General features: G+C 38.4%; 44 protein-coding genes and 1 pseudogene. 26 read left to right on the forward strand and 19 right to left on the reverse strand.

Going from position 1 to position 48,826, the window contains the following annotated elements; genetic code table 11:
• Nucleotides 1–301: 301 nt before the first annotated feature.
• Both OD757_RS00460 and OD757_RS00465 read right to left on the reverse strand, forming a co-directional pair.
• Nucleotides 302–853 carry a peptidylprolyl isomerase gene (locus tag OD757_RS00460; RefSeq protein ID WP_263030509.1) on the reverse strand — a complete coding sequence of 184 codons (552 nt, stop codon included), beginning with the start codon at nt 851–853 and terminating at the stop codon, nt 302–304.
• Between the two features lie 158 nt (nt 854–1,011).
• Entirely contained in the window at nt 1,012–2,082 is a 1,071-nt protein-coding gene (locus OD757_RS00465) for an alpha/beta hydrolase (protein WP_263030510.1), read from the reverse strand.
• A gap of 211 nt (nt 2,083–2,293) precedes the next feature.
• Here OD757_RS00465 and OD757_RS00470 point away from each other — a divergent pair, with 211 nt between their 5' ends.
• Entirely contained in the window at nt 2,294–2,641 is a 348-nt protein-coding gene (locus tag OD757_RS00470) for a hypothetical protein (RefSeq protein WP_263030511.1), read from the forward strand.
• 166 nt (nt 2,642–2,807) lie between these two features.
• Here OD757_RS00470 and OD757_RS00475 read toward each other — a convergent pair whose 3' ends face one another.
• Both OD757_RS00475 and OD757_RS00480 read right to left on the reverse strand, forming a co-directional pair.
• On the reverse strand, nt 2,808–3,038 hold the full coding sequence (locus tag OD757_RS00475) for a hypothetical protein (RefSeq protein ID WP_000733015.1): 231 nt from the start codon (nt 3,036–3,038) through the stop codon (nt 2,808–2,810).
• A gap of 391 nt (nt 3,039–3,429) precedes the next feature.
• Entirely contained in the window at nt 3,430–4,296 is an 867-nt protein-coding gene (locus tag OD757_RS00480; RefSeq protein ID WP_151745566.1) for an MBL fold metallo-hydrolase, read from the reverse strand.
• A gap of 107 nt (nt 4,297–4,403) precedes the next feature.
• Here OD757_RS00480 and OD757_RS00485 point away from each other — a divergent pair, with 107 nt between their 5' ends.
• The 6 genes and pseudogenes from OD757_RS00485 to OD757_RS00510 all read left to right on the forward strand — a co-directional run bounded on the left by OD757_RS00485 (nt 4,404) and on the right by OD757_RS00510 (nt 10,888).
• Nucleotides 4,404–5,297 (forward strand): LysR family transcriptional regulator, encoded by an 894-nt coding sequence (locus tag OD757_RS00485; protein ID WP_263030512.1) that lies wholly within the window; start codon nt 4,404–4,406, stop codon nt 5,295–5,297.
• 162 nt (nt 5,298–5,459) lie between these two features.
• Entirely contained in the window at nt 5,460–6,014 is a 555-nt protein-coding gene (gene grpE, locus OD757_RS00490) for a nucleotide exchange factor GrpE (protein ID WP_263030513.1), read from the forward strand.
• Between the two features lie 118 nt (nt 6,015–6,132).
• Complete coding sequence (gene dnaK / locus OD757_RS00495) at nt 6,133–8,073, forward strand: molecular chaperone DnaK (RefSeq protein ID WP_204389491.1); 1,941 nt, start codon at nt 6,133–6,135, stop codon at nt 8,071–8,073.
• Between the two features lie 330 nt (nt 8,074–8,403).
• On the forward strand, nt 8,404–9,321 hold the full coding sequence (locus OD757_RS00500) for a matrixin family metalloprotease (RefSeq protein ID WP_263030514.1): 918 nt from the start codon (nt 8,404–8,406) through the stop codon (nt 9,319–9,321).
• 81 nt (nt 9,322–9,402) lie between these two features.
• Nucleotides 9,403–10,412 (forward strand): annotated as a pseudogene (locus OD757_RS00505) (M57 family metalloprotease).
• 101 nt (nt 10,413–10,513) lie between these two features.
• Complete coding sequence (locus OD757_RS00510) at nt 10,514–10,888, forward strand: hypothetical protein (RefSeq protein ID WP_014207668.1); 375 nt, start codon at nt 10,514–10,516, stop codon at nt 10,886–10,888.
• A 63-nt stretch (nt 10,889–10,951) separates the two neighbouring features.
• Here the strand turns inward: OD757_RS00510 and OD757_RS00515 are convergent, their stop codons facing one another.
• The 4 genes from OD757_RS00515 to OD757_RS00530 form a co-directional block, all read right to left on the reverse strand.
• The gene (locus OD757_RS00515) at nt 10,952–12,244 is read right to left on the reverse strand and encodes a lytic murein transglycosylase (protein ID WP_204389476.1); all 1,293 of its coding nucleotides are present in this window, start codon (nt 12,242–12,244) and stop codon (nt 10,952–10,954) included.
• Between the two features lie 700 nt (nt 12,245–12,944).
• Nucleotides 12,945–14,066: a 5-(carboxyamino)imidazole ribonucleotide synthase gene (locus OD757_RS00520; protein WP_263030516.1), complete on the reverse strand. Its 1,122-nt coding sequence runs from the start codon at nt 14,064–14,066 to the stop codon at nt 12,945–12,947.
• A gap of 9 nt (nt 14,067–14,075) precedes the next feature.
• On the reverse strand, nt 14,076–14,591 hold the full coding sequence (gene purE, locus OD757_RS00525) for a 5-(carboxyamino)imidazole ribonucleotide mutase (RefSeq protein WP_002115451.1): 516 nt from the start codon (nt 14,589–14,591) through the stop codon (nt 14,076–14,078).
• Nucleotides 14,592–14,871: 280 nt separating this feature from the next.
• A complete protein-coding gene (locus OD757_RS00530) occupies nt 14,872–15,234 on the reverse strand; it encodes a DMT family protein (RefSeq protein ID WP_023274349.1) in 363 nt (120 codons plus the stop codon).
• Nucleotides 15,235–15,474: 240 nt separating this feature from the next.
• Here OD757_RS00530 and mpl point away from each other — a divergent pair, with 240 nt between their 5' ends.
• Nucleotides 15,475–16,848, forward strand: a complete 1,374-nt coding sequence (gene mpl, locus OD757_RS00535; protein ID WP_263030517.1) for a UDP-N-acetylmuramate:L-alanyl-gamma-D-glutamyl-meso-diaminopimelate ligase — start codon at nt 15,475–15,477, stop codon at nt 16,846–16,848.
• 70 nt (nt 16,849–16,918) lie between these two features.
• Here the strand turns inward: mpl and OD757_RS00540 are convergent, their stop codons facing one another.
• A complete protein-coding gene (locus OD757_RS00540; RefSeq protein WP_263030518.1) occupies nt 16,919–18,169 on the reverse strand; it encodes a low temperature requirement protein A in 1,251 nt (416 codons plus the stop codon).
• A gap of 135 nt (nt 18,170–18,304) precedes the next feature.
• Here OD757_RS00540 and OD757_RS00545 point away from each other — a divergent pair, with 135 nt between their 5' ends.
• From OD757_RS00545 to OD757_RS00570, 6 genes are all read left to right on the forward strand, one after another.
• Nucleotides 18,305–18,901, forward strand: a complete 597-nt coding sequence (locus OD757_RS00545) for a phosphatase PAP2 family protein (protein ID WP_263030519.1) — start codon at nt 18,305–18,307, stop codon at nt 18,899–18,901.
• A 322-nt stretch (nt 18,902–19,223) separates the two neighbouring features.
• On the forward strand, nt 19,224–20,180 hold the full coding sequence (locus OD757_RS00550; protein ID WP_263030520.1) for a TerC family protein: 957 nt from the start codon (nt 19,224–19,226) through the stop codon (nt 20,178–20,180).
• A gap of 297 nt (nt 20,181–20,477) precedes the next feature.
• A complete protein-coding gene (locus tag OD757_RS00555) occupies nt 20,478–21,533 on the forward strand; it encodes an aromatic ring-hydroxylating oxygenase subunit alpha (RefSeq protein WP_263030521.1) in 1,056 nt (351 codons plus the stop codon).
• A gap of 56 nt (nt 21,534–21,589) precedes the next feature.
• A complete protein-coding gene (guaD, locus tag OD757_RS00560; protein WP_263030522.1) occupies nt 21,590–22,915 on the forward strand; it encodes a guanine deaminase in 1,326 nt (441 codons plus the stop codon).
• A gap of 214 nt (nt 22,916–23,129) precedes the next feature.
• Nucleotides 23,130–23,657, forward strand: a complete 528-nt coding sequence (hpt, locus tag OD757_RS00565) for a hypoxanthine phosphoribosyltransferase (RefSeq protein WP_199986040.1) — start codon at nt 23,130–23,132, stop codon at nt 23,655–23,657.
• Nucleotides 23,658–23,829: 172 nt separating this feature from the next.
• The gene (locus OD757_RS00570; RefSeq protein WP_002115476.1) at nt 23,830–24,081 is read left to right on the forward strand and encodes a GlsB/YeaQ/YmgE family stress response membrane protein; all 252 of its coding nucleotides are present in this window, start codon (nt 23,830–23,832) and stop codon (nt 24,079–24,081) included.
• Nucleotides 24,082–24,130: 49 nt separating this feature from the next.
• Here the strand turns inward: OD757_RS00570 and OD757_RS00575 are convergent, their stop codons facing one another.
• Both OD757_RS00575 and dmeF read right to left on the reverse strand, forming a co-directional pair.
• On the reverse strand, nt 24,131–24,829 hold the full coding sequence (locus tag OD757_RS00575; protein ID WP_263030523.1) for a DsbC family protein: 699 nt from the start codon (nt 24,827–24,829) through the stop codon (nt 24,131–24,133).
• Between the two features lie 95 nt (nt 24,830–24,924).
• Nucleotides 24,925–25,905, reverse strand: coding sequence for a CDF family Co(II)/Ni(II) efflux transporter DmeF (gene dmeF, locus OD757_RS00580; protein ID WP_263030524.1), 981 nt, complete (start codon nt 25,903–25,905; stop codon nt 24,925–24,927).
• Between the two features lie 57 nt (nt 25,906–25,962).
• Here dmeF and OD757_RS00585 point away from each other — a divergent pair, with 57 nt between their 5' ends.
• Nucleotides 25,963–26,226 (forward strand): metal/formaldehyde-sensitive transcriptional repressor, encoded by a 264-nt coding sequence (locus OD757_RS00585; protein ID WP_204389443.1) that lies wholly within the window; start codon nt 25,963–25,965, stop codon nt 26,224–26,226.
• Nucleotides 26,227–26,273: 47 nt separating this feature from the next.
• Here OD757_RS00585 and mnmE read toward each other — a convergent pair whose 3' ends face one another.
• From mnmE to rpmH, 5 genes are all read right to left on the reverse strand, one after another.
• Nucleotides 26,274–27,629, reverse strand: a complete 1,356-nt coding sequence (mnmE, locus tag OD757_RS00590; RefSeq protein ID WP_263030525.1) for a tRNA uridine-5-carboxymethylaminomethyl(34) synthesis GTPase MnmE — start codon at nt 27,627–27,629, stop codon at nt 26,274–26,276.
• A 90-nt stretch (nt 27,630–27,719) separates the two neighbouring features.
• Nucleotides 27,720–29,480 (reverse strand): membrane protein insertase YidC, encoded by a 1,761-nt coding sequence (gene yidC / locus OD757_RS00595; protein ID WP_263030526.1) that lies wholly within the window; start codon nt 29,478–29,480, stop codon nt 27,720–27,722.
• Nucleotides 29,481–29,485: 5 nt separating this feature from the next.
• Nucleotides 29,486–29,806 (reverse strand): membrane protein insertion efficiency factor YidD, encoded by a 321-nt coding sequence (gene yidD / locus OD757_RS00600; RefSeq protein ID WP_003656027.1) that lies wholly within the window; start codon nt 29,804–29,806, stop codon nt 29,486–29,488.
• A gap of 10 nt (nt 29,807–29,816) precedes the next feature.
• Nucleotides 29,817–30,209, reverse strand: a complete 393-nt coding sequence (gene rnpA / locus OD757_RS00605) for a ribonuclease P protein component (RefSeq protein ID WP_034678932.1) — start codon at nt 30,207–30,209, stop codon at nt 29,817–29,819.
• 29 nt (nt 30,210–30,238) lie between these two features.
• Nucleotides 30,239–30,373, reverse strand: coding sequence for a 50S ribosomal protein L34 (rpmH, locus tag OD757_RS00610; protein ID WP_000831329.1), 135 nt, complete (start codon nt 30,371–30,373; stop codon nt 30,239–30,241).
• A gap of 682 nt (nt 30,374–31,055) precedes the next feature.
• Here rpmH and dnaA point away from each other — a divergent pair.
• From dnaA to OD757_RS00640, 6 genes are all read left to right on the forward strand, one after another.
• Entirely contained in the window at nt 31,056–32,462 is a 1,407-nt protein-coding gene (gene dnaA / locus OD757_RS00615) for a chromosomal replication initiator protein DnaA (RefSeq protein ID WP_009392858.1), read from the forward strand.
• Nucleotides 32,463–32,559: 97 nt separating this feature from the next.
• On the forward strand, nt 32,560–33,708 hold the full coding sequence (dnaN, locus tag OD757_RS00620; protein ID WP_009392856.1) for a DNA polymerase III subunit beta: 1,149 nt from the start codon (nt 32,560–32,562) through the stop codon (nt 33,706–33,708).
• Between the two features lie 14 nt (nt 33,709–33,722).
• Complete coding sequence (recF, locus tag OD757_RS00625; RefSeq protein ID WP_009392871.1) at nt 33,723–34,805, forward strand: DNA replication/repair protein RecF; 1,083 nt, start codon at nt 33,723–33,725, stop codon at nt 34,803–34,805.
• A gap of 52 nt (nt 34,806–34,857) precedes the next feature.
• Complete coding sequence (gene gyrB, locus OD757_RS00630) at nt 34,858–37,326, forward strand: DNA topoisomerase (ATP-hydrolyzing) subunit B (RefSeq protein WP_009392852.1); 2,469 nt, start codon at nt 34,858–34,860, stop codon at nt 37,324–37,326.
• A gap of 37 nt (nt 37,327–37,363) precedes the next feature.
• Nucleotides 37,364–37,756, forward strand: coding sequence for a cytochrome b562 (cybC, locus tag OD757_RS00635; protein ID WP_263030527.1), 393 nt, complete (start codon nt 37,364–37,366; stop codon nt 37,754–37,756).
• A 127-nt stretch (nt 37,757–37,883) separates the two neighbouring features.
• Complete coding sequence (locus OD757_RS00640; RefSeq protein ID WP_263030528.1) at nt 37,884–38,810, forward strand: hypothetical protein; 927 nt, start codon at nt 37,884–37,886, stop codon at nt 38,808–38,810.
• A gap of 50 nt (nt 38,811–38,860) precedes the next feature.
• On the opposite strand, the gene OD757_RS00645 is transcribed toward OD757_RS00640, so the two are convergent.
• Complete coding sequence (locus tag OD757_RS00645; RefSeq protein ID WP_263030529.1) at nt 38,861–40,789, reverse strand: ATP-binding cassette domain-containing protein; 1,929 nt, start codon at nt 40,787–40,789, stop codon at nt 38,861–38,863.
• A 253-nt stretch (nt 40,790–41,042) separates the two neighbouring features.
• Here OD757_RS00645 and OD757_RS00650 point away from each other — a divergent pair, with 253 nt between their 5' ends.
• The 4 genes from OD757_RS00650 to erpA all read left to right on the forward strand — a co-directional run bounded on the left by OD757_RS00650 (nt 41,043) and on the right by erpA (nt 45,127).
• Entirely contained in the window at nt 41,043–42,047 is a 1,005-nt protein-coding gene (locus OD757_RS00650) for a putative solute-binding protein (protein WP_263030530.1), read from the forward strand.
• A gap of 255 nt (nt 42,048–42,302) precedes the next feature.
• Nucleotides 42,303–43,310, forward strand: coding sequence for a putative solute-binding protein (locus OD757_RS00655; RefSeq protein WP_002115480.1), 1,008 nt, complete (start codon nt 42,303–42,305; stop codon nt 43,308–43,310).
• A 352-nt stretch (nt 43,311–43,662) separates the two neighbouring features.
• A complete protein-coding gene (locus tag OD757_RS00660) occupies nt 43,663–44,667 on the forward strand; it encodes a putative solute-binding protein (protein ID WP_009392891.1) in 1,005 nt (334 codons plus the stop codon).
• Between the two features lie 124 nt (nt 44,668–44,791).
• A complete protein-coding gene (gene erpA / locus OD757_RS00665) occupies nt 44,792–45,127 on the forward strand; it encodes an iron-sulfur cluster insertion protein ErpA (RefSeq protein ID WP_003656048.1) in 336 nt (111 codons plus the stop codon).
• A gap of 60 nt (nt 45,128–45,187) precedes the next feature.
• Here the strand turns inward: erpA and OD757_RS00670 are convergent, their stop codons facing one another.
• Together OD757_RS00670 and OD757_RS00675 are read right to left on the reverse strand one after the other, a co-directional pair.
• Nucleotides 45,188–46,030 (reverse strand): alpha/beta fold hydrolase, encoded by an 843-nt coding sequence (locus tag OD757_RS00670; RefSeq protein WP_263030531.1) that lies wholly within the window; start codon nt 46,028–46,030, stop codon nt 45,188–45,190.
• A 130-nt stretch (nt 46,031–46,160) separates the two neighbouring features.
• Nucleotides 46,161–47,288 carry an anhydro-N-acetylmuramic acid kinase gene (locus tag OD757_RS00675; RefSeq protein WP_252611094.1) on the reverse strand — a complete coding sequence of 376 codons (1,128 nt, stop codon included), beginning with the start codon at nt 47,286–47,288 and terminating at the stop codon, nt 46,161–46,163.
• Nucleotides 47,289–47,349: 61 nt separating this feature from the next.
• Here OD757_RS00675 and tyrS point away from each other — a divergent pair, with 61 nt between their 5' ends.
• Nucleotides 47,350–48,582: a tyrosine--tRNA ligase gene (gene tyrS, locus OD757_RS00680; RefSeq protein WP_009392842.1), complete on the forward strand. Its 1,233-nt coding sequence runs from the start codon at nt 47,350–47,352 to the stop codon at nt 48,580–48,582.
• The last annotated feature ends 244 nt before the right edge of the window (nt 48,583–48,826 follow it).

The raw sequence follows: 48,826 nt of genomic DNA on the forward strand, positions 1-48,826 counted from the left end.
CGATTAATCAATCAGTAAAAATCCACACAAGTTGTTCTTCAATTCTCTTAATGATTTTTCTGCTCTTCGTCAGAGACAGAATTCAACGCAATACCAAGCTTTCATCTTAACCCTGTAAGCTAAGATATTCTCATGTATCGCGTCGGGATGAGTGCATTATAGGGAAAAAAAATTGGTACGCAAGCACTTTTCTAAATACATGTGTTCGACCGACTCTTTTTTACCCAACTGAAATTCAAAAAAGCTAAAATTGTTAATTAAGCTATTGATAAAAAACAATAAAAATTAAAATCACTTATTTTCATTCTTTTTTGATTTTCACTTCTATTATCTTAATAGGTTGTTTAGGAACGTTCTGATGCATTCCATCGTTGGTTGTAGGTACCTTTACAATACGGTCAACTACATCCATTCCTTTAGTTACTTTTCCGAAAACTGCATAACCTGGGTTACCAGCCGAGCGATTTAGAAAACTGTTATCTGCGACATTAATAAAGAATTGACTAGTGGCTGAATCAGGATTTGCAGTACGAGCCATTGCTAAAGTTCCGCGTGTATTAGCAATTCCATTTCCAGCTTCGTTTTTGATTGGTGCTCGAGTGGTCTTTTCTTGCATATTTGCAGTAAGTCCACCGCCCTGTACCATGAATCCAGGAATTACGCGATGGAAGATCGTATCTTTATAAAAGTTCGACTTTATATAGCTTTTAAAATTCTTCACACTGATTGGAGCTTTCTCATCATAAAGCTGTATTTCAATGTTGCCTAAATTCGTTTGCATTTCAACTAAAGTGTCAGCCCAGACTGAATGACTGCTTAAACCCAAGCAACATAGCATTAATAATTTTTTCATATCTTCCTACAGTAAAATGCAAAACTTAATAAAGGTTAAATTTAATCATCTATATAAAAGAATTCTAGTGAGTATTTATTAACTTTTATTTAAAGCCTTATATTTTAGATTTGAATATTAGTCCACGTTCCACGTGAAACATGGACCAAATTTTTTAGTTAGCTATTTTTATCCCAGAATTTTCTAAAGTTTTTACTCAACTCGATGGTGTAACGTTTAGCTTTTTTAGAAATAGGCGTTAAATTTATAAAACCATGAGTTTGGTCTGGGTATTCTTCATAATGCATTTTCACACCATTTTGGCGTAGTTTATAGCTATAGATTTTTGCTTCATCATGTAATACATCATGCCCAGCCGTAATCACAAAAGCAGGTGGATTCTTCTTCAAGTTGCCATAGGTTGGCGAAATAATAGGGTCATCTAACTCTACATTATGCTGGGTTGCGTAATATTGAGTGACATTATTGATATCGTTATCTGTCAAAACCAATCCTTCGTTATAAGCATAGAAGGAAGGATGTCGGCTTTTAAAATCAACTGTAGGATAAATCAGAAGCTGCGCCTGTGGAGCATAAGGCTTATTTACTGATCTTTGAGCCACGACCGTACTGATGTTTCCACCTGCACTATCACCAGCTACCGCAATTCGACCTTTTAATATTTTTAATTGTCGACGATTTTGATATACCCAAGCTAAAGCATCTTCACAGGATTGGATTAAATGTTGAGGAGAAACCTCAGGCGCAAGAGGATAATCGATACTGAGTACTTGTACTTTTGCATATTTTGCCAATATACGGCAAACCTCATCATGAGTATCTAAACCACCAACAACAAACCCTCCTCCGTGATAAAAAACAAGAAGCGGTAATTTTTTATTCGGTGCTGGATGGTAGTGTCTCGCAAAAATTGTACCACTTTGGAGAGGTAACCGAATATCTTCTACTGAATCAATCTCGGTTGATTTCTGGCGTATAGCCAGCATTTGGTTATCAAACAGTCTTCTAGACTCAATTGGATCTGAACCAATGAAACCGATCCGCCCCTGTTTAATTTGCACAGCCATCAAACATTTAGTAAATGAGTCGAGATCTGGATATTGGTAAGAATATCCAAGAATTTTGGCAAGTGATTCTTGAGCTAATCGAGGTAACTTATCAAGAGCTCGAGCAGCGGGCCCTTGGCCCTTATCTAGCAATATTTGAATTTTTTGATTGAATGCTGTCATGCCTATCTCCATGAATTCCTCTTATCCTTCATATTGTCTACAGAATTCTGTTGTTGTTTGACTATATTCGCATACAACACACGTAATCAAGATACAAAGGTAAAACCCAAATTACGCTAATCTGATTTAAAGCAAATGTCATTAACAAATCTGTCACTTAAAACAGAACTTTTTTGCCAATTATTGTTAACAGACAAAAAGAGGTACGATTATGTCAACAAAACTAGTTGTTACTTTATTAGCAACCAGTCTTTTAACTGTAGGCTGTGTGGCTTATACGGACGACCCTTCTTATCGTGGTGGTTATGGTTACCATGATCATGATAGTAATCGCTATGATCGCAATGATGGACGTCGATATAACGATTGGGAACGCAGACGCTGGGAAGAACGTCAAAGAATATATGAACAACAACGAAGAGTTGCTCGCGAACAGGATCGAAATCGTCATGAATGGGATAAGAGACGCCATGATGACGAGAAAAGACGCCACGAGTGGGATAAAAAACGGGTAGAAGATCGTAATCATAATCATCGAGATTATCGTCATGATGACTAAATTTATTACTATATAAAAAGCCCCAATAAGCTACGTCTTTTGGGGCTTTTTTGAGAATTCTAAACTCTCTTAATTATAGAATAATGAGTAGCAGCTCATTTCATATATAAATCGGCATCTTGAATATATGACTCTATAATCTTTTAACTATTCTTATCACTAAGAATTACTGAGCAGTTGCAGAGCCTGAAACAGAACCTGAAGCACCAGCATCAACTTGACCTGGTTGTGCTTGGCCAGAAACGCCAGCATCAACGCCTACACCAGCTTGTACGCCAGATGGGCTAGCACTTGTTTGAGCAGAACCTGATGCATTTAAACCAGCTTCAGATGCACAACCAACAGCTGTAAAAGCAACACCAGCAAGTACTACAGAGATAAGACCTAATTTTTTCATAATCGCTTTCCTTTCATTACGACAAACATTCAAATGCAAAGTTCATCTTCGCGCTGCCTATAATTCACAATTTTTTTTTTCGGCGTGCGTATCATTGGTTGTCTTTTGTAGTAATAGAAGTACAAATTGTGCAATTTTTTATTAAATTCACTTCCCTCCTCTTATCTCTAGCTTTTATATAGAAGTAGGAGCTTAAGCTTTTGTTTAATTTTATCAATTTTTAATTTTTATCTTAGGCTTTTGCTCTACTCAAAAAAATTCTCTTCATAGAAACGCTATATAAGGTACGTAGAATGTTACAGAGGTTTTTTGCTTAAAAAATCCTTTTCTCATTAAAAAAGCCGGGCATAGACCTCGGCTTCTCTGAAAATTTATTATATTTCGATTTAAATTACGGCCATTGCATCTCGCCTTTTACAACTTTTGCACCTAGCTCAAGACTATCCACACTCTTTAATGTTGGATATTGTTTTTGCATGAGCTGACTCAGCTCACTCGCATTTTTACTTACTTTGGCTGCTTTCTCATAACTCTTGAGATAATCAATCGAAAAGTTAACCGCATCCAAACCTTGTGGAGCACCCTCAACCATATGTGCTGGAACAACCGTTTGAGGTTGAAGCGCTTTAATACTTTCTAGAGTTTGAATCACTTCATTGCGGTCTTTAACTTTTGGTGTATCTGCCATCCATAAATGAATACCTGAAGATACAGGAATACCACCTACTACTGCTTTTGAAGAAGGAATCCATAAATAAGTGAGTTCTTTCTTACCTTTAATTTCAATTGACTCATTCTCTAACTTTAAAGTTTTAGCAGTATAAGCTTGAGGCACAATAATTTGGCTAGGCGCATTTGCACCCATTTGTGGACCCCAATACTTCACTTTGAGCGCTTGAGTATCTTGAATATGTTTAACTGTTTCCGGCGTTGCAATAATTTGTACATTTGGGAAGTACTGTTTAAATACATCTAAGCCAAAGTAATAATCTGGATCGCCATAGCTTACGAAAATTGTTTTTAAGGTTTTGCCGCTATCTAAAATATCGGCAGCAATGCGTAATGCTTCAGATTTTGAGAATTGCGCATTAACCAATAGAACTTCCTTATCACCTTCAATTAAAGTAGAAGTCACCCCAAAATGTTCTGGTTTAGCCAGAAAACTTTGGATTTTTAGATCTTGCGCAAAAGCGGAGGAAGCCATTGTCAAAGCGGTGGCAGTTGCTAGAGCTGAAGCTGTTAATTTAAAAAATTTCATTATGTATTCTCCAATTTCATGAGAAATACTTTAAATTGCAATTCCTGTAAGGTAAATGCACTAAATTAAGATAAACTGTTGCATATATTGTAATAATGATAAAGCATATGGATACATTAAAAGCCATACACGTCTTTGTTTCTATTGCTCAGCATGGCAATTTAACCAAAGCCGCAGAACACCTAAATTATTCCCGTGCCATGGTTTCACGCTATCTAGAGTACCTAGAGCACACATTCTCAACTCGACTATTTCAAAGAAATACACGAAAAATATCTCTCACACCAGCAGGTGAAAAAGCCCTCCTCTACTGCGAAAATATTTTACAACAACAGCAACTTCTTCAAGAGTTAGCCGCACCTGAGCAACATAACGGTACGATTCGCTTTACCTGTGGTTTATTTTTATTTCAATTAGGAGTTGGGGAATGTATTCGTCAATTTAAACAGCAACATCCACATATTCAATTTGATGTATATCTGACTGAAAATACAATGGACTTAATTGATGCTCAGGTCGATTTAGCTTTGCGTATAACACAAAAAGTTGCAGATGGATTAATTGCGAGACCTGTTTGTCAAATCGAGTCCGTTTTCTGTGCTCATCCAGACTATTTAAAAGAGCATAGTCCCCTCTCTCATCCAAGACAACTTATTCAACATGAATGTTTAGCTCACCATAGCCAACATCAATTCTGGACTCTTTTTGATGAAGAGCAACAACCGCAGAATTATCCTTTAAACGTGACCTTTAAAAGTAATGATGTAAATGCTGTTTATGATATGTGTGTACATGCCCAAGGTGTGGCAATGTTGCCTTCTTTATTAGTAAAAAAAGATTTAAAAGAAAAAAGATTAGTTCCTTTATTTAAAAACTTTTCAGCTCCGGAATTAAGTCTGTCAGTGGTATATGCATCTCGGCAACATTTACCCAAAATAACGCAGGAATTTATTGCTTTTATGATCGAAAATTTAGATTTTTACTTAAAACCGCAAAATTAAAAGTTTTAAATTGCCGTGTACGCTTGAATTTTTAGGCAATGCCCATACTTCATCCCTATTAATGAATTACAGCATATGCATGGCAGTTCAGGTTTTACCCAGTAAATACTGATGCCAAAAGGACTGTACATGTTTAAAAACCCATTTAAACGGAGATCATCAATGGCTAATGAGCAAAATGAGCAAGCTCAAGACATTCAACACGAGCAAGCAGAGCAATCTAATGAGCAAACTCAGGCTGAAGGTGTAGAGCAAGCAAACGACGTTACCGTTGAATCTTTACAAGCGCAAATCACTAAATTAGAAGAAAGTCTTAAACTTGAAAAAGCACGTACAGCGAATGCTGTTTACGAAGCACAAAAAAGTGTAGAGCGTATTCAACGTGAGTCTGAAAAGCATAAGGAAACTGTGCTTGAAAAATTTGCAAAAGAATTACTGGATTCTGTAGACAATCTAGAGCGTGCAATTCAAGCAGCGGGTGATGAAGAAACACCAGTACTTGAAGGTATCAAATTAACCTTGAAGTCACTGTTAACTGCGCTTGAAAAATTTGGCATTGTAGAGGCTGATACTAAAAATGGTTTCAATGCAGATTTACATCAGGCAGTAGGTATTGATCCTAATGCTAAAGCAAATGAAATCGGCACCGTTTTACAAAAAGGCTATACCTTGAATGGACGCTTATTACGCCCTGCTATGGTTATGGTTGGTCAATAAGTAAATTTTTGAGAGTTTTTAGATTTTTTTTAGCTAAAACGCTTGAAAAAAATAGATTCACTCTCATATCGGATAACAAGCAAAAACATTGCAAAAGAATTTTTGAGGAAAACGTCACATGGCAAAAATTATTGGTATTGACTTAGGTACTACCAACTCATGCGTTGCTGTACTTGAAGGCGATAAAGTAAAAGTAATCGAAAACGCTGAAGGCGCACGTACAACTCCATCGATCATCGCTTATAAAGATGGCGAGATCTTAGTAGGTCAAAGTGCTAAGCGTCAGGCAGTAACTAACCCGAAAAATACATTATTCGCTATCAAGCGTTTAATCGGTCGTCGTTATGAAGATCAAGCGGTACAAAAAGACATCGGTCTTGTACCTTATAAAATCATCAAAGCTGACAATGGCGATGCTTGGGTTGAAGTAAACGATAAAAAATTAGCACCTCAACAGATCTCTGCTGAAATCTTGAAAAAGATGAAGAAAACTGCAGAAGACTATTTAGGTGAAACAGTTACAGAAGCAGTTATTACTGTTCCTGCTTACTTTAACGATGCGCAACGTCAAGCGACTAAAGATGCGGGTAAAATTGCTGGCCTAGACGTTAAACGTATCATTAACGAACCAACTGCTGCTGCACTTGCGTTCGGTATGGATAAAAAAGAAGGCGACCGTAAAGTTGCAGTTTACGACTTAGGTGGTGGTACTTTTGACGTATCAATCATTGAAATCGCAGACCTTGATGGCGACCAACAAATCGAAGTGTTATCAACAAACGGTGATACTTTCCTTGGTGGTGAAGACTTTGATAACGCGTTAATTGAATTCTTGGTTGAAGAATTTAAGAAAGAACAAAGTGTGAACTTGAAAAATGATCCACTTGCGTTACAACGTTTGAAAGAAGCTGCTGAAAAAGCAAAAATTGAGCTTTCTTCATCAAATGCAACTGAAATTAACCTTCCATACATCACTGCTGATGCGACTGGTCCTAAACACTTAGTGATCAACGTAACTCGTGCAAAACTTGAAGGTTTGGTTGCTGATTTAGTTGCTCGTACAATTGAGCCTTGCCGTATCGCGCTTAAAGATGCTGGTCTTTCGACTTCTGACATCTCTGACGTGATCTTGGTTGGTGGTCAATCTCGTATGCCACTTGTACAACAAAAAGTACAAGAATTCTTTGGTAAAGAGCCACGTAAAGACGTGAACCCTGACGAAGCAGTAGCAATCGGTGCTGCGATTCAAGGTGCGGTATTGTCTGGTGACAAAACTGATGTTCTTTTATTAGACGTAACACCATTAACTTTAGGTATTGAAACAATGGGTGGTGTATTAACACCAATCATTGAGAAAAACACGACGATTCCTGCGAAGAAATCACAAGTGTTCTCTACTGCTGCTGACAACCAGCCTGCTGTAGATATTTCTGTTTACCAAGGTGAACGTAAGATGGCTCAACAAAACAAATTGTTGGGTAACTTCCAATTAGGCGACATCCCACCTGCTCCACGTGGTGTGCCACAAATTGAAGTATCTTTCGACATCAATGCTGATGGTATCTTGAAAGTATCTGCTAAAGATAAGAGTACTGGTAAAGAGCAATCGATCCAGATTAAAGCGAACTCAGGTTTGTCTGATGCTGAAATCGAAGCAATGATTAAAGATGCTGAAGCGAATGCTGAAGAAGATCGTAAGTTTGAAGAACTTGCAAAAGCTCGTAACGAAGCTGATGCATTGATTTCAAGCTCGAACAAAGCTGTAAAAGATCTTGGTGATAAAGTTACTGAAGATGAAAAAACAGCTGTAAGTACTGCGGTTTCTGAACTTGAAACAGCAACTAAAGAAAATGATGTTGAAGATATCAAAGCTAAAACTGAAGCTTTACAAAACATCTTGATGCCTATCACTCAACGTGCTTATGAACAAGCACAACAAGCTGGTGGTGCAGAAGGCTTTGATCCAAATGCATTCCAAGGTGGCGATGCTGGTCAACAAAAAGCTGATGATGGCGTTGTAGATGCAGAATTCACTGAAGTTAAAGATGACAAAAAATAATTTGTTTCTTTAATAAAAAACCGCGCTTAGGCGCGGTTTTTTTATTTGTTACAAAAAATAACAATAGTTTTTTAAGGATATTTTTTAAATATTTAATGTCAAAAAGGTCACTTATAAAAACTAATCTATTAATTATAAAAAAGATTTTCTAAACAAAAATACATTGTTACTTATTACATTAATTATTCCATTATTGCCAAATCTAAAGACATCTTTTTAATTTTTTTTACCAAGATCACAAAGCCCACCCACTCTCCTGTATTTTTTATCATTTTGACGAAGTTAATTAATTAGCTAACAATAAGATTTATTTATATTTTTTATTTTGCCATGAAAAGATTTCTATGGTGGGGATTGAGCTTGTGTTTATACATGGGCTTACAAACAATGCTGTTTGCTCAAAGCAACTTACCAATCAGTTCATCTCAACAACCTTTAAAATATCGAATCGCCTTTATTGACCCTCGGTTTCAACTCACTAAAGAACAATTTATGGAGGTTAGCCAGCAAGCTGCTGAAATCTGGCAGACAGAGACGGGAAAAACCTATTTTACTTATGATTCAGAAGCACAGTTATCAATTAATCTAATTTATGATGATCATCAAATAATTAAAAATGAGCAGCAAAACAGTTTGAATACTCTTTTGCAAAAGCAGGAACAATGGAGTCTTAAAAATGAGGAAATTGTTCTAAACAAACAAGAAATTAGTCAGCTATCATCTGATTTGAATAAGAAAAAGATAAGTCTAAGAGCTGAGTTTGAACAATATCAACGAGACGTAACACGCTTTAATCAAGGAGAACATCAATACTATCGTGCCGATGAGTTAAAAGAACGGCAAAAACAACTGGAGCAAAAATCGGAAAATATAAAAAATGAATCAAATGATTTAAATTTTAAAATTCAATTGCTTAACTTAAAAATTAAAGAACTAAATCAAGAGCAAAGTGATTTAGCCGCTTTAAAAACACAATTTAAACTAGAGCAAAAAATTAGTATAGAACCTTTCCATAAAGGCTTATTTAGTCAAAACCAAATTCAAATTTATGGTTATACCTCTTTAAACGATTTACGTTTGACCCTTGCGCATGAGTTTGGCCATGCTTTAGGGCTAAAACATACTACTGATCCTAAATCTCTTATGTACCCTCTTTTAAAAGAGCAAGACATTCATAATTTTAAATTAACAAATTCAGATTTAGAGTTATTAGGTTCAATTTATAGTTCAATTAAGGAAAATCATTAAAGTTAAATGATTAAAAAAACTAAACAAAACCGAATATATTAAACTTCTACTAAAAAACAATTTGGCATTTGGTAAAAAATAATGAGACAAAAGTCTCATTTATTTATCGAAATTGTACGTTTTTTGATTGATTTTTCATTTTATATTCTTATAATACGTTTTTTTTCAAATCTCCCCCTTCGATTATGCGTTTAACATCTTTGTTATTAGGCGTAGCCTTCGCTTTTTCTAATTTTCAGGCTAATGCTAATCTTGCTACTCCAGCTCATACTCAAATCCAGCAAAAAGCAGGTCAACATCTGACTTATAAAATTGCTGAAATTGATCCACGTTTTGGTTTAAGCCAAGACCAATTAATTCAGATTAGTCAACAAGCTGCGGACATTTGGAAGCAAGGTACTGGTCAGGATTATTTTACTTATGATCCAAATGCAAAGTTAGAAATTCGTCTAGTTTACGATAATAGCCAAAGTCGTTCTGAACAGCGTCAAAAAATTGCAGCTCAATTCCAGCAAGAACAACAACGTGTAATTGATGAACAGCAACAAATTAAACAATTGAAGCAAACACTTGCTCAAACTCAATCTGACCTTGAAAATAAAAAGCAGATTTTGAATGGCAAATTGAAAAATCTTGACCAGCAAATGATGCAGCTTAACCAAGGAAAATTAGCACCTGAATACAGTGCTAAATCTTTGGCTAAAACTCAGAAAGATTTGCAAAAACAAACTGTTGCTTTGAAAAAAGAAATTGCTGCATATAATGAGCAAGCTAAAGATTTAAATGTCAAAGTGACTCATTTTAATCAGATTAATAATGAATTTAATGATTCATTGAACCAATTTAAGCAAAATGCTCAAGCGGATGTCTTTAAAAAAGGGATCTATAACGGTAAACAAATTGTGATTTATGAGTTTAAATCTATTGATGATTTACGTTTAACAATTGCACATGAGTTAGGACATGCGCTTGGCTTAAAACATAGTGATCAACCAAATGCATTGATGTACTCTGTTCGTAAAGATGGTGATAGAAAAGTCACTGGTCTTACAGATGCTGATCGTGATCTATTGAGTGCTTTACCTCAATAATAAAGAACTTGATATAAAATGATGTATCTATTTCTAGATAGATACATCGAAATTCATATCAAAGTCATGTTATTGTGGACATAAGAGCTAACGAAAATAGAATGGAGATCAAGATGAGTTACTATCATATCCTGATTGAAGTAAATGATCATATCAGCACAATTGAACAAACACGTGATATTGAACTGTTTGATATTATTGAAATCAAACCGTATCTTCATTCTATTCTAATTCCCTTTTTCAATGAGCATGAAATCGAGCTTGAAGATGAAAATATCGAATATAAAGATATCCTCCATCTTGAAGTAAAACAAACTCTGTTACCGATTGAACATTTAATTGAAGAAGAGCAAAAGCAATTACCAAGTGATACTGATGTCACGATCACTGCGTATGAAATCTTTAATGATCGTGATTTAAGCCAAGATGTCACTTCAGTTATTTTTGATATTTTGGAAGCGGTTAAATTAGAGTAGCAATCTTATATAAGTATCTATAAAAAAGGTCTGCATATGCAGACCTTTTTTATTATTTTCAGCTTATTGCATCATTTTTTGAGCTTGTTCTTGACGGAAAGCACGTAAAATTTGTTGCCCTGCCCGTCCTGTTGGATTTAAACCTAAACGGGTTTGTTCCTGACGAATAGCCACACGAGTTTTATCGCCAATCAGACCATCAACTGCACCAATATCGTAGCCGCGATTAATCAAAAATTGTTGGATTTCACGACGTTCTGCACGTGAAGTTCCTGGATCATCAGTTGGCCACGATGTTGCAAAAGGACGAGCGCCTTTTAACCGATCAGATAGATGAGCAATTGCAAGACCATAACTTTCCGCAGCGTTATAACTATAAATAGCATCGAAATTCTTAAATACTAAGAATACTGGACCATTTACCCCCGCTGGAGCCATTAAACCAGCCGAAGTACTACCAGATAAAGCCCCTTGAACAAGTGGGGAGCCATCAATTCGAGTTACACCTCGTGCACTCCAGCTACTTAATGCTTTCTTTGAACGTCGCCCTTCTCCATCAATTGACATGCCTTGAGGAACTTTTACTTCAAAACCCCATGGCATTCCTGTTTGCCAACCGGCTTTATTCAAGAAATTAGCCGTTGATGCTAATGCATCTGCAGTACTCGATACTAAATCGCGACGACCATCTCCATCAAAATCAACCGCTAAACGTTCATAGGTCGATGGCATAAATTGCGTATGTCCAAATGCCCCAGCCCATGAACCTTTCAGTTGATCTTCGGTTAAGTCACCGCGCTGTAAAATACGCATGGTGGCAAAAAATTCAGTACGGAAATAACTTTGTCGACGACCTTCACAACTTAAAGTCCCGAGTGCTTGTAATAAAGGATATTTTCCAGAAATATCACCAAAATTACTTTCCACACCCCACACTGCCACAATTGTTTCCGGTGGAACACCGTAGGTCTGAGAAGCACGATTTAAAACATCGCGATATTGCGCCAGTTTTTGTTTTCCAAGCTCAACACGTTCTTCATCAACTAACCCAGAAAGATAATCCCAAATTGGTGTCGAAAATTCTGGTTGATAGTTTAATTTATCAATAACTGAATAATCTGGAGTTAAGTTTTGAGTATAACGGTCATAGGTTGTTCCCGAGACTCCCGCAGCAATTGCTTGAGAACGTAAATTTGCCAAACAACTTTGGAAATTATTATTAGGCGTATAATCTTCGCTAGTTACTACTGGAACAGTAGCATTGCTAGATATTGTAGAACCATTAATTACGAGCTCTGCTTGAGCCTGAGTCATTGCTAAAAATACAGAGCCAACAATACAAGAAAAACGTCGCATATTATCCCAGTTTCAATTTTTGAATTTAAATTTTTAAGTACCATACCATTATGAGTCTAAAATTTCAGAGAGAAAACGTAAATTTGAATTCATAATCTCTTCTTTAAATTCATTTCCACTGTTTTAAATTCAAATTTCCCACTTTATTTTGAATTTAAAACTTCTCTAAAGTGCATCGCCAGTTTTGAATTCAAAACAATAGCGCATAGTTTAAATTCAAAAACCTTATTTTAAATTTAAACTATAAAGCTGGCGTTTCTGTGGATAAACTTATCCACAATCGAGCAAAAACAGTACTATTTATTGATTTTATTCTATATTTCATTATTCTTTGTGAAACGGCAAATCCAATCAACCCAACAACCTGTATTTTTAAATTCAAAAAACATCCTATATTTTAAATTCAAACTTACTACGTTATTTTGAATTTAAAATATTTCAGCAAACATTACAGGTTTTGAATTCAAAAACTACAAACTCTGCTCTTAGCTATAAATCAAAATCTTCTATGGATAACTAACTTTAAATTCAAAACCATCAGGTTTCACTTTTTTAAATTTAAAAATACCATCAATATTTAAATTCAAAATTATCCACAAAAAGTTATCCACAAATCAAAAATTCTCACGATTTATTATTTTTTAAATTTAAAAGATAAAAAAGCGATCCGAAGATCGCTTTTTAGAGAATAAGAAATGCTTTAGAGGGTCATATCTGCTGTTAAAGCGAGTGGTTCTGGCAAAATTTCTGCCAATTGACGGCACAATTTCGTCAGTTCATTACTATCCACAGGCATTAAAGTGATATGGCCTAACTTACGGCCAGCACGTTCTGACTTGTTATAAAGATGTAGATGAGCACCATTTAAGGCAAGTACATCTTCAGTTTTAGGATGCTGACCAATGATATTGATCATAACCGTTGGGCGTACAACGTCTGTTGAGCCTAATGGCAGACCTGCAACAGCTCGAATATGGTTTTCAAACTGAGAACAAACAGCGCCTTCAATTGACCAGTGACCTGAGTTATGCACACGTGGTGCCATCTCATTTGCACATAAGCCTTGTTCTGTCACAAATAGCTCGAGAGTTAGCACACCTACATAGTTGAGATGATTTAACAAACGCGTAATGTAGTCTTGAGCAACAGGTTGTAGAGCTTCACTGTTCGGTGCAGGTACGATTGAGTGCGATAAAATGCCATTATGGTGGTGATTTTCAGCCAATGGCCAAGTTTTTACTTCACCATTTTGGCCGCGCACCGCAATAATTGAAACTTCACGAGAGAATTTAACAAAGCTTTCGGCAACTAGACTTTTTGCAGGACCAAGTTCAGCCCATGCAGTGTCAATCTGGTCTTCTGAACGAAGTACAAACTGACCTTTACCATCATATCCGCCAGTTGCAGTCTTAAGCACGATCGGTAAACCAAGCTCAGCCACAGCCTTTTTCAAGCTTTCTAGACTATCTACAGCACGATACGGCGCAACAGGAATCGTAAGTTCATCAAACAAAGCTTTTTCTGACAAACGATTTTGTGCAGTCGCTAAAGCAACTCGGGGAGGGTGCAATGTTTTGGTTTGTGTCAAAACATCCACATCTTCAACTGGTGTATTTTCAAACTCAAGACTGAAAACATCAGCACTTTCAATAAACTGCTTTAAACCTTGCTCATCTTGGCTAGAAAAGACTTGGCCTAAAACACCTGCTGGACAATCTGTATTTGCTTCAAAAAAAGTACACTGAATATTTAATGGTAACGCTGCTTGAGCCATCATTCGACCCAATTGCCCACCACCAAAAATACCGATAGTTTTATCCATCTCAGCCTCTTACACCTGACCCGGAATATTTTTGCTTGCAACCTTATCGGTTTGCGCAGCGCGGAAATCTGCAACATTTTTCGCGATTTCAGGACGAGTTAAACCTAAGATTTGTGCCGCCATAATTGCAGCATTCGTCGCACCCGCTGGACCAATCGCTAAAGTACCCACAGCAATACCTGCTGGCATTTGTACGATTGAAAGCAAAGAATCTACGCCATTTAAAATTGATGATTTAACTGGCACACCCAAAACTGGTAAATCAGTTTTTGCGGCACACATTCCAGGTAAATGCGCTGCACCGCCTGCACCAGCAATAATCACTTGGATACCGCGATCACGCGCAGTTTCTGCGTATTCAAATAAACGATCTGGAGTACGATGAGCAGATACCACTTCCGCTTCAAATGGGACACCAAGCTGTTTAAGCATATTGGCTGTGTTTTCGAGAGTTGCCCAATCAGATTGAGAACCCATAATAATTCCAACGAGAGGTTGAGCGTCTTGTGCTGCGGCCGCATTCATTGCTAATGTTCCAGAGACAAAAGTAAAAGAAGATAAATCTCGACGAGAGCCAAGTTTTAAATGGTTCGGAAGCCCGTTATTATAGACTGATTTTTCATCTCACGAAAATTTAACTGACCAGCTCTGCGAATATTTTTAATCTCATCAAAAAATGTCATGGTTTAAAAGTGACACATTCTCAAATTTTATTAATATTATTTAAACATTCTGCAAGATCATCAGGGATTTGGAAGATTAAGAGCTTGTATTGAATAATTGATTCTCTACAAGCCATTGCAGATTATTGGCTTCTAAATACGAAATAAACACACCCAAATAAACATACCATTGCCCACAAATAATCGAGTTTAAAGGGTTGCTTAAACAAGAAAAGCATAAACGGTACAAATACAATCAGTGTGACCACTTCTTGTGTAATTTTCATTTCGCCGAGTAGCCAGCCTTGCGCACTTAGCATACGAGTTGCCGGAATCATAAAACTATATTCAAGCAGGGCAATAATCCAACCAAATAAAATCGCTTGCCAGAGTGGAGCATGGTGCAAAAATTTAAGATGCCCATACCATGCAAGTGTCATAAAGCAGTTAGAAATAATTAATAGCGCAAAAGCTAAAACCGTTGGGCTCAAAGGCACATCCTTCATCTTCACGATGATTTAAGTATTCTAAAGATACAAAACATTATAAAAGATAAAGCTGTAATTCAGCTTAAATCGAAAAAATAAAGATGTGCTTTTGTCAGAGCCTCAAACACATAGAACAACAACGATTTTTGACTATCTTTTCGAGTTTAGCCTTGCTATCGTTGCTGGCAAATTTATCAATAATGCACACACAATCATTCATATGAATATTGTGTACAAAAGCAGTGGAGAAGGCGAGCAATGCATCTGCATATCTTGGGTATTTGTGGCACTTTTATGGGCTCTTTAGCACTTTTAGCTCGTGATTTAGGACATACGGTAACCGGTTCCGATTTAAACGTTTACCCACCGATGTCTACCCAGTTAGAGAACGCAGGTATTACACTCATGCAAGGCTATGACCGTAGCCATTTACAGCCTCATCCGGACTTGGTTATTGTCGGAAATGCCATGAAACGTGGTATTGATGCTGTGGAATATATGCTTAACGAAGGTTTGCCATATATTTCTGGCCCTCAGTTTCTTGCCGATCATGTTTTGCAAGGTAAACATGTACTTGGTGTAGCAGGTACTCATGGTAAAACTACGACTACCACCATGCTAGCTTGGGTACTTGATCAGGCTGGTTTAAATCCAGGCTTTTTAATTGGTGGTGTTCCACTTGGTTTTAGCGAAAGTGCCCGTTTAGGCGGTGGCAAATACTTCTGCGTTGAAGCCGACGAATATGACTCTGCTTTTTTTGATAAACGTTCTAAGTTTGTTCACTATCACCCAAAAACGGCGATTTTAAATAACCTTGAATTTGACCATGCCGATATTTTTGATGATCTAGCCGCGATTCAAAAGCAATTCCATCATCTTGTTCGTACTATTCCAAGTGAAGGCCGCATTATTGCGCCAATTACTGAAACGCATATTGATGAAGTGCTCGAAATGGGCTGCTGGACGCCAGTAATTCGCACAAGTTTAGAAGCGAATGAAAAAGCTGCTTTATCTGCTGAATTAATCTCAATTGATGGCAGCCATTTTAAAGTACTCGAAAATGGCAATGTCGTTGGTGAAGTGAAATGGACCATGACAGGGCAACATAGCGTAGCGAATGCTTTGGCAACGATTGCAGCCGCTCAGCATGTGGGTGTTACGCTTGAACAAGCTTGTGAAGCTTTGTCTAACTTTGGCGGTGTAAAACGTCGTATGGAGTTACTCGGTACAGTCAATGGTATTGAGGTTTATGACGACTTCGCTCACCATCCAACTGCAATTGACACGACTTTAGATGGCGCACGTAAACGTTTAGGTGAACGCCGTTTATGGGCCATTATTGAACCACGTTCAAACACAATGCGTATGGGCAGTCATAAAGATGGCTTAGCACATTCAGCACGTTTAGCAGATGAAGTCATCTGGTATCAGCCAGAAGGCCTAGATTGGGACTTACAACCTGTGATTGAAGCTTCTTCTAATCGCGCCCAAGTAAGCCGTTCACTTGACGAAATTATTGACCGTATTGTCAATGAAGCAGGTGAGGGCGATGCCGTTGTGATTATGTCTAACGGTGGCTTTGGTGGCTTACATCAAAAACTTATGAGCGCATTAAAAGCAAAAGCTGCTTAACTTCCGCTTTAGATGATTCAATAAAAAAACGGGTTTCAAATTGAGACCCGTTTTTTTATATCAATTATTTTTAAACTTTTTCTGGCTCTATATTGGCCATAAATTTATTAGAAACGATTAAACGTAAACTATAGACAATACCCATCGCAAAAACGCTATATCCCACGTTATTACAAATAAACGGAATACATAAAATGATGAGTGCCGTGATCGGGTAAAACCATTTGCTGCTTCCCGCTAAACATTCAAATTCGTAAAGTACCCAAATACAGGTGGTATAGAGCACAACACTCACCGCAACGACGACTCCCATATATAGATCGGAAATATGGGCATGATGCGTTGTGACATCTACGGCGGCAGCAAGTGCAGCACCCACCGCAGCAATACTGACAAAAACAAAATAATGGCCATAACCCCAAACAAACGGACGCACACCTTTAAAATGATGGTGTTGTTCACTACGATCGAAATAAGCCCACCACATTGCGAACATCAGCAGCAATCCACCGATCATTAAGAAAACGGCAGGGATATTCATCGACTGAGCGGCTAAAGCATCACGTATTGCATTAAAGCTACCGACAATCGACTCACCCAACACAATAATTGTAAGTAGGGCATAGCGCTCTACAATATGATGAGGGTGCCACGGCGTTGGTGAATATTTTTCTGCATAGATAGGAATAAATAGCTCCATCGCAACCAGAAATAAAAATAGAGGGATAGAAAGTATGTGTGCAAAATTAGCAACGAGCCAACCCACCTGAACCAATACAATACCGATTGCATAGCGGTAAGCCGTAATTCGCCGTGCCGGATCATGTTTTGCTGCACGTAACCACTGGGTAACGAGTGCCATGCGCATGATCACATAGCCCACAATAATGATGTCAAAATCCTGACTACGGAATACATCAGGAATACCTGCCGCCATCACCAATGATCCCACAATCTGTACAAAAGTAAGGCATCGATACAATACATCATCGTTATCATAAGCTGAAGCAAACCACGAAAAATTCATCCATGCCCACCACAGCGCAAAAAAAACCATCAGGTAGCTTGGTAATGCATGCCAGAGGTGATTTTCAATAATCGCATGATGTAACTGCTGCCCAGCTGTTGCAATCGCGACCACAAAAATTAAATCAAACAATAATTCGAGGGGAGTTGCTGCTCTATGCGGCTGTTTTGGATCTCTTGGAGATAGGGGCCTCAAACTTAATTTTTTCTGTTTTTCTTGAGTAGTCATAAAATAACGTTCTCGAATAAAGTGCCAACACGCTAACACTTTAATATTAACGTCCAGATCACGCATTAAAAATTATCTAGACCTGCTGTTTAATCTTTACTCACAAACCAACTATATTTCATTTTTGTGACAATTCTCTATCAAGCTATTAAGCTTAATTCTTTATCATAGCTCACGTTTTTGTTCTTGTTTGGAATATGAATGTCTTTAGAAACACTCAACCTTAGCTTATTCCATGTCATTAATGGTGCTCAGGATGCGAGTCAATTTATCATTCGTCTTGCAATCTTTTTTGCTAATGATCTCCTCTATATTCTTTTATTCATCCTTACATTTTTATGGTTCTATGGCGATCAAGATTTAAAAAATAGGGTCATTAAGTCTATCTTTTTAACGTGCATATCGCTTTTAGTAGGTTACGTTATTTCTCTGTTTTACCATCACGCACGACCGTTTGTAATGGGGGTAGGTAATACTTTTATTGACCATGCACCAACGGCTTCTTTTCCAAGTAATCATATGCTGATTTTCAGTACCATTGCTCTGTCTTATTTATTTGCACAGCGCAAAATGATCGGAATCATTCTTCTATTTTTGTCATTTATCGTAGCATGGTCACGTATTTATTTAGGTGTGCATTTCCCTTTAGATATGTTGGGCGCTTTTATTGTCGCGCTGTTGGTCAATACGGCGGGTTATTACTTCTGGAATGCTTACGGTACGCACTTAACCGCATTCTTTATTCATCTCTACCAGATTATATGTAAACCGCTTTTAGACCGAGGTTTGATTAAATAGCTCCTAAATTCCTTTTTTATATTTAAAAACACGTAGCTAAGCTCAGTTGCGTAATCCTAAAAAATCTGCCATTCTATGTGAAATTGGATATGTTTTATCCAAAATAGAATTTAGTTTGACAAGGGGAGTAGCCTCCTCCAAACATAACAGCAATGTTATGTGTCAGATATCGTCAATACACTTTTATTAAAAAGTCGGTATCTGAGCATCGTGAAATTCATGATGTAGGCAAGACCTTGATCATGTTGATACAGATGTTTTAATTCATCTGGCAACTGGTCGAGGTTTTTTTATGCCCAATTGCCGGATGTGAGGAGGATTTATGGAAACAATCGGCAATCTATGGCTGTACATAGCATTCTTTGGCATTGTCATTGTCATGCTTTTAGTGGACTTCTTAGGTTTTAAACAAAAACAAGGCCAAGATGTTTCTATCAAGCAAGCTGCTTACTGGAGTGTCGCTTGGGTAAGTGTTGCAATGTTATTTGGTGGTGGTTTGTGGCTGTATCTACAGCAAACTGCTGGTGTAACCTTAGCAAATCAAAAAACCATGGAATACTTTGCAGGTTACTTACTCGAAAAGTCACTTGCGATTGACAACGTTTTCGTCTGGTTAATGATTTTCGCGGCATTTGCTATTCCAGCTGCACTACAACGTAAAATTTTGCTCTACGGCGTATTAGGCGCAATCGTACTGCGTACTCTGTTTATCTTTATTGGCGCATGGTTTGTTCAAGAGTTTTCATGGGTGCTTTATATCTTTGGCGCGTTCTTGGTATATACAGGCTTCAAATTCTTAAAAGGCCAAGAAGAAGAAACCAATATTGAAGATATCAAGGCTCTAAAATGGTTACGTAAGCACATGCGTATTACGCCGCAGCTGGAAGGTGACAAATTCTTTGTCCGTCAAAATGGTTTATTGTGGGCAACGCCGTTATTTCTAGTGTTAATTTTGGTTGAAGCGTCTGACGTTATTTTCGCAGTAGACTCTATCCCTGCTATTTTCGCGGTAACCAGCGATCCGTTTATTGTTTTAACAGCGAACTTAATGGCTATTTTAGGTTTACGTGCAATGTTCTTCTTGCTTGCTGGCGCTGCATCTAAATTGCATTACTTGCCGTACGGTTTAGGTATCATCTTATTGTTCATTGGTGCAAAAATGTTGTTGCTTGATGTGTTCCACATGCCAATCTGGATCTCGTTAAGCTTTATCGTAATAGTGTTGGCAATCACTGCTTACCTCTCTTTACGACACAACAAAAAGCAATTGCAGTCTTAATTCATCCAATCAGCAGATCTACATAAAAAAGCACTTTTAAAGTGCTTTTTTATTGTGCTTGATTCGCAATTAATCAGTGCATTTTAAATATATACCGAATAATAAACTTTCATTTTTAAAGCTAAATTAGAACGAAAATTCAAAAATATAATGCTCTAATCCCATGTATTTCAATACCTTCAATCTTATCTTCTTTATTAAAAATCTATATTGGCAAGCTCTTTGCATCTACTAAAAAGAAAAAAGCCTAGATTTTAAGGGCTCGTAAGAGCCCTAATTTTTTTAAGGAGCGATGCTATGAATGCTATTCCAACTTTAACGCCACTTGCCATACCGTGTAACAGCAGTTTTGATGCAAAAGATTGGGAAATTTTATCTAGTCACTGGTATCCGGTTGCCCGTATTCAAGATGTCTCTACTGCACCACAACGAGTGACACTATTAGACGTGAATATGGCACTGTATAAGACAGCAAGTGGTGAGATTCATCTGGTTCGAGACATTTGTCCTCATCGTGGCGTACCTTTAACCAAAGGGTGGGTGAATGGTGAAGAAATTGTATGTCCCTATCATGGTTTACGCTATAACACCGAAGGGAAATGTACCCAAATACCAGCTCAACCTGAGTTAACCAAAATTTCTGATCGTTTTTCTCTGACTAAATTTCCGGTTGTGCAACGATATGGCCTGATTTGGACCAGTATTCATGGGCGTGATGTTACTCAAACCAATATTCCTGTATTAGATACTTGGGAGCATGCCGAGCATCAATCAATTTTGCCGCCTTTTGTCGATATTGGTGGGTCTAGCGGACGTCAACTAGAAGGTTTTATCGATGTTGCTCATTTTGCCTGGGTCCATCACAATGCATTTGCGAATCGTGAGAACCCCGTTGTACCCAAATATCACACAGAACGTACCAGCTACGGCCTGAAAACGATCTATATCAGCAATGTCAGTAACTATCCGCATGAGCTAAAGCATCTCGAACCAGAAGGCTTTTTATGGAAGCGCACCTTTGATGTCTATCCACCTTTTTCAGCTGTGCTTACGGTCGATTTCCCAGAAGGAGGGGTCTTAAAAATCTTGAATGCCTGTTGTCCTATTTCTAATAATAAAACCCGTTTATTTGTTCCACTCACCCGCAACTTTGACCAAACAGGTGATTTAGAAAAAGTATATGCATTCAATGCACAAATTTTTGCTGAAGACCAAGACATGGTCGAATCACAAAAGCCAGAAGAACTGCCGCTTGATTTAATGATGGAAGCACATTTTGAAGCTGACCGTTCATCAACGACTTATCGACGTATTTTGGCTGAATGGGGACTAAGTAAACGTTATACCGTTTAAATCTTGGTTAACTGGGGTACAATCAACCGAAAAAAGTGAAAATATAAAGGCTTTCCATGTCATTGATCGCAAATACCACCGTTGTGCGTGGTCGTTTTTTAGATATCCAACAAACCGTCTTAGAGCCAACTGATATTCCAAATCAAGTCCGCTATTTGGAAGATGGTGTATTGATTAGTGAACATGGAAAAATCAAATGGTTTGGCGCATGGGAAGAAGCTCAAGCGCATCTTCCTGCTGGGGTTGAGGTTCAACATTATCCAGAGCAATTGATTGTACCCGGCTTTATTGATACTCATATTCACTTCCCACAAACTGAAATGGTTGGAGCATATGGCGAACAACTTTTAAGCTGGCTCAATACCTATACATTTCCCACTGAAATCCAGTTTCAAGACAAAGCATATGCAAATGAGATTGCGCAATTCTTTGTTCAGGAACTCTTAAAACACGGTACAACTACAGCCCTTGTTTTCTGCACAGTTCATCCCGAGTCTGTTGATGCCTTATTTGAAGCCGCAGAACGCGTTCAGATGCGCTTAATTGCTGGTAAGGTACTTATGGACCGCAATGCCCCTGAAGAGCTTTGTGACACGCCAGAAACAGCTTATAGCGACACAAAAGCATTGATTGAAAAATGGCATGGTAAAGGCCGTGCTCTGTATGCAATTACGCCACGTTTTGCACCTACTTCTACACCTGAGCAGTTAGAAAGAGCAGGGCAGTTAAAACAAGAGTTTCCTGATGTTTATGTACATACCCATTTAAGCGAAAACAAAGATGAAATTGCGTGGGTAAAATCCTTATTTCCTGAACAAGCTGGCTACTTAGACGTTTATCAGTATTATGGTTTGACTGGTAAACGTTCCGTGTTTGCTCATTGCGTTCACTTAGAAGATGAGGAATGGCAATGCATGCACGATACACAGTCAGCTATCGCATTTTGTCCAACTTCAAACTTGTTCTTAGGTAGTGGTTTATTTCCATTGAAAAAAACATGGGAAAAACAAGTAAAAGTGGGCTTAGGTACTGATATCGGTGCAGGTACATCATTTAGTTTGCTGCAAACTGTTAACGAGGCTTATAAGGTTCAGCAATTACAAGGCGATAAACTTTCAGCTTATGAAGCGCTCTATCATGCAACACTAGGCGGAGCAAAAGCGCTTGACCTGCACGATCAGTTAGGCAATTTCAACATCGGTAAAGAAGCAGATTTTGTTGTACTCAACCTTAAGCCAACAGCATTACAGCAACTTCGCCAGTCTAAATCTAAGTCTATTGAAGATTCGCTGTTTGCCATATTTACTTTGGGTGATGACCGTAATATTGAGGCGACTTATATTTATGGAAAACGTGCTTATCAAAAAGAAACAGCCCAGTAAAAATCGGGCGGTTAAGTTTTTGTTATTATTTGGAATATGTGCTCTTACCTTAAAGCGTGATCGACATAAACCGCAAAATGATGAAATTTCACAGCCATCAAAGGGTGCATGAAAAGTCATTTTGCTTTAAAATTTTACCATTAACTCAGATTTTAGAGGTGTTGCAAGTCAACACCTTTTTTATTTTTTCTTTTATATCTTGTAGGAATCTGACATGACTGTTGCAATGAGCATCATGATTTCAACCGAAGAAATTCAAGCAAAAGTCAAAGAGCTCGGCGAGCAAATTAACGCTCACTATGCAAATAGCGACAAAGAGTTGGTCCTGATTGGACTACTGCGTGGTTCTGTTATTTTCATGGCAGACTTGTGCCGAACGATTACCAAACCGCATGAACTCGACTTTATGACAGTGTCTAGCTACGGCGGCGGTACGACTTCAAGTCGAGATGTTAAAATCTTAAAAGATCTTGATGGTGAAATTCGCGGTAAAGATGTGTTGGTCGTTGAAGATATTATCGACTCGGGTAATACCTTAAGCAAAGTTATGGAAATGCTGCAAACTCGCGAACCAAATTCGATTCAATTGTGTACTTTAGTGAGTAAGCCTTCTCGCCGTGAAATTGATCTCGAAGTTAAATTTTTAGGTTTCGAAGTTGAAGATAGATTTATTGTAGGTTATGGCTTAGATTACGACCAAAAGTATCGTCACTTACCATTTATTGGTGAAATTGGTTTATAAAATTCAAAAAAATAGCACCGCGAGGTGCTATTTTTTTATATAAAACCTTAGCTTTGAACAAAAAAGACACAAAAAGTCGCAATCTGCTACAGACAAAACAGTCAGCTCTGCCGCACGATAGAATATGAAGCAAAATCATTAACTTCATCAAAAAAACAACTGGAGAACAAATATGTGGTCACTTATTGTCGCTATTGTGGTTGGTTTCTTTGCTGGCTTAATCGCTCGTGCTTTACATCCTGGAGATGATAAAGCAGGTTTCATTGTAACCACCTTAATTGGTATTGCAGGCTCACTTCTAGCCACTTATGGTGGCCGTTTACTTGGCCTTTACGGAGAAAATTCAGCTGCGGGCTTTATCGCATCTGTGATTGGTGCAATCGTTATTCTCTTTATTTACAATTTAATTGCACGAAAAAGCTAATTACTTTTATGCAATAAAAAAGCACCTTATGGTGCTTTTTTAATTTATGTTATAAGCCTAATTCTTTCCAAACTGCCTGAATTTCTTCAGCAGATCGTGCACCTACCAGTTTAAATCCATTTGCAAAAATCAGGGTAGGGGTACCATTAAAACCTAATTTCTTTCCAAGCTCTAAATTACGGTCAATTGGATTCGCACAACTTGTAACTGTTGGTTTAACACCTTGCTGAATGAGTTTTTTCCATGAATAGGATTGATTAGGCGCACACCAAACTTGTCTAGAAACCACAATAGACTGAGGTTTTAAAGGATAAATAAACGTGTAAATAGTCACGTCTTTCAGCTTGTCGAGTTCAGGTTCAAGCCGCTTACAATAAGGACAGTTTGGATCAGAAAATATTGCTAAAACATGCTGTCCGTTACCTTTAACCGTTTTAATCGCATCTTTTAAAGGAAGTTGCTTCCAGTCAATCGAGTTCTGTCCTAGTACTAGATCTTTGGTCAAATTCTTCTGATCTTTTAACCGAATCATAGAGCCAACAAGCATATGCTGACCATCTTCGCCAATATAGATGATTTGTTGATCCAGATTAGCGCTATATATCCCTGACATTTCGGTTTTCTGAATATTACTAATTTTCAAATTAGGATATTGTTTCTTAATATTTTCCCTAACCGTATCCACATTAGCGAAACTCAAACTCGCCGTTAAGCTTAATAGTGTCAATATTCCTAATTTTTTAAGCATAAAACCAACTCATAGGGAGGAAAGGATCTCATTTTAATCAGTTCAGTTTATGAAAACAGAACTGATTACCGAGTTATAACTAAATTCCCACTCAGTTATGCCAATGTTTCACGTGGAACATAAACAGGTTTTAGAGTATTAATTTCTACCGATATATGCACAATTTCATCATGTATCGATAATGCATGACGAATCTGGTCCGCTGTTAGGGAAATATCATCAGTTTCGAGTGCTAAAATACAAGAAAATTTGCCTTTTGCGACTTTCCAGACATGAATATCCGTAATTTCGATGTGTTTAGGAAATTCACTTATTACTTCTCGAATTTCGTCAACTACAGGATGATCCATTTCTGCATCAAGAAGAGTTTTACCTGTCTCTTTCATAAGCCCAATAGCCCATTTTGCGACCAAAATCGAACCCAAAATCCCTAAAAGTGCATCTAAAAAATCCCAACCAAAATATTTACCAGCACAAAGCGCAATAATGGCAAAAACAGAAGTCACGGCATCTGCAACCACATGTAAAAAAGCAGCTTTTTGATTTAAATCATGGTGGTGATGACCATGTTCATGCTCATGATGGTGATGGTGATGGTGATGGTGATGGTGATGGTGATGGTGACCATCATCATGAAGTAACCATGCGCAAATCAAGTTAATCACTAAACCTAAAATTGCAATGGGAATAGCTTCATTATAAAAAATCTCAACCGGATTAAATAAGCGTTGAACCGACTGAAAAGCCATAAAAATAGCCACAACCATGAGCAAAATTGCACTGCTGTAACCTGCTAAAATCTCGATTTTCCAAGTTCCAAAACTAAAACGGCGATCTTTGGAATAATGACGAGCTGCACGATATGCAAAGTAGGCTAAACCTAATGCCAACATGTGCGAACTCATATGCCAACCATCAGCTAATAAGGCCATTGAGTTGAAGAACCACCCACCAAATACTTCTAGCACCATCATGGATGCCGTTAAAATGGTTGCAATCAAAATACGTTTTTGTGCAAGTGGATTTCCTTCATCAAACTGATGTTGATGATGACGTGATACACTATGATCCTGCATAAAATTTAAACCCAATATACTCCATACCAGTATATTGAAGTATACAAGAGAACACAGATGAGTCACATTGGTCAGGATAAAAAAATACTTAATCGTGTAAAACGGCTAAAAGGGCAAATTAACAGTATTGAACATGCCGTTGAACAACCGGATATTTCATGCATAGAAATATTACAGCAAGTTGCTGCAATTAAAGGGGCAATAAACGGTTTAATGAGTGAATTGATGGAACAGCATTTACATCACCACGTGCTCAAAGAAGCACAAGTTGATCAAAATGAGTTAGATGAGTTTTTAAAAGTTCTAAAAAGATACGGTTAATGAGATTACTGAATGACGCAGCCATGTGCATCATTCAGAATTTTTAATTATTTTCCAATACAAAACGAACCAAAGATTTTGCCTAATAGGTCATCGGCGCTAAAGTCACCTGTAATTTCCCCTAAAGCATTTTGAGCAAGGCGTAATGATTCAGCAACGAGTTCACCTGCGTTAAATACCACAAGTTGCTCACGTGCTTCAGAGAGATAGAGCTGTGTGCGCTTCATTGCGTCTAAATGACGTGTTCTCGCAATAAACGTGTCTTCCTCAGGGTGAAAACCTGCATGAGCTGTAATCGCCTCTACGAGGCCTTGTACACCCATCTCTTGTTTTGCAGAAACGGTAATATGACGGAATCTTTGAAAATCGCTTATTTCGGCTAACTGGCCCGTTAAATCGCATTTATTACCAATTAACATTAAGCGACGCGGCTCAATATGTTCAGCAAAATATTCTTGAGCCAGCTTTAATGGATCATCGCCTTGATTTAAATCATAAACCAGCAATAACAAATCGGCCTGTTCAATTTCTTTGATTGCTCTACGAATCCCTTCTTTTTCAACAATATCACCTGTTTCACGAAGACCTGCGGTGTCTGTTAAGGTAATTGGCAGACCATTTAAGCTAATTTTTTCATGTAAAACATCGCGAGTTGTACCGGCAATATCAGTCACAATTGCACGCTCAACACCAGCTAGCGCATTCAATAAGCTCGATTTACCCGCATTTGGTTTACCCGCAATCACGACTTGTAAACCTTCACGTAGTAATTGGCCCTGTCGCGCAGAGGTTTGAACGGCATGTACCGACTGCTGAACATCTTCGAGTAAAGCTAAAATTTTGCCATCTGCCAAGAAATCGATTTCTTCTTCAGGAAAATCAATTGCGGCTTCAACATGCAGGCGTAAATGAATCAGTTTTTCTAAAACGGTATTAATTTTAGTTGAAAAAGCGCCTTGTAAAGAACGAACAGCAGAACGTGCCGCAGCTTGCGAAGTCGCATCAATCAAATCTGCAATCGCTTCTGCTTGTACCAAGTCCATCTTGCCATTTTCAAAGGCCCGCATGGAAAATTCACCGGCTTTTGCAGCGATTGCACCAAGCTCAAATAGACGACCAAGCAAAGCATTTTGAATGACTGGACCGCCGTGACCTTGTAGCTCTACAACATCCTCACCTGTAAATGAATGAGGATTTGGAAAACATAAAACTATCCCTTCATCCATAATGCTACCGTCAGCATCATAAAACTTACGGAACCCTGCCATACGCGCTTCAGGCAAGTTTTTTTGTGTCAGGTTTTGAGCAATTTCATAAGCCTTTGGCCCCGATAGGCGAATCACGCCCACACCACCACGCCCAGGCGGCGTTGCAATTGCGGCAATCGTGGTTTGACTTTGCATATTATTCACCTAAAAACCTAAAATCCAGCCAAAGAAAAATCCGCCTAAGATTACCATCTTAAGCGGATTTATTCAGCAAAAGTTCTACGATTAAGAAGCTGATTCAGTCTTATTTATACGACTTTTTTCAACGCTCTTATTAATAAACGACTGCTGTAAAATAGTAATACTGTTGTTCACAATCCAGTACAACACGAGACCTGCAGGGAAGAACAGCATAAATACCGTGAACATAATCGGCATAATGCGGAACACTTTTGCCTGCATTGGATCAGCTGGTTGCGGGTTCAACATTTGCTGAGCAAACATGGTAGCACCCATGATTAGCGGCAAGATGAACCAAGGATCCATTGCTGACAAGTCTTGAATCCAGCCTAACCATGGCGCGTGACGTAATTCCACACTTTCCATGAGTACCCAGTACAAGGCAAGGAAAATTGGCATTTGTAGCAACAATGGTAAACAACCTGAAAGAGGATTCACTTGTTCACGTTTGTATAAAGCCATCATTTCTTGCGAGAAGCGCATACGGTCTTCACCGAACTCTTCTTTCATGCGTTGCATTTCTGGTGCAATCACACGCATTTTCGCCATAGAACGATAACTTTTTGAAGATAAAGGCCACAAAATCATCTTCACCATAACGGTAAGTAAGATGATTGACCATCCCCAGTTGCCTACAATGCTATGGAAGAATTGAAGACCTAAGAACAATAACTTGGCAATTGGCCATAACCAGCCATAATCAACAGTTTGATTCAAGCCAACCGCTAAATCTTTTAATTCAGATTGTACTTTCGGACCTGAATAAAGTTTTGCGTCTACTTCCATTGAAGTGCCTGCCGGAACATTAATCACTGGTGAGGTAAAACCAATGATATTCATATGATCAGCAGATTGACGAGATTCAAGTTTAGCTACATAAGGCTGACCATTCGCTTGAGTCAGTTTAAGATTCCCAGGAATCCAAGCACTTACAAAATAATGCTGAACAATCGCAACCCATCCACCTTTCGCTTCAGTACTTACTTTTTCTTCAGAGAAATTAGCAAACTTAAGCTTGTTGTAGTGTGAATCAGGTGTCCCCCAAGCTCCACCTAAGAAAGTTCCTAGAGTGAAAATACCTTGAGAAGATTTACCAGGATCTTCAGAGTTATCGCGCTTTAATTGTCCAAACATCTGACCTTGCCAGCTTTGTTGGCTACGGTTAATCACTTGATGTCTTACAACAATTGGATATTGCCCTTGGGTAAAGGTAAAAGTTTTAATAATTTCAACGCCTTCAGGTGTCTTAAATACCATCGGAACGTTTAAAACTTTTTCAGATTGACCCTTTTGATCCTGCACACCTTTAGCATCAGCCAAAGTATATGATGTTTTTTCAACAGCATATAAAGGACGACCACCACGACTGCTATCTGGTCCATTCAAACCAATTAAGCCAGATTGAGCAACATATGTACGCTTGGCATCATTTTCAAGCATAACAAATGGCTGATCGCTGTCTTTGCTTTTGTCGTGTGAGAGTAATTCAATACGAACAATATCACCACCCTTTGGATTGATCCAAATATGGTAAAGGTCAGTTTGTACTGAAATAAGCTGTTGATTCACAGGTGCAGTTGCATCTGTGGTTTGTGACTGCGCAATATTTGCTTGTGGCACATCGGAAGCCACTGTTGCATTTTTAGCATTTGGCAAATCAGCAGATACTTCATGTGAACTTACAGCCGCCGCTTGTTTTTGCGGTGCAGTTGCAGCATTTCCATAATCTTTTTGCCAAGCCAAAATGAGCAAATATGCGGTGACAAACATGGCCCCGAGAATTGCAAACCTGGCCCATTGTTGCATATCTATTACCCCAAATGGTTAGAGAGATTTTGCTTCAGTAAACGATCACGAAAGGGTACAGCAACATGATGCGTTTGAGAATCTATTTGATGAAACGAAATAAAACGAATTGCTTTTGGCGGTACCGGATCATATCCAGATCCTCCCCACGGATGACAACGACAAATCCGTTTAGAAGATAACCAAACGCCTTTTATCGCACCATGAGTTTGCAATGCTTCTATCGCATATTGGGAACAAGTCGGGATATAACGACAACGGGGTCCAAGAAGCGGACTAATCGCAATTTGATACAGTCGAATCAACCAACGTAGAAAACGAACCATTGGCTATCTCTTAATTTTGCGAGTTTGTGCCAACTTTAGAATGTTTTTTTGCTAAGCGTTGTAATTTTTGCCAAGCAAAATCTAATTGTTGATATAGCTCAGCATTCGTAATCGCTTCTATACCGACTTTCGGCATTACCACAACATCTATGTCTGATCCAAAATTCGGCTGATGTAGACGAAAGCTCTCACGAGCAAGACGTTTTATTCGATTTCTTTCATGCGCACGGCGCACTTTTTTCTTAGCAACAACAATACCCAAACGGCTATTAGGCTGTTCGGTTAATTTTGCAAGAAATAAAAAATGGGGTTGATGCACTTTAAAAAGCGCACCATCGAATACACTTTTATAATCTGCAGCACAGCGTATTCGCACATCTGTGCTAAAATTGTAAAGTGTCATCACACCCAAGTCTGGTCAGCGTAACAGTATTAAACAGTTAAGCTATGACGACCTTTTGCACGACGACGAGCTAATACTTGACGACCAGCTTTAGTTGCCATACGAGCACGGAAACCATGAACGCGTTTACGCTTTAATTCAGATGGCTGGAAAGTACGTTTCATATCGAAACTCCCAAAAATGATCTTTCTATAAAGGTCCGCGATTTTATTGTGCAATGTTTACGCTGTCAATGAAAAACCAAGAAAGTTTTGTATTTAACCCAAATTTTTAATCTCTCTACTTCTTTTTTCTGAGTGTCATAATTTAGTGCAATATATAGTTTTCAAAGTTATGCACAAAGTAATTGTCTATTTTCATTAGAACTTTCATTATATACACACCTTATATACACACTTATCAACAAAACAAGATATCATCTTGGCTTTGATTTGCTGCATTTGAATTTAAATTCATATTTTGTAGTTATCCACAAAAGATCTCACCCCTATTAAATAAATTCAAATTTTAAAATTTATATTTATTCTTATTAGGAGCAACTTTTTCTGTGGATTTCGAACTTTTAAATTTAAAAAACATGTATTTGAGTTGTTGATAACTCTGTTTCTATTATATTTATGGATTGTGGATAAGTTTATGTGTTAATTTATCCACAGGTTATGCAAAAAGTTATACACAAGTGGTTTTGAATTTAAATTTATTCACAAGAGTTTTCTTTTTAGGCAAAATCAATCGAAATCGTCATGACAGATGTGGATAACTTGGTTAGAATGGCGACCCCTTCTCATCAGGAAGGGTTAATCTTTAGATTATTTGAATTTAAAAACGCAGAAATAGGGGATACACATGCTTTGGACAGACTGCTTAACTCGCTTGCGACAAGAGCTCTCTGATAACGTCTTTGCGATGTGGATTCGCCCATTAGTTGCTGAAGAAGTAGAAGGGATACTACGTCTCTATGCTCCTAACCCTTATTGGACGCGTTACATTCAAGAGAATCATTTAGAATTAATTTCTATATTGGCTGAACAGTTGTCAGAAGGGCGTGTCCGTCAGGTTGAGATTTTAGTTGATTCTCGTCCTGGGAGTATTTTGTCGTCGAGTGAACAACCAGCAACCACTACGGCCGCTTTGCAAAGTTCGCCACCACCAAGCATTAAAGTAAAAAAAGAACCCGATTCTATTGCTAGTCCCAATACGAATAGTGTGGTAAATCCAAAAACAGCGAAAAAGAAGCTGCTTAATCCCCAGTTTACTTTTTCTTTATTTGTTGAAGGCCGTTCGAACCAGATGGCAGCTGAAACATGTAGAAAAGTATTAACGCAATTAGGTGCTTCACAGCATAACCCTTTGTTTTTATATGGCCCTACAGGACTAGGTAAGACTCACTTAATGCAGGCAGTTGGTAATGCTTTATTGCAGGCCAAACCCAATGCTCGTGTGATGTATATGACTTCTGAGAGTTTTGTTCAGGATTTTGTGAGTTCTTTACAAAAAGGCAAAGTAGAAGAGTTTAAGAAAAACTGCCGTTCTTTAGATTTATTGTTGGTGGATGATATTCATCTTTTAGCAGGTAAAGAGGCGAGTCTAGTTGAGTTCTTCTATACATTTAATGCTTTACTTGATGAATCTAAACAAATTATTTTAACTTCAGACCGTTATCCAAAAGAATTAACAGAGTTAGATCCGCGTTTAGTTTCCCGTTTTTCTTGGGGACTTTCAGTAGGTGTTGAACCACCAGATATTGAAACTCGTATCGAAATTTTATTAAAGAAAGCGGAAAATAGCGGCGTTGATTTACCTCGAAATTGTGCATTATTTATTGCACAACAAGTTGTGGCTAACGTGCGTGAACTTGAAGGGGCACTTAATAAAGTCGTTGCAATTTCCCGTTTTAAAGGTGCGCCAATCGATCTTGATGTTGTTCGTGAGTCTTTAAAAGATGTATTGGCTATTCGCGCACGAACAATTAGTGTAGAAAATATTCAACGTGTAGTGAGTGAATATTTCCGTATCCCTTTAAAAGAATTAGTAGGGCCGAAACGCACACGAATTTATGCTCGACCACGTCAGTTGGCAATGGGGCTTGCTCGTGAGTTGACCGGTGATAGTTTTCCAGAAATTGGAATGGCTTTTGGTGGGCGTGATCATAGTACTGTGATGCATGCTTGTGAAAAAGTAGCAAGTTTGCGAGAAGAAGATCCAATTTTTGATGAAGATTATAAAAATCTACTACGTCTACTTCAGAGTTAATGAAATAATAAGACCTTGTTGCAAAGTCTACGTAAGTGCAGCATAGTACACAGCTAAAAAATGAAATATTTGCTCCAAGTTGCTAGAGGAATGAATCGTGCGTTTGAAAATCGCTAAAGAAAGTTTACTCAATGTTTTATCGCATGTTGTCGGTGCGGTAGAACGTCGTCATACATTGAATATTCTTTCAAACGTCAAAATTCAGACTAATGCTCAGGCGCTCACCATTACTGGTTCTGATCTAGAAGTCGAGCTGGTTGCGAGCACTGTTTTAACAGAAGGGGCATGCCTTGAAGCAGGGGAAACCACAGTCCCTGCTCGTAAGTTAATGGAAATTTGTAAATCATTGCCTACAGCTGCATTAATTGATTTACAAATTACTGAAGATCAAAGATGTATCTTAAAATCTGGTAATAGCCGTTTTGTATTAGGGACTTTACCAGCAGAAGATTATCCATTATTGACGACTGAAAATAGTCAAGGTACTCAAGTACAGGTAACTCAACGTGAGTTAAAGCGTTTATTTGAAAAAACTGCTTTTGCGATGGCTGTACAAGATGTACGTTTCTATTTAACGGGTACTTTATTGGAAATTGATGAAAATCAATTACGTGCAGTAACAACAGATGGTCACCGTTTAGCACTTTGTGAAATTACTGCTTCTTCTACATCGTCTCAATTAGTTCAGGCCATTGTACCTCGTAAAGCTGTGGGTGAATTACAGCGTTTACTGAGCATTGAAGATGAACAATTAACATTATTGATTGGTCGTGAATTGCTAAATGTAACTATCAATACGCCAAGTCGTGATAAGGAACAGGGTAACATTACTGTTCGTTTTACGACAAAATTGATTGATGGAAAATTCCCTGATTATCGTCGTGTAATTCCACGTGGTGGCGATAAACATGTATTAATTAGCCATGATGTGTTTAAGCAATCATTACAACGTGTTGCAATTTTGAGTAATGAAAAGTTACGTGGCGTTTTCTTGAATTTTAATCAAGATTCTTTACAGCTTCGTGCGAATAACCCTGAGCAAGATGAGGCTATTGAAGATTTAGCTATCCAATATCAAAATGTACCGCTTGAAATGTCATTTAATGCGCAATATTTACTGGAAGTATTGGGTGTACTTGATGGCGATGACGTAAATATGAGTATGAGTGAAGCGAATCAGTCTGTTTTGGTTCAAGACCCAGCACATACTGATCAAACTTATGTAGTTATGCCGATGCGTGTATAATTTGGCTATCTAATATGCATCTTACGCGTTTAAATATCGAACGTGTGCGTAATTTAAAAACGGTTGCACTCCAAGGGTTGCAGCCGTTTAATATATTTTATGGCGCGAACGGTTCAGGTAAAACCTCAATTTTGGAAGCAATTCATTTGCTTGCAACAGGGCGGTCGTTTCGCACCCATATTCCAAAAAATTATATTCAGTATGCTGCCGAAGATGCGATTGTCTTTGCACAGTCCAGTACTGAGAAAATTGGTATGCAAAAAATGGCCTCTGGTGAACAGTTGATGAAAGTCAATGGCGATACCGTGGCTACCCAAGGTCAACTTGCTAAATTACTTCCTTTGCAGCATTTAGATCCACAAAGTACAGATATTATTGACCATGGTGCAAAACCACGACGCCAACTTTTGGATTGGTTGATGTTCCACGTGGAACCTGAGTTTTATTTTGCATGGCAATACTATTCGCGTGCATTAAAACAGCGAAATACTTTACTTAAAACCCAAAGAAATTTGACATTGGCCGATTTGGAACCTTGGAACAAAATGCTGAGTGACTATGGCGAAATTTTGCACTCTCAGCGCTTGGGTATTGTGGAACAATGGAATGTCTTTTTTCAAAATGATTTGAGCCAATTGCTTCCTGATCTTGAAATTGAACTGGAATACAGTCCAGGTTTTCATACAGAGCAGGGGCTCATGCAAGACCTGCTTAATCAACACCAAAAAGACATCGAACGACGTTATACCGAATATGGTCCACATCGTGCAGATTTGCGCTTAAAAACCCCTTATGGACATGCTGATGTAGTTTTATCAAGAGGTCAGAAAAAACTGCTGATTATTGCCTTAAAACTGTCACAAATTGCAATGTTGCATGCGAGTAATAAGGAAACTGTGGTATTATTAGATGATCTGACAGCAGAATTAGACTTAACCGCACAACAACGTTTAATTGAACGATTAAGCCAACTTGGTAGCCAGGTTTTTATGACAACTTTAGATCATGCATCGGTAAAAAAACACTTACATGATTTGTCTATTTCATATCAATTATTCAATGTTGAATCCGGTCAAGTTAGTCTTGCTTCACCATAATTTTTTGATGTTACCCATCTTTGAATAAACCTATATTTGCTAGGGAGAAACCATGAGTTCAGAGTCTCAATCAGCCTCTCAAACAGAACAAACCAATGAAAAGGCTTATGATTCCTCTAGTATTAAAGTATTACGTGGATTAGATGCAGTTCGTAAACGTCCGGGTATGTATATTGGGGATACAGACGACGGTACCGGTTTACACCATATGGTATTCGAGGTAGTCGATAACGCCATCGATGAAGCTTTAGCTGGGCATTGTGATGAAATTATTGTCACTATTCATGAAGATGAATCAGTGAGTGTTTCGGATAATGGCCGTGGTATTCCAACCGATATTCACCCTGAAGAAGGTGTTTCTGCAGCGGAAGTAATTCTTACCATTCTGCACGCAGGCGGTAAGTTTGATGACAACAGCTATAAGGTTTCAGGTGGTTTACACGGTGTAGGTGTTTCTGTAGTAAACGCACTTTCAAGTAAATTACATTTAATGATTTCTCGTGCTGGTCTAGTACATGAGCAAGAATATCAACACGGTGATCCGCAATATCCATTACGTGTGATTGGTGAAACGGATAAGAGTGGTACAACAGTACGTTTTTGGCCAAGTGAATTAACATTTACTCAAACCATTTTTAACGTAGAAATTCTAGCACGCCGTTTACGTGAGCTTTCATTCTTAAACGCGGGCGTACGTATTGTATTGCGCGATGAGCGTATTAACCTTGAGCATGTATATGACTACGAAGGTGGATTATCTGAGTTTGTAAAATACATTAACGAAGGTAAAACTCATCTCAATGAGATTTTCCATTTTACTGCAGATACAGATAACGGTATTGGTGTAGAAGTAGCCTTGCAGTGGAATGAAAGTTATCAAGAAAACGTTCGTTGCTTTACCAATAACATTCCTCAAAAAGATGGCGGTAGCCATTTAGCTGGTTTCCGTGCAGCTTTGACGCGTGGTTTAAACCAATATCTTGAAAATGAAAATATTCTCAAGAAAGAAAAAGTTAATGTAACCGGCGACGATGCACGTGAAGGTTTAACCGCTATTATTTCGGTAAAAGTACCTGATCCAAAATTTTCATCTCAAACCAAAGAAAAACTGGTATCGAGTGAAGTAAAACCTGCTGTTGAGCAAGCAATGAACAAAGAGTTCTCTGCTTACTTGCTTGAAAACCCACAAGCTGCAAAGTCAATTGCCGGTAAGATTATTGATGCTGCACGTGCACGTGATGCTGCACGTAAAGCGCGTGAAATGACACGTCGTAAGAGCGCACTTGATATCGCTGGTTTACCAGGTAAATTAGCAGATTGTCAGGAAAAAGATCCTGCACTTTCTGAATTATATCTTGTCGAGGGTGACTCTGCGGGTGGTAGTGCTAAGCAAGGCCGTAACCGTAAAATGCAGGCTATTTTACCGTTGAAAGGTAAAATCCTGAACGTTGAACGTGCGCGCTTTGACAAAATGATTTCTAGTCAGGAAGTCGGTACTTTAATTACTGCTCTCGGCTGTGGTATTGGTCGTGAAGAATATAATCCTGACAAACTACGCTATCATAAAATCATTATCATGACCGATGCCGACGTTGATGGTTCGCACATTCGAACCTTGTTATTAACGTTCTTCTTCCGTCAAATGCCAGAATTGGTTGAGCGTGGGCATATCTATATTGCTCAGCCACCTTTATACAAATTGAAAAAAGGTAAGCAGGAACAATACATCAAAGATAATGATGCATTGGAAACTTATCTGATTTCAAATGCGATTGATGAGCTGTCGTTACATATTAGCGCTGATGCTCCTGCAATTACTGGCGAAGCACTGGCAAAAGTGATCAAGGATTATCAAGTTTCACAAAAGAGCTTGCAGCGTTTAACCTTACGTTATCCAGCTAGCTTACTAGATGCTTTACTGGAAGTAGAAGCTTTCAAAGCCGATCAAAATCATGATCAGGCTTATGTACAGCAATGGGCTGATCAGGTTCGTGAAACAGTCACTAGATTGCAGCCAAGTTTACGTCCGGAAATTACCCTAGAGTCATTTGAACGTGAAAATGCTCAGGGTGAAAAATCTGCACATTATTGGCCACGTATTACCGTATATGTTCATAACTTGCCGCATGCCTATTTGCTTGATGCTGGTTTATTGAATTCAGCGGAATATGCTCGTTTATTGAAAAACTCGAAGAGTTGGTTCAGCTTAATTGAAGAGGGCGCTTATTTACAAAAAGGCGACCGTCGTATTCAAGTGGCTAACTTCCATCAAGTTTGGCAGCACATTTTGCAAGATTCGCGCCGCGGTATGATGATCCAGCGCTATAAAGGTCTTGGTGAGATGAACGCTGAACAGCTTTGGGAAACGACAATGGACCCTGACAACCGTAATATGTTGCAGGTGACCATTGATGATGCGATTGAAGCAGATCGTATGTTCTCTTGCTTAATGGGTGATGACGTTGAACCACGTCGTGCATTCATTGAAGAGAATGCTTTAAATGCAGATATTGATGCTTAATTCATAACACGATTCTAAATCAGTCTAGGGAGAGAAGATGATGGGTCAGAAATTATTAGCGAGTCTATTAATTTCATGTGCGTTTTTAGGAAGTTCTGCTGTTTGGGCAGCAGACCTAGAAACAAATATGAAAACTTTAGCTAAGAGCACTAAAGCATTTGCTGAAGCGAAAGATGCTGCTAATGCGAAACAACAGCTTGTTGTAATGCGTGAAGCGGCAGTTTCTTCTAAGCAATATTTGCCGCATAAACTTGAAGGTTTACCTTCAGGAAATGTACAGGTAAAAGAGTACCAAGCTGGTTTAGATCAGCTTGTTGCCGAGATTGATAAAGTAACTGCATTAGTTGAGCAAGGACAGTTAGATCAAGCAAAAACTGAAGCAATGAATTTAGTCAAAATTCGAAATGAAAATCATAAAAAATTTAGATAATTCTTTTTATGATGATTGAAGAAAAGGCTTTGTTCTAATTTAAGACAAAGCCTTTTCTTTTATAAGAAACGAACTTTTAAACTGTCATTCAAATGATAATTTCTATTTATATCAAGAGAATATAATTTTGAAAAAAATACAAAAACTCTTATGCATTGGGATCATGTTTTTCAATTGTTTATTTCAACTGCATGCTGCTACAGCCCCAACTTTTTATGGAAAATTAGTATTTCATCGTTATAGTGATTATGACGCATGGGACAGTAAGCTTTATCTTTATAACTTCACAACGCAACAGACCACATTACTGGGTGCAAATTGGAAAATCGACCATATGATGAATGGTCATTTTTCTCCAGATGGAAAATGGTTAACGTTCATGGGGGTAGCTTCTGGGCAACACTATGGAGATGCATGGGATGTATATGCTTGGAAAGTGGAAAGTAGTGAGTTACCCATTAACTTAACTCAGGGGAATAATAAACGTGATGAAGATCCTAAATTCATAGATAACCAGCGTATTATTTTTAAACAAAATGGCGATTTAAAAATCGTCAAAATGACGGATCGTACGATTACTTCGGTTACTCAAAATGGTTGGGATATTGAGGAGTCAATGCCTTATCCGATGGTGAATACCACTCAAATTTTATATGCGAAAGGTGCTGGGAATAATTCTAGAATTTTTAGTATTGATCAGTCGGGCGCCTATGATACACAGCTGACCAATATTGCTTCATATTATCCAGTATGGTGGCAAGGCAGCCGGTTCTTATATGTGCGTTGGTATAGCTCAACAAATGCCCACGATCAGATTTATTCTTATGATATGGTTAATAAACAAACCACACGTTTGCCATTTAACAGTACTACCGTCGACACTTCAGACCCAGCGCCTTTAGACCAACGTTATATGGTGGTATCTCTTGCAGGGCAGACAGGAAGCCGTGGCGGTTATGATCTATACATTGCGGATAGTTTATCCAGTAATGTTTGGCCTTTACCTATCAATACCAATTTAAATGAATTAGGGGCTTTTTATACCCCGTATTAATTAATAAAAAAGCCGATTAAGAAATCGGCTTTTTTATTTTGGAAAATAGATTAATCAAAAGAAGTTTCCATCTCTTCTAATTCCATCATGAGTTCTAAAAGCTGCTCTTCATATTGCTCAAGTTTAGCCTTTAACTCAGTTTGTTCATTCATAAGTTTGAGTAGATCATCCTTACGTGCCGCATCATATAAAGACGTATCTGCTAAAGATTCTTCAATTTTGACAAGCTGTGGTTGAAGTTTCTCAATTTGAGATTCAACTTTTTCGATATTTTTACGAATAGGTCGAGTTTGTTCACGACGGCGAGCTGCTTCTTTACGCTGCGCTTCTTTGTCAACTTTAGCTGGGGCGGCAGTGGTAGAGGACGAATTATTCTGCGCCACAGCAGTTTGAGCATTGATGAGTTGCTGACGTGCTTCACGGAGCCATTTTGCATAATCCTGTAAATCGCCTTCAAACTCGGTACATTTACCGCCGTGCACTAAAAGAAGCTCGTCACAAACACTTGCAATGAGTTGACGTTCGTGGGAAACCAGTACAACAGCACCTTCAAAGTCTTGTAATGCCATGCTCAATGCATGACGCATATCAAGATCTAAATGGTTCGTCGGTTCGTCCAGAATTAAAACATTTGGACGCTGCCATACAATCAGTGCGAGGGCTAAACGAGCGCGCTCTCCACCAGAAAAGGTTTCACATGGCGTATCCATGCGTTCACCACTAAAGCCAAAACTACCTAAAAAAGAACGTAAGGTGGCTTCACTAATTTTTTTGTCTGCTAAACGGGCAATTTGTAACATTGGAGTAGCATGGCCATCTAAAGCATCCATTTGGTGCTGGGCAAAGTAACCAATATTAAGTAATTCTGACGCCTTTCGTTCACCCGCTAAGAGCGGTAAATCACCTACTAAGCTCTTAATTAAGGTCGATTTACCCGCGCCGTTCATACCAAGTAAACCAATACGTGAAGTTGGTGTAATTTGTAATCTAATTTTTTCGGCAATTTGTTTATCACCATAACCAATGCTGGCATTGTCTAAAGTCAGCAAAGGAGAACTCATTTTGGTCGGTTCACGGAAACTAAAGGTAAACGGCGTATCTACATGAGCGGGCGCAAGTTGCTGCATGCGCTCAAGTTGTTTAATACGACTTTGTGCCTGACGAGCTTTAGTCGCTTTTGCTTTAAAACGGTCAATAAACTTTTGTAGATGAGCACGTGTTTCTTCTTGTTTCTCAAAAGCTTGTTGTTGTTGGGCAAGACGTTCACTACGCGTAGTTTCAAATGTAGAGTAGTTTCCGGTGTAAAGCGTGAGTTCCTGATTTTCAATATGAAGAATATGATCTGTAATCGCATCTAAAAAGTCACGGTCATGCGAAATGAGGATGAGTGTACCTTCATAGGCTTTAAGCCAATCTTCTAACCACAGAATTGCATCTAAGTCTAAGTGGTTTGTTGGTTCATCTAGTAATAATAAATCTGAACGGCTCATGAGGGTACGCGCCAAATTTAAACGCATCCGCCATCCACCTGAGAAACTCTCAACGTTCAAACGTAATTGATTTTCTAGAAAACCAAGACCAGCCATGAGCTGCGCAGCTTTAGAGGGCGCTGAATAACCATGAATTTCATCAAATCGGCCATGCAATTTAGCCAATTCAAAGTCACTCAGTTGATCTGGTTGAGCAAGCTTATTTTGAATATCCCAAAACTCTTCATCACCTGAAAGAACAAAATCAATTGCAGGCATATCTAAGGCTTTTATTTCTTGCGCCATATGCGCTACGGTCCAGCCTGAAGGACGAGTAAGTGAACCTTCATCGGCACCTAAACTCCCAAGTAATGCAGCAAATAACGTCGATTTACCTGCACCATTTACACCAGTTAGACCAATCTTCCAACCTGGGTGTAATTGCATAGACGCTTTTTGAAATAAAATACGTCCACCGCGGCGTAAAGAAACTTGGTCAAATTGAATCATCTTATTGTATCGAGGTGAGTTAGGGATGCTGTATTTTAAAGACAACTGCCGATGAAAACAAAACATTCCGGATTTTAGTGAGTCACAGTCAATAATTGTAGAAATAGAAAAACTCTAGACTCAGCTATTCATCCGAAATTTTCAAAATATTGAACAAGATAGAACACATTTAAAAAAATATGACTAAAATAAAAGCAGTTTAAGATTTGGTTGATAAATGAGCTACTAATAGAAATAGACTAAGGAAAGTCAAATGAAAAAAGGATTGGGGATAATTGGCACAGTATTTTGCTGTGTTATGGGAACAGCGCAAGCGGGACAAAATGTTTGTGTGTTTGATTTATTAGGAAAGTCAGGTGAATCCTATAAAATGATGGAAGAGTGGGCTCTCGCAGCGAAAGAATGGCAAGCAGATATCACCTTAATTCCATTTCAAGATGAAGGTTTGGTTGACCGTAGACTGCGCGAAGGTAAATGTGATGCCGCTTATATGACCTCTATGCGGACGCGAAATTATAATAAATTTGCAGGTTCGATTGATGCGATTGGTGGGGTAACCAGTAATGCGATTGCCCAAAAAGCAATTAGCTACGTTCTTGATAAACGCAATAAAAATCGTATGGTAACTACGCAGAATGGAACAAATTATGAGGTCGTCGGTATTGTCCAGATTGGTTTAGCCTATTTATTTGTGAAAGATAAGAACCTGAACTCAATTGAAAAAGTGCGTGGGACTAAATTTGCTATTTTGCAATATGATGCAGCACAAAAAATTATGATTGAAAGTATTGGCGCAAAACCTATTCCTTCTGAAATTACCGATTTTGTAAAAAAGTTTAATAGTGGTCAAGTCGATGCAATTGCTGCACCGGCTTATGCCTATAAACCACTAGAGATTGGCAAAGGTGTTGGAACGAATGGGGCTATGTTTACTTTTCCGGTGGTGAACGTTACGGGTGATTTAATTACTCGAAGTGATAAGTTCCCAGTCGATTTTGGAATAAAGTCACGTGATTGGTTTATACAACAAATACCTCAGAACTTTGCCATGGTAAAACGACTAGAAATAGGTGTACCCTCAAAAATTAAAATGAATTTTTCAGCAGAAGATAAAACTAAATATCAAAAAATTCTACGTGAAGGTCGCCTCAGCTTAACAAAACAAGGGGTATACGATGCAACCATGATGAGTGTGCTTAAGCGTGCTCGCTGTACAGTGGAACGGACAAATTTTGAATGTACCCTGAATGGAGAGTAGTTGATTTTTTAAACACAAAAACGCTACATATATTTCAAAGCTGAATATGGGTATGAAAATTGTGAATATAAAAAGTAACTTACGGAAACTTAGTGATTTTTACTACTAATAAATAATTTAAATTGAACAAACAATGGTTCAATTAGATAAAAATATTTGAGTAAAAGCTCTATTTTTTTCTAAAAAACATGATTAATATCTGTCTTTGAAAGGAAACTTCAAACAAAAAATCTGTTCCGTGGAAGGATGAAGAAAATGAAAAAAATCGTACTTGCTATGGCTGCCGCTTCTGTTGTTGGTTTTTCTGCTTCAGCGCAAGCAGCGAGTACCGTATGTGTATTCGACCTCTTAGGAAAAGCAGGCGACTCATATAAAATGATGGAAGAATGGGCTCTAGCTGCAAAAGGCTGGGGTACTGAAATTAACTTAGTTCCTCGTCAGGACGAGGCTGTTGCTGATAATGATTTTAAAGCAGGCAAATGTGATGCTGTAGCAATGACAGCAATGCGTGCACGCCAATATAACAAATTCGCAGGATCTATCGACTCACTCGGTGGTGTTCCAAATAACCAAATCGCTCAACGTGCAATTACTTATGTATTAGATGCGCGTAATGCAGCAAAAATGACCACTAATATGGGTGGTAAAAAATACGAAGTTGCTGGTATTTCTCCGCTAGGTTCAGCATTCATTTTCGTACGTGACAAAAACATCAATTCTGTTGAAAAAGCTGCGGGTAAAAAATTCGCCGTACTTGGCTATGACGATGCACAAAAAATTATGGTGCAACGCGTAGGTGCTCAAGCAGTTCTTTCTGATATTTCAAACTTTGCTGCGAAATTTAACAATGGTCAGGTAGATATGGTAGGTGCGCCTGCTTATGCTTACAAACCATTAGAGTTAAATAAAGGTTTAGGTGCAAACGGTGTAATGTGGAACTTCCCTGTTCTACACGTTACAGCAGATCTAGTATTACGTTCTGATAAATTCCCAGCTGGTTTTGGACAAAAATCTCGTGACTGGTTTGTTAAACAGTTACCGAAGAGCTTTGCAATGATCAACCGTTTAGAAGCGCAAATTCCTGGCAAATACAAAATGAACTTAAGTGCAGAAGATAAACTTAAGTATCAAAAAATGTTGCGTGATGGCCGTATGGACTTAACTAAACGTGGTGTTTACGATGCAGGAATGATGTCTGTACTCAAAAAAGCACGTTGTTCTGTAGACAAGGCTAACTTTGAATGTTCAATGCCTGGTGAATAATCCCAATTTCTTTCAAGAAGCCTAGACTGAGTTCTAGGCTTTTTGTTTTCTATGTCCTGTCAATTCTGCCATTGTGGTTAGTTAGAAAGACGTTAAGCTAAATTTAGATAAAAACTTCATAAGGAAACATGAAGGTATAAAAATGGATCAAGGACTTGAGTGATTAAAATAATTGCTAATAGGTAGGTTAATCACTATCTATTTTTCATGGAAATAAAATCATAAAAGCAAATAGGGTCTGTACAAATATTCCAACATGATTTTTATATGAGGCCTATCCGATTCATACCATATCGGTGTGAAATTTCTTGGTATCGAAAAACAAAAACTCCACAAGGAAAGGAAAAAGAATATGCAATTTTCCAAAATGCTATTACTTGCGATGGGACTTACTACAGTTTCTTTTGCAGCTCAGGCTAAACAGACAGTATGTGTTTTTGACTTCGTTGGTAAAAATGGCGATGTTTATGCGCTGATGAAGGATTATCAACTTGCTGCTAAAAACTGGGGAGCTGATATCGAACTTAAAGTAAACCAAAATGAAGCTGTGATTGCTGAAGATTTTAAAGCAGGCAAATGTGATGGGATTAGTGTGTCAGGAATGCGTGGCCGTCAATTTAACTCATTCACAGGGTCATTAGACGCAATCGGAGCCATCCCTGATCTCAAGCTTGCTGTAAAAGTGATGCAAGGTTTAGCGAGTCCGACTTTTAGTAAATATATGGTTAATGGTCGCTATGAGGTTGTCGGTGTTATTCCGGTTGGTGATGCTTACCTTTTAGTAAACGATCGCAGCATCAATACAGTAGCGAAAGCCGCAGGTAAGAAAATTGCTGTTCTTGACTATGATGAAGCACAAAAAATTATGGTTCAGCAGGTCGGGGCACAGGCTGTTAGTGCTGACGTAACAAATTTCGGCGCGAAATTTAATAACCATCAGGTTGATATTATCGGTGCGCCAGCAGCAGCATTTAAACCTTTAGAGTTACAAAAAGGTTTAGGAACAAAAGGTGCGATCGTGAACTATCCGATCTTACAGGTCACCGGAAATATTATTATCCGTCCTGATAAGTTCCCAGCTGGTTTTGGTCAGAAATCTAGAGAATGGGTTTCAGGTCAGTTACCACGTGCTTTTACCATCTTGGGTAAGATGAAAGCTGATATTCCACAAAAATACTGGATGGATGTCCCAGCAGCCGATAAGCCGGGTTACCAAAAGCTCATGCGTGAATCACGAATTAACCTTACACAACGCGGTGTGTATGATAAACGCATGATGAAACTACTATGGCAGTTCCGTTGTAAACAAGATGCTAAAAACTTCGAATGTGGCTTACAAGACGAGAATTACAAATAATCTTGATAAAAATACTCAAGATTGGCTTTAAACTTCGAAGACAGACCCTATATTGATTATGCTATACTCAATATAGGGTCTTTTTTATTTTGAAAGGCACAGCAAAATCCGAGGAACAATCATCATGAATGCCCAAGCTCTAGTTTTGACAGATAATGCTGCCAATAAGGTACGCCAACTCCGTGATAGTGAAGGGAATGACGATCTCATGTTACGTGTATATGTAACGGGAGGCGGCTGTTCAGGGTTTTCGTATGGCTTTAATTTTGCTGAAAGCGTAAATGAAGATGATGCAGAATTCGTAAATGGCGATGTAAAAATGCTTGTGGATTCACTTAGCTATCAATATTTAATTGGCTCAGTGGTTGACTATGTAGAAGGCCTTGAAGGGTCGCGTTTTATTATCCAAAACCCGAATGCAACAACAACATGTGGTTGTGGTTCTTCATTCTCGATTTAAAAGAATTTTAAAATTTAAAAAACCTCTCCATGACGAGAGGTTTTTTTATTGATCAGATTATTATTTTTGACGAACAGATTCTAAAAAGTATTGCACCAGTTCAGGCGCATTCTGATATGGAATCCAATGTGACGCATCCATAAAAACTGCCTCATACCTATTTTTAAAATAATCTGAGTTTAGCTCGGCACTTTTTTCTGTAACGGCAATATCATGTTTACCCCAAATAAAAAGAGTAGGAACATCTATTGCTTTAAACGGATTTTGAGGCTTGTCCCAAAAAAAGCCACGATACCAATTCAACGCCGTAGATAATCTATTTTCTTCTATAAACTCCGCCTCGAATATCGCAATTTGCTCTTCGGTCATACCTGATGACTTAAGAAACTTACGGCCCAATTTAGGTATCTTTTTAAATAAAAGTTCGGGCAGAATCGGTAGCTGAAAAATTGCAAAATAATAAGATTTAAAAAGTTGTCTGCTGCTTAAGCAGGCTTTTAAAAAAGCAGCTTGATGGGGCACAGAAACTAAAGTGAGATGTTGAATATATTGTGGATACTTCATAGCAACGCCCGAAGCGATTGCCGAGCCCCAATCGTGCCCAATTAAATAAACTGGCTGCCCAAGCTGCTCAATGAAACTCGCCACATCTTCTACAAGTTCACTCAGTGAATATTGAAAGCGGCTTTGAGGCCTAGCATTTAAACTATAACCACGTTGATGAATCGCAAGCGTTCTAAATTGATGCTGATGCAATAATTCAGAGGTTTGCTCCCAACTATGAGCAGTTTCTGGAAAACCATGCAATAAAACAACGAGTGGACCATCTAGAGGGCCTGAATCAATCACATCGAATGTCCAAGCCCCACGTGTGTATTGATGAATACGTTTAGTCAGATCCATACAAACATGCCTTAAATTATTTTTGTCGGCATTTATCATGAGTTTTTATGCTCATTTAAATAACAGCATTTCGGGTCAGTAAATGTGCTATGAGGTCGAATCTGGCCAATCAATCAATAAATAAATAGTTTTATACCGCCGTGATCGTGCCTAGAATTCTGAAATCCGATGCACCTGTTACCGCTGGCAAATTACCACTTAAACCATTTACAAAACGCATTGCTAACCAAGCAAAAGCTGTAGCTTCGACCCAAGTAGGGGAGAGCCCTAAGACGTCTGTAGGTTGAACAGACCAATTGTGCTTACGAAGACGCCAGCGTAATTGTTCTAATAAATAAGAGTTATAAGCACCACCACCACATACATACACTTCACCTGTTTCCATCTCAGAGCGATAAATCGCTTTTTGAATGGCACGCACAGTAAGCTTTAGTAGGGTAGCTTGGATGTTTTCAGGGGTATCTTCTAACTCATCATAAGTTAAATCATTTCGCCAATCGATTAACTGGTCATCTAACCAGTCAATATTGAAATCTTCACGTCCTGTGCTCTTAGGAGGTTCTTTAGAAAAATATTCATGAGCATGAAGACGGTCGAGTAACGAACGAATAGGATGACCGTAAGCAGCCCAATCACCATTTTCATCATATGGATGACCTGTATGGCGATGACACCAAGCATCCATCAAAATATTTGCAGGACCTGTGTCAAAACCAAATACGCCGTCAGCATTATTGGCAGGCAACATACTCACATTAGCAATACCACCCAAATTCAAAATCACACGATGAATACTTGGATGTTGAAATAGTGCTTGATGGAAAGCTGGAACCAATGGTGCGCCTTGACCGCCTGCTGCCATATCTCTACGACGGAAATCTGAAACAACCGGAATCTGAGTGATTTCAGTAATGATGTTGGGATCGCCAATTTGTAGTGTAAATCCATGTTCTGGACGGTGACGAATGGTTTGTCCATGCGACCCAATTGCTTTAATTTGACTACGATCTAACTGGTTTTTTTCAATGAGAGTATTAATCCCATGACCAATCATTTTGGCTAGAGCAACATCAGCTTTACCCATGCGGTCAATTTCATTGTCATCAGGTAAAGTTAATGCCATAAGCTCATCACGTAATTCGGGTTCGAATGGAACCGTAAGAGTGGCATGAAGCTGTAGTGGCTCAAATGAAGCCGCAACAATATCCACACCATCCATACTAGTGCCAGTCATTACGCCGATATAGATTGCGCTCATATGCAACTTCCCCTGCAAGACGCTGAAAAAATGTTAGTATATCGCACAAATTGAATAACTGATGTGTTTAGGTTTTGTGATGTCAAATTTCTTGCCCGCCGAAGAACAGCTTGCCCTCATCCAACGAGGCACGCACGAAATTATTTCAGAAGAAGATTTACTGAAAAAGCTCAAAGAGAATCGTCCTCTTAAAATTAAAGCTGGTTTTGACCCTACTGCGCCAGATTTACATTTAGGACATACGGTTCTTATTAATAAACTAAAAACTTTCCAAGATTTGGGCCATGAAGTTACCTTCTTGATTGGTGACTATACCGCGATGATCGGTGACCCAACTGGTAAAAGCGCAACTCGTCCGCCGTTGTCACGTGAACAAGTAGAGGCGAACGCTAAAACTTATCAAGAACAAGTTTTCAAAATATTAGATCCGAATAAAACAAAAGTACGTTTTAACTCAGAATGGTTTAATCAAAAATCTGCTGCTGACCTCATTCAGTTAGCAAGTCAGCAAACCGTATCTCGTATGTTAGAGCGTGATGACTTTACAAAGCGTTATAGCAACCATCAGCCGATTGCAATCCATGAGTTTTTATATCCTTTAGTTCAAGGTTATGACTCAATTGCACTTGAAGCTGACGTAGAGTTAGGCGGTACAGACCAGACCTTTAACTTACTTATGGGACGTACTTTACAAAGTCGTTATGGTCAAGAATCTCAAGTGTGTATCACTGTTCCGATTCTAGAAGGTTTAGATGGCGTAAATAAAATGTCTAAATCTTTAGGTAACTATATTGGTGTATTTGATACACCAGGGGCAATGTACCAAAAAGTTTTATCAATGCCAGACTCGCTAATTGAACGATATTTCGATTTATTAAGTTTTAAATCTCTAGATGAGATCAAAACTTTATTAGATGAAATTGCTGCTGGTCGTAATCCACAAGAAGTAAAACGTATTCTTGCGCTGGAGCTCGTTGAGCGTTTCCATGATGCAGAAGCTGCCGCTAATGCACATAAAAGTGCTGGTAACGTTATTACAGAAGGTGAAGTACCAGAAGACACCCCAGAAGTAACGATTTCACGTGGTGAATTTGGTGGAGAAATCTTTATTGCCACAATTCTACGTGTAGCAGGTCTAAATCCAAATGCAGCTGCGGCAAAAGATGCTGTAGCGCGCGGTGCAGTAAAAGTTGATTGGAATGTTATTGATGCAAGTTTCTCTGTAAAAGACAACGGAACTTTCATTATTCAGTCAGGTAAAAAAGCAATTGCTCGTGTAACGTTCACTGACTAAGTAAAGTTGTGTAGTGATAAAAAGCAGGAGTAATCCTGCTTTTTTTTATTTAAGGATCAAAAAAACAATTCAATGTTCCACGTGGAACTATCTATAAATCAGTAATAATTAAAAGTAATCACAGCAAATAACAAGATAGAGAGAAATATAGTTTGAGAGTAGAGCATTTGCTCTAATATGTCTTTGGAATCTTTGGAATCTTTGGAATCTTTGGAATCTTTGGAATCTTTGGAATCTTTGGAAT

Source organism: Acinetobacter sp. AYS6 (genome assembly GCF_025630795.1).
GTDB lineage: Bacteria > Pseudomonadota > Gammaproteobacteria > Pseudomonadales > Moraxellaceae > Acinetobacter.

Coding starts and splice junctions, on each gene's coding strand:
- OD757_RS00650 (WP_263030530.1), top strand. CDS start 41,043: ATGAAAAAAGGATTGGGGATAATTGGCACAGTATTTTGCTGTGTTATG.
- OD757_RS00545 (WP_263030519.1), top strand. CDS start 18,305: ATGTCTTTAGAAACACTCAACCTTAGCTTATTCCATGTCATTAATGGT.
- OD757_RS00570 (WP_002115476.1), top strand. CDS start 23,830: ATGTGGTCACTTATTGTCGCTATTGTGGTTGGTTTCTTTGCTGGCTTA.
- OD757_RS00480 (WP_151745566.1), bottom strand. CDS start 4,296: ATGAAATTTTTTAAATTAACAGCTTCAGCTCTAGCAACTGCCACCGCT.
- purE (WP_002115451.1), bottom strand. CDS start 14,591: ATGAATGCGGCCGCAGCACAAGACGCTCAACCTCTCGTTGGAATTATT.
- OD757_RS00655 (WP_002115480.1), top strand. CDS start 42,303: ATGAAAAAAATCGTACTTGCTATGGCTGCCGCTTCTGTTGTTGGTTTT.
- cybC (WP_263030527.1), top strand. CDS start 37,364: ATGATGGGTCAGAAATTATTAGCGAGTCTATTAATTTCATGTGCGTTT.
- yidD (WP_003656027.1), bottom strand. CDS start 29,806: ATGGTTCGTTTTCTACGTTGGTTGATTCGACTGTATCAAATTGCGATT.
- mnmE (WP_263030525.1), bottom strand. CDS start 27,629: ATGCAAAGTCAAACCACGATTGCCGCAATTGCAACGCCGCCTGGGCGT.
- OD757_RS00675 (WP_252611094.1), bottom strand. CDS start 47,288: ATGAGCGCAATCTATATCGGCGTAATGACTGGCACTAGTATGGATGGT.
- OD757_RS00540 (WP_263030518.1), bottom strand. CDS start 18,169: ATGCGTGATCTGGACGTTAATATTAAAGTGTTAGCGTGTTGGCACTTT.
- OD757_RS00460 (WP_263030509.1), bottom strand. CDS start 853: ATGAAAAAATTATTAATGCTATGTTGCTTGGGTTTAAGCAGTCATTCA.
- rpmH (WP_000831329.1), bottom strand. CDS start 30,373: ATGAAACGTACTTTCCAGCCATCTGAATTAAAGCGTAAACGCGTTCAT.
- dnaA (WP_009392858.1), top strand. CDS start 31,056: ATGCTTTGGACAGACTGCTTAACTCGCTTGCGACAAGAGCTCTCTGAT.
- hpt (WP_199986040.1), top strand. CDS start 23,130: ATGACTGTTGCAATGAGCATCATGATTTCAACCGAAGAAATTCAAGCA.
- OD757_RS00585 (WP_204389443.1), top strand. CDS start 25,963: ATGAGTCACATTGGTCAGGATAAAAAAATACTTAATCGTGTAAAACGG.
- OD757_RS00465 (WP_263030510.1), bottom strand. CDS start 2,082: ATGACAGCATTCAATCAAAAAATTCAAATATTGCTAGATAAGGGCCAA.
- OD757_RS00515 (WP_204389476.1), bottom strand. CDS start 12,244: ATGCGACGTTTTTCTTGTATTGTTGGCTCTGTATTTTTAGCAATGACT.
- OD757_RS00575 (WP_263030523.1), bottom strand. CDS start 24,829: ATGCTTAAAAAATTAGGAATATTGACACTATTAAGCTTAACGGCGAGT.
- rnpA (WP_034678932.1), bottom strand. CDS start 30,209: ATGACACTTTACAATTTTAGCACAGATGTGCGAATACGCTGTGCTGCA.
- yidC (WP_263030526.1), bottom strand. CDS start 29,480: ATGCAACAATGGGCCAGGTTTGCAATTCTCGGGGCCATGTTTGTCACC.
- OD757_RS00520 (WP_263030516.1), bottom strand. CDS start 14,066: ATGGATAAAACTATCGGTATTTTTGGTGGTGGGCAATTGGGTCGAATG.
- OD757_RS00470 (WP_263030511.1), top strand. CDS start 2,294: ATGTCAACAAAACTAGTTGTTACTTTATTAGCAACCAGTCTTTTAACT.
- OD757_RS00500 (WP_263030514.1), top strand. CDS start 8,404: ATGAAAAGATTTCTATGGTGGGGATTGAGCTTGTGTTTATACATGGGC.
- OD757_RS00670 (WP_263030531.1), bottom strand. CDS start 46,030: ATGGATCTGACTAAACGTATTCATCAATACACACGTGGGGCTTGGACA.
- OD757_RS00510 (WP_014207668.1), top strand. CDS start 10,514: ATGGAGATCAAGATGAGTTACTATCATATCCTGATTGAAGTAAATGAT.
- dmeF (WP_263030524.1), bottom strand. CDS start 25,905: ATGCAGGATCATAGTGTATCACGTCATCATCAACATCAGTTTGATGAA.
- OD757_RS00475 (WP_000733015.1), bottom strand. CDS start 3,038: ATGAAAAAATTAGGTCTTATCTCTGTAGTACTTGCTGGTGTTGCTTTT.
- erpA (WP_003656048.1), top strand. CDS start 44,792: ATGAATGCCCAAGCTCTAGTTTTGACAGATAATGCTGCCAATAAGGTA.
- OD757_RS00530 (WP_023274349.1), bottom strand. CDS start 15,234: ATGAAGGATGTGCCTTTGAGCCCAACGGTTTTAGCTTTTGCGCTATTA.
- OD757_RS00550 (WP_263030520.1), top strand. CDS start 19,224: ATGGAAACAATCGGCAATCTATGGCTGTACATAGCATTCTTTGGCATT.
- gyrB (WP_009392852.1), top strand. CDS start 34,858: ATGAGTTCAGAGTCTCAATCAGCCTCTCAAACAGAACAAACCAATGAA.
- OD757_RS00555 (WP_263030521.1), top strand. CDS start 20,478: ATGAATGCTATTCCAACTTTAACGCCACTTGCCATACCGTGTAACAGC.
- recF (WP_009392871.1), top strand. CDS start 33,723: ATGCATCTTACGCGTTTAAATATCGAACGTGTGCGTAATTTAAAAACG.
- grpE (WP_263030513.1), top strand. CDS start 5,460: ATGGCTAATGAGCAAAATGAGCAAGCTCAAGACATTCAACACGAGCAA.
- OD757_RS00645 (WP_263030529.1), bottom strand. CDS start 40,789: ATGATTCAATTTGACCAAGTTTCTTTACGCCGCGGTGGACGTATTTTA.
- OD757_RS00485 (WP_263030512.1), top strand. CDS start 4,404: ATGGATACATTAAAAGCCATACACGTCTTTGTTTCTATTGCTCAGCAT.
- mpl (WP_263030517.1), top strand. CDS start 15,475: ATGCATCTGCATATCTTGGGTATTTGTGGCACTTTTATGGGCTCTTTA.
- guaD (WP_263030522.1), top strand. CDS start 21,590: ATGTCATTGATCGCAAATACCACCGTTGTGCGTGGTCGTTTTTTAGAT.
- tyrS (WP_009392842.1), top strand. CDS start 47,350: ATGTGTTTAGGTTTTGTGATGTCAAATTTCTTGCCCGCCGAAGAACAG.
- dnaK (WP_204389491.1), top strand. CDS start 6,133: ATGGCAAAAATTATTGGTATTGACTTAGGTACTACCAACTCATGCGTT.
- OD757_RS00660 (WP_009392891.1), top strand. CDS start 43,663: ATGCAATTTTCCAAAATGCTATTACTTGCGATGGGACTTACTACAGTT.